Genomic DNA, 57,671 nt, shown 5'->3' with positions numbered 1-57,671 from the left:
CTCCAGACCCTGCACCCGCAGGTCATAGCCAGCGAGGCCACCATCGGCACCGACTTCTCGGCCCTGCCTGCCGTGCACTACGTGCGCAGCAACCTGCGCACCATTCTGCTCAACCTGTTGACCAACGCGCTGAAATACCGCCACCACGAACGGCCCGCTCAAGTGCAGGTGCGGACGCGCCGGGAAGGCAACCACGCCATTCTGGAGGTGCAGGACAACGGCCTGGGCCTGAACATGGAGCGCTACGGCAAGGACCTGTTTCAGCTGTTCCGGCGCTTTCACCCCCAGGCCGGGGAAGGCACGGGCGTGGGCTTGTTCTTGGTCAACCGCCTCGTGCAGGCCAACGGCGGGAGCATCGAAGTCGACAGTCAGGAAGGGGTGGGCACGACGTTTCGGGTGCAGTTGGGCTCCGCCGCGGGCTAGTCAGCTTTACTGCCCGCCGGCCAGGAAGCGTGCCAGATACGGGGCCGTCCGGCTTTGCGCAGCCTGGGCCACGTCGGCAGGCGGCCCGGCGGCCACAATCCGGCCGCCGTCTTCCCCGGCTCCCGGCCCGATGTCCAGCACCCAGTCGGAGCCGGCCACCACGCGCATGTCGTGTTCCACCACAATCACCGTATTGCCGGCCTCCACCAGCCCGTCGAGCTGGGCCAGCAGCTTTTCCACGTCGGAAGGATGCAGGCCGGTGGTGGGCTCGTCGAGAATGTAGAGCGAATTGCCGCGCTGGGCCCGTTGCAGCTCCGTAGCCAGCTTGATGCGCTGGGCCTCCCCTCCGCTGAGCTCCGTGGCGGGCTGCCCGAGCCGCAGGTAGCCCAGCCCCACTTCGCGCAGCACCGTCAGGGCACGCTGCACCACGGGCTCCTCGGCAAAGAACTCCCAGGCGTCGTCCACGGTCAGGCCCAGCACGTCGGCAATGGACTTGCCGCGGTACTGAATCTCCAGGGTCTTAGCATTGTAGCGGGCTCCGTGGCAGGTGGGGCAGGGTGAGTACACGCTGGGCAAAAACAGCAGCTCCACCATCACGAAGCCTTCGCCCTGGCAGGTTTCGCAGCGCCCCTTGGCCACGTTGAAGGAAAAGCGCCCGGCGTCGTAGCGGCGCTTGCGGGCATCGGGCGTGGCCGCAAACAGCTTGCGCACGTGGTCAAACAGCCCGGTGTAGGTAGCCATGTTGGAGCGCGGCGTGCGCCCGATGGGCTTCTGGTCGACGCGCACCAGGCGCTTCACGGTATCCATGCCGCCCACGATACGGCCGCCGGAGGTGACGGGCACGCTGCGCTCCAGCGGGTCGCCTTCCTCGTCCTCGGCGGGCAGCTCGTGGCCCAGCTGAGCCGCCACCAGTTCCACCAGCACCTGACTCACCAGACTCGATTTGCCCGAGCCCGACACGCCCGTCACAGTGGTGAACACGCCGAGCGGAAATTCCACGTCCAGCCCGTGCAGGTTGTTGCGCGTGACACCCTGCAGCTTCAGCCAGCCCGCGGGAGGGCGCGGGGTGCGGGGCGGCAGGGGTTCCAGATCAAACAGATGGCGGCGGGTCTGGGAAGCTGCCACCCGGGCCAGGCCGGCGGGCGGACCACTGTAAAGAACTTCCCCACCCTTTTCGCCGGCGGCCGGGCCCACGTCCACGAGCCAGTCGGCCTGGCGCACCACGTCAAGGTCGTGCTCGACTACAAACAGGGAATTACCGGCCCGCTTCAACTCGGCCAGGGCCGCCAGCAAGGCTTCGGTATCGGCCGGGTGCAGGCCGGCGGAAGGCTCATCGAGCACGTAGACCACGCCAAACAGGTTGGAGTACAGCTGGGTGGCCAGGCGCAGGCGCTGCAACTCCCCCGGCGACAACGTGGGCGTGCTCCGCTCCAGGGCCAAGTAGCCCAGGCCCAAATCGAGCAGCACGGCGAGGCGGGCGCAGAGGTCGGCGGCAATGCGCTGGGCCACCACGGCCTGCTCGGGGTGGGCCGCGTCCTGCTTTTTGCTGCCGGTGCTGTGGCCGGCGGCGTAGGGCTGCAGCAGGGCCGCTACCCGCTGCAGGGGCAGGCGGGAGAGGTCGGCAATGTCGACGCCGGCGAACTTTACGGCCAACGACTCGGGCCGCAGCCGCTTGCCGTTGCAGACGGGGCACTCACTGCTGAGCATGTACTGCAGGGCCCGCTTTTTCATCAGCGGACTGTTGGTGTTGGCAAACGTGTGCAGCACGTGGCGCTTGACGCCGGTAAAGGTGCCCATGTAGTTCGGCGGCTCCCGGCGCTTGAGGGCGCGCTGGGTTTCCTGGGGCGAATAGCCCGGATACACCGGCACCACGGGCTGTTCGTCGGTAAACAGAATCCAGTCCCGGTCCTTCTGCGGCAGGTTTTGCCAGGGCGTGTCCACATCGTAGCCGAGGGTGACGAGGATGTCGCGCTGATTTTGGCCGCCCCAGGCCTGGGGCCAAGCGGCAATAGCCCGCTCCCGGATGGTGAGCGAGGGGTCGGGTACCATGCTCTGCTCCGTGACTTCGTAAATGCGGCCCAGGCCGTGGCAGCCGGGGCAAGCCCCCTCGGGCGTATTGGGCGAAAACCCTTCGGCGTACACGATGCCCTGACCCGGCGGGTACTGCCCGGCCCGCGAGTACAGCATCCGCACCAGATTCGACAGCGTGGTGACCGAGCCCACCGACGAACGAGTAGTGGGCGTGCCGCGCTGCTGCTGCAAGGCCACCGCCGGCGGCAGCCCGTCGATGCGGTCCACTTCGGGCACGGCCATCTGGTGAAACAGCCGCCGGGCGTAGGGCGACACCGATTCCAGGTACCGGCGCTGGGCCTCGGCGTAGAGCGTGCCGAAGGCCAACGACGACTTGCCCGACCCCGACACGCCGGTAAACACGACCAGCGCATCCCGCGGGATATCGAGGTCCACGTTTTTGAGGTTGTGCTCCCGGGCCCCGCGGACTTTTACAAAGCCGGTGAATTCGTGGGAGGCGGACAAAGGCGGGGGTGGGAGCTTGGCCATAGCGGAGAGGGAATGCAAAATCCGCCCGACGGTCATCAGGCGGATTTATAGGTTGTTCCTGCTAACGGGCAGTTTGCCCAAACAGTTGTTCCGGCAGCTTCCGACCAAAGACCTTGTTGGAATGGTAATAGCGCCGATTGCCGGCAGCGTAGCTTCTAGCGAATTCTGGGTTTGCGCAGCACGTAAATCATCCCCGAGAAACCGCCGGTACCCGCCGCGGTAGAAGTGAGGGGCACGGCGCTGACCACGTCCCAGCCTTCGTTGGAAACCTGGGTCAGCACCTTGCTCATCAACTCGAGCGGGGCCCGGCGCTTGTCGCTGCCTTCTTCCCGGACATCCGCCACCTTGATGGATTCCTTACCATCGAAAGCCGGCAAAAAGGCAATTTCCGTAGCCGTATACGTGATGTGCATGTACTGGTACGGGCCAACCAGCCCCTGCTGTGCGTGCGCCAGGGTTGCCACCAGGGCCAGCAGTACGCCAAATAACAATCTTTTCATGGGAGCAAATGCATAGAGCGAAACCCGGCCGGATACCGGGCTAGTCGCGTTTGGTTTTGACCAGCTGCTTGAGCTGGGCCAGCTCGTCGCGGTACTTGGCGGCCTGCAAAAAGTCGAGGTCCTTGGCGGCGCCTTCCATCAGCTTCTCGGTTTGCTTGATGAGCTTTTCCAGGTCGGTTTTGGTCATCATCGAAATGACGGGCTCGGCGGCCAGCAGCATCGTGTCGCCTTCCGGGCCGGCGTAGGCTTCCGGCTCGATGCGGCGCTTGTCGGACAAGGAAGTCGAGGCGTTGATTTCGTCGTGGGACTTGCGCACGGTGCGGGGCGTAATGCCGTGTTCCTCGTTATAAGCCATCTGCACGGCCCGGCGGCGGTTCGTCTCGTCGATGGCGCGCTGCATGGAACCCGTAATCCGGTCGGCGTACATAATCACTTTACCCTTCTCATTGCGGGCAGCGCGGCCCATGGTCTGAATCAGGCTGCGCTGGTCGCGCAGGAATCCTTCCTTGTCGGCGTCGAGAATGGCGACCAGACTTACCTCGGGCAGGTCGAGGCCCTCGCGGAGCAGGTTAACGCCTATGAGCACGTCGATAACGCCCAGGCGCAGCTGGCGCAGAATTTCCACCCGGTCAAGGCTCTTTACGTCGGAGTGCACGTACTGCGACTTGATGCCGAGCCGCTCCATGTACTTCTGCAGCTCCTCGGCCATGCGCTTGGTCAGCGTCGTCACCAGCACCCGGTCGCCCATCTTCACCCGGTTGTCCACCTCGTCGAGCAGGTCGTCAATCTGGTTCACGCTGGGCCGCACGTCGATTTCGGGGTCGAGCAGGCCGGTGGGGCGGATGATCTGCTCGATGATGACGCCCGCGGCCTGGGTCAGCTCGTAGTCGGAGGGCGTGGCCGAGACGTAAATGGCCTGGCGGTACATGCTCTCGAACTCGTTGAACGTGAGCGGACGGTTGTCCATGGCGCTGGGCAGGCGGAAGCCGTACTCCACCAGGGCCGTTTTGCGGCTCCGGTCGCCGCCCCACATGGCTCGCACCTGCGGAATGGTGGCGTGGCTTTCGTCGACCACCATCAGGTAGTCGTCGGGGAAGTAGTCGAGCAGGCAGAACGGGCGGCCCCCGGGCTGGCGGCCGTCGAAGTAACGGGAGTAGTTCTCAATGCCTGAGCAGTAGCCCAGCTCCCGAATCATTTCCAGGTCAAACTCGGTGCGCTCCATGATGCGCTTGGCCTCGGAGTCGCGCCCCTCCTTCTCGAAGTAGGCGTGCTGCTGCACCATGTCGAACTGGATTTCCTTGATGGCCTGGTTGAGCGTGTCCTTGCCGGTCACGAACAGGTTGGCCGGGTAGAGCGTCACGCTGTCCTCGTCGGAAAGCTTCTTGCCGCTCTGGGGGTCAATTTTGTGAATGGCCTCGATTTCGTCGCCGAAGAAGAAGATGCGGTAGGCAAAGTCGGCGTAAGCCGGAAACAGGTCCACCGTGTCGCCTTTCACCCGAAACGTGCCGCGGGTAAACTCCACCTCGGTGCGCGAGTACAGGATCTGCACGAACTGGTAGAGCAGGTTGTTGCGCGAGTATTTCAGCCCCGGGGCCAGGTAAATGACGTTTTTGCTGAACTCCTCGGGGTTGCCGATACCGTAGATGCACGACACGGAGGCCACCACGATAATGTCGCGGCGGCCGCTGAGCAGGGTGGCCGTGCAGTGCAGGCGCAGCTTCTCGATTTCCTCGTTGATGGCCAAGTCCTTCTCAATGAAGACGTCGGTGCTGGCAATGTAGGCCTCGGGCTGGTAGTAGTCGTAGTAGCTGATGTAGTACTCGACGGCGTTGTTCGGGAAAAACGACTTGAACTCGCTGTAGAGCTGGGCGGCCAGGGTTTTGTTGTGGCAGAGCACCAGCGTGGGCTTGCCGGTCTGGGCCACCACGTTGGCGACGGTGAAGGTTTTGCCGGTGCCGGTGGCGCCGAGCAGCACCTGGGCCGGCTCCCCGCTTTCCACGCCCGCCACGAGCTGGGCAATGGCCTTGGGCTGGTCGCCGGTGGGCTTGAATTCAGAGGTCAGTTTGTACTCCATGCGGGAAAGGGAAGTTGGGAGCTAAGACAGCCAAGAATAACTCCAATGGGCGAAGGTAGGTTTCCCGGGAAAAGAAAAAACCCGTCCGGCCGGGCCGACGGGTTTTTTCAGCAGAACGAAGCACTCTGCCGCAGCGTGAGGTTTTCAGAATACATCCAGCACCCTGGTGGACAAATCCGCTGGGGGCGTGGGCCGGGGCTGCGCGGCCACGGCTACCGGCAGTAGTTGGGCCCGCAGCTCAACTGGCGGCGCATGGCCGACCAGGGGAGTTTTATCGGCCGGTTGCAGAAACGTCAACAGCCCCAATACGCACCAGACGGCCAGAAGAAAAAGTACTGTTTTCATCATGCATGTGCCTTAAGGATAATGGGCCGGCCACAGGCTCAGGGGGCCAGCACCGGCTTGGCGCCAAACTCCACGCTGGCTTCCAGACCCACCGAGTACGGGCGGGAGCGGTGCGTCAAAGACTGGTTAGGGTCGGCATTGAGGGTGGTCAGGCCGGTTTCGGCGGTCGGACCCACGGCGACGCTCCAGGTGGCATGGGCGGGCTGGTAGCGGGCGCCGGCCCCGCCGCGGACGGCCATCTGCAGGTGGCGGTAAGGAGAGTCGCTGGAGGTGAGGCTGTATTCCCGGGTTGCTTCGGGCGAGCCTTCGAGCTCCGAGCGGGAGTTCAGCAGCACGTTGACCACCGCGCCCACCTTGGCGTACATCGACAGGCCGGTCTTGGTCTGGCCGTAGCGGGCACTCACCGGGATGCCGGCCGTGCGGTAGCGGTAGTCGGTGCGGTGGGAAGGCAGCTGCCGGGGCTGATTCAAACTCGGATCAACGCTGGGCCAGGCCACGTCCGCACTGGCCGACTTACCATCCAGGAAGTAGTAGGAAGTACGGGACGAAGCGCGCTGCTCGGCCACTTCCAAGCCGGTAGCTAGGCTCCAGTGCTTGCCGGCGGCGTAGCTGGCCGTTAGGGCCACGCGCTGGCTCAGGCCGGCGCGCAGCTCCCGACGGTATTCGTCGGCCGCCATAGCGTACACCTCCGAGCTGGATGGCTGCAGGGACTTGACACCCCGGGCCATGACGGCACTGCTGCCCGGACGGGAGAAGTCGATATTAGGCGAGAACGAGGAGGCCGCATACGAGCCCAACAGGCGCCAGCGCCGGGGCCGGGCCGGAGTTTCCTCCTGGGCCTCATCCCCGTTCAGGCTGGCCGTAGCCGTTGCAGATACCGCCAGCGCCGTTTGGGGCAGGTAACTGGGCCGACCGTAGCCCACGCCCCCTTGCAGGGCAGCAGCGCGAGCCAGCAGGCCATTCACGCCCATGCCTTGCCCATTCAAAGCATTGTGGCTTGCATCCCCCGCGCTTTCCGCGGCCGACGCGAACCGGCTGCTGCCGATGGTTTGATTCGTAGCCGAGTAGGCTACCGCCGAATAGGCGGCCTCGGGCTGCAGGGCAGCATCCAGGAAAGAAGCGCCCGGGCTGGTCAGCTCCGCGCCGTTGGCGGTGGCCGAGTTGGTGCCCGATGTTGTGCCCGTTGCCTGAGCAGCCACGGAGCTGTAGCCGGCAGCGGCGGAGGAGCCAATCGGGGCAGTGCCCGCCGTTTCAGCCGAAGCCCCGGTTGCTTTCAAACCCAGCGCCAGCTGCTCGGAAGCGCCAGCCGGCGTGGCCCCGTCAGCACGACTAGCCGAGTTGGTGGCCGGAGCCGCCGTACGGGCCGCCAGCTCGGGCGCGCCGGACAGGATGCCGTAGCGCAGGCCAAACCAGCTGCCGAAGCCAACCAGCAGCAGCACGCTGGCCGCGGCTACCCAGCGGTAGACCAGCAGCCGGCGGCGGAAGGTTTCGTTTTGCCCGACCACCAGGTTGTGGTCGATTTGTTCCCACAGATTAGCGCGGGGCGCGACTTCGGCCTCCGCGAATTTCTGTCGGAACAGGTGCTCCAGGTCGCCGGTGGGCTGCCCGGAGGGAGTATGCTTAGTTTCGGAAGGTAGCATTGGGACGGTGGGCGTCGAGGCGCTCCAGTTTTGACTTTAAAATGGCCCGGGCGCGGGAGTACTGGGACTTGCTGGTGCCCTCGGAGATGCCCATCATTTCCCCGATTTCCTTGTGGCCGTAGCCCTCGATGGCAAACAGGTTGAACACCATGCGGTAGCGCGGCGCCAGGTCCTGCACCATGCTGAGCATTTCCTCAAAGGCGTAATTAGACAGCGTAAATTCCTCCCCGGCCAGGTCCTCGGGATATTCGCCCTCACTCACGGCCACCAGCGGAGCGTTGCGCCGGTGCTGGCGCAGGGCCGCATTGACCATGATGCGCCGGATCCAGAACTCGAGCGGGCACTCCCGGCGGAAGCTGTGCAGATTGTTGAACACCGTAATGAAGCCTTCCTGCAGCACGTCCTCCGCTTCGAAAGTCGTTTGGGCGTAGCGCAGGCACACGGCCATCATCTTGCCGGAAAACCGGTCGTAGAGGTCCTTTTGCATCAGACGACTGCCGGCCAGGCAGCCATCAATCAGCTCGGCCTCACTGAGCTGGGAAGGCGGGGTGAGGTGGCGCACAGCAGCAGACGAGGAGGTGGAGGAAGCGGACTTGGCGGCCGACATTCCATCCGGCAGCAAGCTGCGCAAGCCCCCCGAAGAACCCAAAACTGCGGATAAAGCCCCCATTACCGGGTCCGGCCCGCGCGGCCGGCGTTAACGTGAGCAGCTGCGCTCCGGGGAGCAAGCTGAAAGCTGAGGAGAATAAATGACTGCATATGCGGGGCGTAGGATAAACTAAATCGGCGAAGCGGCGGCTACCAGCCGGCTACACAGGGAAGATACTGCCGGGGCGGCCAGGGTTGCACTCCGGAGGTAAAAAATCTGCGGCGGCCAGAAACCGCTTTATTTTAAACGAGTTACCAAAATATAATTTTGCAGGCACTACTGCTCTATAATTAAGAAATCATTAATTTTTTAGCGTACTTACCCCCCCTCATTCGCACATCTACTTGCACCTTCGACAGCCAGCCGACCTCGGTTGGCTGTCGTTGTTTATAGCTACACGCTATTGGGCCGCCGGCTTACCGCACCAGCCCGGCTTCCCCGCGGCCCGCAATTGGCCCCTGAACATTTCAAATTGGATTAGGCCATTAAAAAGCTGCACAGTAGCTTTGCGGCCGATTTACCAGCCCAGCCCGGCGCAGGGCGGCTGGAAGGGGGCGCCACGCCCTCTGCAGCCCCAAAATGCTCCCGCCAGCCCTGTTCTCGCGCCGTGCAACCTACCCGTCATCTTATCCGACCCTGAGTCATCAGCACCTGCCGGCTTCTTTCATCCCTCCATCGGCAGTCACGTTACCTTCTATGAAATACTATTTATCCTGGTTCCTTTCCAGTGGCCTGCTGGCTGCCCCGGCCCTGGCCCAAACCACCCCACCCGCCGGCAGCTCGGCCGCCCGTCCCGGACAGCCGGCCACGGCGGTCCCCGCAGCTCCCAAGGCTCTAGAGTTGAATACCGCGCCCCGGGGAGCGGGCCGGCTCACCGGCCTCGTGCTGGATGCAGCCACCAAAAAGCCCGTGGAATTTGCCACCGTGGCCCTGCTGCCCGCCACCGGCGCCACCCCACTCGACGGTACCGTGTGCGACGAAAAGGGCCGCTTTGTGCTGAAAGGACTGGCCGCGGGCACCTACCGCGTGCAGATCAGCTTTCTGGGCTACTCCACCCGCACTGAGTCGGCCACGGTAACTGACGGCACCACCGACCTGGGCACGGTGCAGTTGAGCTCTACGGCCCAGAAGCTGGGCGAGGTAACCGTGACCGGGGAGCGGGACGTTATCGAAACCAAGCCCGACCGGATTGTTTACAACGCCGAGAAGGACATCACCAACTCGGGCGGCACGGCAGCCGATGTGCTGCGCAAGGTGCCCCTGGTGAGCGTGGATCCCGATGGCAACGTGGAGCTGCGCGGCACTTCCAACGTGCGGGTGCTCATCAATAACAAGCCCTCGGGCATTGTGGCCAGCTCCGTAGCCGACGCCATGAAGCAGATTCCAGCCGACCAGATCAAGAGCGTGGAGGTGATTACGACGCCCTCGGCCAAGTACGACGCGGAAGGCACGGGCGGCATCATCAACATCACGCTCAAGAAAAACAACCTGCAGGGCACCAACGGCAGCGTAGGGCTGGCCGCGGGCACGCGCAGTTCCAACGGCAACGCCGCGCTGAACTACCGCAAGGGCAAAGTCGGGCTGACCAGCTCGGCCAGCGGCTTCGCCTTTTACAGCCCGGGCAAAAATAACCTGACCCGCTCCCTCAAAGACGAGCAGGGCCAGGAAAGCCTGGCGCTCGAGCAGTACGGCAGGGGCCGCACCATCGGCGGCGGCGGCTTCGGACGCCTGGGCCTCGACTACGACCCAGCCAAGTACCACAGCCTGACGCTGGCCGTGCAGGGCAGCCTGTTTCGCAACAGCGGCGACAATGAGCTGTACAACAACCTGATTCTGCCCTTTTCCTCGCAGTTTACCCGGGACTCGGAGCGCAAGTTCCGCACCCAGAGCTACGACGTGAGCGGCTCCTACACTCGCACCTTCGAGCAGAAGCGCCGCGAGTGGAGCGTGCTGGCCCAGCACACCCGCAACCGCAACAACCAGGACTACAGCCTCGACCAATACCCGGGCAAAGGAATCGGGGCGGAAGCGGCCCGGGAGTACCGGGAGCAAAGCCTGAATCTGTCCAGAAACCTGGAAACGACCCTGCAGACCGACTACGTGCACCCGTTTTCGGAAACCGCCACCCTCGAAACCGGCGCCAAAGCTATCCTGCGCCGGGTCAGCAGCGACTACACCGTGCAAACCGACCCAACCGGCCAAGGGGAGCTGGTGCGCAGCGCGGCCCGGTCCAACAACTTTCGCTACGACCAGGACGTGCTGGCCGCCTACGGCTCCTACGGATTCAGCCTGAGCAAGAAAGTGAGCAGCAAGCTCGGTGCCCGGGTGGAGCAAACCCTCATCGACGGCAGCTTCCGGCAGGGCCAGGAGTCGAACGTGGACCAGAGCTACACTTCGGTGCTGCCCAACGTGAGTTTGAGCTACCAGCCCGGCAACCCGAAAAAGCCCGGCCAGAGCCTGCGCGCGGCCTACTCGACCCGAATTCAGCGCCCGCAGATTTTCTACCTCAACCCGTTCGTCAACGCCACCGACTCGCTCAACATCAGCTACGGCAACCCCGACCTGAAGCCCGAGCTAACCCACAGCTTCGAGCTCAACTACACGACGTTCATTAAGGGCTCGGTGCTGAACCTGTCGGCCTACACCCGGCGCACCGGCAACGCCATCGAAAACTACCGCTTTATCGATTCGCTGGGCGTCAACAACCAGACGTTCCGCAACATCGGCCGCAACGCCACTTACGGCATGAGCGTGTTCGGCTCGGTGAAGCCCGTGCCCAAGTGGGACGTGAGCGGCACGCTGAACGTGTACTACGTGTCCTTGAAAAGCCCTTCCCAAGACCTGCGCCGGCCCGGCTCCATCACCAACTCGGGCATGATGTACAGCTTGAATGTCAACTCGGGCTACAAATTTGAGAAAGGGCTGAGCCTGCAGTTTTTCGGGGGCCTGAACTCCCGGCGCATCCAGCTCCAGGGCACCCAGGCGGCCTGGACGTTCTACTCGCTGGGACTGCGCCAGAACCTGCTCAAGGACAAGGCCGACCTGACCCTGAACGCCGACAACTTCCTGCGCGCCACCCGCAACCTGAAGTCCACGCTCGACACCGACCAGTTCCGCCAGGTCAGCAACAACTACATCTACATGCGCGGGGTGCGGCTGGCCTTTAACTACCGCTTCGGCAAAGTCTCGACCCAGCCGCAGCGCCCCAAGCGCAGCATCCGCAACGACGACGCCAAGCAGGGTGAAGGCGGCGGCCAGCAGGGACAATAATCCGGAAGAAAAAAGGGGAGCCGCAGCTCCCCTTTTTAGTTGCCCTCATTCCAGATTTTCCAGGCTTCCTCGGCCTGAATGCAGAGCATTTCGAAGCCGTTTTTGGTCTGGGCGCCGGCCTCGCGGCCCCGTTGCATAAACTCGGTTTCGCTGGGGTTGTAAATCAGGTCGAACAGGTAGTGCTCGGGCGTGAGGTAGGCGTACGGAATTGGGGGGCACTCGTGCACGTTGGGCGCCGTGCCCAGCGGCGTGCAGTTGATAATCAGCGGGTGGGCCGCCAGGATGCCGGGCGTCAGGTCGTCGTAGGTCAGGCCCCGGCCCAGCGGGTTGCGCGACACGAGCCAGTAGCGGATGTCCAGCTCGCGCAGGGCGGCTTCCACGGCTTTCGAGGCGCCGCCCGTGCCCAGCACCAGGGCCCCGGCAGCCTCGCCCCGGGTAGGGTAAAAGCTGCGCACCGACTCCCGAAAGCCGATGTAGTCGGTGTTGTGGCCGATCCGGCGGCCGTCGGCGGTAAATTCCACCACGTTGACGGCCCCCACGCGGGCGGCGGAAGGCGCCACGTCATCCAGGAAAGGCCAGATCTGCTCCTTGTAGGGAATCGTCACGTTCAGCCCGGCCAGCTCCGGCAGGCGGGCCAGCAAGTCGGCGAACTGCGTAATCGTCGGCAGCTCAAACAGGTCGTAGCGGCAGTCCTCGATGCCGAGGTTGTGAAACTTCTGGGTGAAGTAGGTCTGCGAAAAGGAATGCCCGAGCGACTGCCCGATAAGCCCGAATTCTCTCATATGCTGGCGTAACTGGTAACGTCCCGAAAAAACAAAAAAACCGCCCCACTTGCTCGGCAGCGAGGCGGTTTTTTTTCGGTAAGAAGTCAATCGGCCGCGTTACGCGCCAGCAGGATTGCGGCTGAGCTTGGCTTTCAGAAACTGGATGGCCGGCGGCAGCACCGACACCAGAATGATGAGGTAAATCACCAGCGTGAAGTTGTTTTTTACCACCGGAATGTTGCCGAACAGGTAGCCCAACGTGGTCAGCGAAATCACCCAGAGCAGGGCCCCGGCGATGCTGTAGCTGATAAAGTAGCTGTACTTCATGGTGCCCACGCCGGCCACAAACGGCGCAAACGTGCGCACGATGGGCACGAAGCGCGCCATGATGATGGTCTTGCCGCCGTGCTTGGCATAGAAGGCCTGGGTCTGCTCCAGGTACTTGCGCTTCAGGAAGCGGAAGTCCTCGCGGAACACCCGCGGCCCGAGGTAGTCGCCGATAAAGTAGTTGAGGTTGTCGCCGAGAAAGGCGGCGATGAACAGCAGCGGCAGCAGATACCAGAAGTTGAGCAGGGTTTCGGGCGAGCTGGGGTTGGCCTGCTGGGCCGCCAGCGTGCCGGCCACGAACAGCAGGGAGTCGCCGGGCAGAAAGGGAAACACGACTACGCCGGTTTCGGTGAAAATAATCAGGAACAGAATCAGATACGTGAGCGTGCCGTACTGATGCACCACATCAATGAGCGTCTTGTCGAGGTGTAGAACGAGGTCGAAAAAGTGCTTGATAAGCTCCATTGAGGGATTGGTAAAGAAAATGGCGGGGAAGGGCAACGCAAATATCCCACAAAGAAAACAGGCTGCCGGGAAAGTGGCAGCCTGCGGGATAATGTTTAGTCGGGGCCGGGCCGTAAGACCTAGCTTTTGGCGGGCGTCGCGCTGACCCGCCACACTTTGTTGCCAGCGTCGTCGGCCACGAGCAGGCTGCCGTCGGGCGCGGCAAAGACACCCACCGGGCGGCCGTACACCTTGTTGCTGGCCTTGTCGACCTGGAAGCCGGTCAGGAAATCTTTGGGTGGACCACTGGGCTTGCCGTTCTGGAAGGGCACGAACACCACTTTGTAGCCCGTAAACTGCGTGCGGTTCCAGGAGCCGTGCTGCCCGATGAAGGCCCCGCCCCGGTACTGGCTCGGGAAAGCAGCCTGGTCGTAAAATGCCAGGCCCAGCGAGGCCGTGTGCGGCCCCAGCGGCACCTCGGGCACCAGCGCCTTTTGCACCAGCTCGGGCTTTTCGCCCTTCCGGCGCGGGTCTTCGTGCTGGCCGAAATACGAGTAGGGCCAGCCGTAGAAGCCGCCGGGCCGCACGCTGGTCAGGTAGTCGGGCACCAGGTCGTCGCCCAGCTCGTCGCGCTCATTCACGGCCGTCCAGAGCGTGGTGGTGCCGGGCGCCCACGCCATGCCCACGGGGTTGCGCAGGCCGCTGGCGTAGATTTTCTCGCCCGAGCCGTCGGGGTTTATTTCCAGGATGTTGGCCCGCCGCACGTCCTCCCCGGCGCCGTGCTCCATCACATTCGACGCCGAGCCCACGCTGATGTAGATTTTGGAGCCGTCGGCATTGGCCAGCAGGTTGCGGGTCCAGTGGTTGTTGTAGCCGCCAGCAGGCAGCGTCAGGATTTTCTGGCCCGTCCCACTGATGCTGGTGGCCCCGGGCGTGTAGGCGTAGCGCATCACCCCGTCGGTGTTGCCCACGTAGAAGTTGTTGCCGATGAGCAGCATACCCAGGGGCTGATTCAGCCCGCTCAGAAAGGTTTTGCGCACGTCGGGCCGGCCGTCGTGGTTGGTGTCGCGCAGCAAAGTAATGCGGTTGGCACTGGTCGACTTCAAGGACCGGGACTTGTCGAGGCCCAGGGCGGCGGCCGCTTTTTCCTTGGCGTCCTTCGGTACGGTGTTGGATTCGGCCACCAGCACGTCGCCGTTGGGCAGAATGTAGAGCCAGCGCGGGCTGTCGAAGTCGCCGGCGTACTCCGTCACGGTGAAGCCCGCCGGGGCCACGGGCCGCTTGCCGGCCGGCCAGCCGATTACCTCGCTGCGTTTGGTAGCCGACTTGGTGGCATACGGCGCGGGCAGCTCCACGGCCTGGGCGGCCGTGTTCACGGTATCAGGGGGCGTATCGGCCTGGGCCGCGCGCTTTTCTTCCTTTGTTGGTCCGCCACAGGCCGCCAGGCCCAGCAGCGCGGCGACGTAAAAGGTTATTTTTGTCATAAAGCAGAACAGGTTAGCTGGTTCTGCTTACTGCTACGGCCGGGCAGGGTTACGCCGGGCTACCGGGGCGGAGCGGGGTGAGCAGCGAATAAATGACGGAATCCAGAAACTGCCCCCGGAAGTAGTAGTCCTCGCGGAAGTGGGCTTCGCGCACGAAACCCTGCTTTTCCAGGGCCCGAATCGAGGCCGCATTCGAAGGATTCACGTTGGCTTCCACGCTGTGCAGGTGCAGGCTCTGAAAGCCGTAGTCGAGCACGGCCGCCAGGGCTTCGTGCATCAGGCCCTGCCCCCAGTGGTCGGAGTGCAGGCCGTAACCGATTTCGGCGCGGTGCTTTTCGGGCATCATGCGCCACAGGCCCACCGTACCCAGCAGCTCGTCGGGCCGGTCGGGCCGCACGATGGCCCAGGTGATACCCGCGTTGTCGGCAGTGTTTTGGGCAATGCGCCGGATGATGGCCAGCGTTTCGTCCACGGAGGCGTCGGGGTCCCGGTCGAGGTAGCGGATGAACCGCGCATCGGAGCGCATGATGAACAGGGTGGGCGCGTCGGCTTCGCGCAGTTCGCGCAGCAGCAGGCGCGGGGTGCGCAGCTCGGTAAAGGGAGTCAGTTGTAGGGAAAGCATAAGCCCAAGGTACGCCGCGGCTGCCTTACCAAGGCTGGGCTGCCGGCTGATAAAACAGCTTTTTCTCCTTCGTAATGCCCCAATGGGCCAACATTTCGGCGGCCACCTGGGAGTCGTAGGTGCTGGTAGTGGGTCCCCAGCGCAGCAGCGTGCAATCCGCATGCAGCACCACGACCTTGTCCGGGGAGCGGGCAATTTCGAGCATGGCTGCCCGTTCGCAGGCGTTGTCGCCGAAGGTGGGCTTGTCGGCCAGGGTAAAGAAGGTCAGCAGCGCCACCAGCCCCAGCACGTAGGGCCGGCGGCGCTCGGCGGGCAGGGCTTCGAGCAAGAAGTAGGCAGTGGCCCCAAAGGCGTAGAACACGGCCAGCAGCACCGGCTGAAACGTGTCGTAGCGAATGATGTAGGGCCGGTAGGCGCGGTAGCCACCCAAAGGCAGCAACAGGATATACAGTCCGGCCACCACTGCCAGCCACCGCAACCGGAAAAACAGTGGCCCGGCGGCCTCAGTCAGCCCGCGCCGGCGAATCAGCAGCACGTTGCCGGCAATGGCCAGCAGCAGCAGCGGCAGGCCGAGCTTCACGGTGAGCTCGTAAAACAGGCCCAGGGGCAGCCGGGCGTAGCGTTCGGCCAGCGGAATAGCGCCCTGAATCCCTTCTTCATTGTTGAGCCCAATGTAGAATGAATACAGGCACCACAAGCTGATAAAGCCAAAGAAGCTCAGGTACACCGCCGACACCCGCCGCAGCCCCGCCACTACCCGTGCCACCCCGGAAGCGCCGGCTGTCAGCCCCTTTCCCTGACGGGCCGCCAGACTAATTACACTCACGGCGCAAATCACCAGGGTCAGGGGGCCTACCAGCGGACCATTCAGAGCCAGCACCACCGACAGAACCAGCAGCAAGGCCCCCCCCACCACGCCCGGCCGCGGCACCCGGCCTTGCCGCGCCGCCCGGTAAAACGGCAGAAAGTACACGAGCAGCAACGCCATAGGCAAAGCGTAGAACACGGTGTAGGTGGCGGCCTTATCGATGATGCCCAGCTGCATGTAGTAGCCGGAAGCGTGAAACAGGGGCGCGACCAGAACGGCGGCCACCAGAAACCGGGACGAGAAAACCCGGCCCGCGCCGGTGATGTAGGCCGCCAGCAACCCGATGAGGGCCACCTGCACTAGGGTTTTGAGCAGGGCGCTGGCCGCATACACGCTGTCGATGGGCGACAAGAACGTTTGCAGGGCTAGCGGCATCCGCCGGAAGTAGGCCCAGAGGGTGGCGTGGGCAAAAAATCGGTTGGGGGCGTTGTACACTTCGTCGCGGAGCAGCACGCCCAAGCCCAACGGGTCGTGCAGCACCTGGCGGTAGATTTCGTGGGGCGCCACAATGCCGGCCAGGTCGCCATCGAGGCGCAGGTTCAGGTGCTGCACGAAGGAATAAGCCGTGTCTAGCAGCAGAAACACGAGCAGCAGCAACCCCAGATTTCGCTTAACCATACGCGGCGCGGGCACAACTAACGAAGGAGAAAAGCCGGACGCCCTGCCCCGACAGAACTATCGGGCGCAGGGCGTCAGGTAAAAAATGTACCGAGAAACGGCGGAGTTAGAGCTTCACAACGCGGGTGGCCGCCTTGGTTTCGTCGTGCTGGAGCATATAGACGCCGCCGGCCAAGCCGCGCAACGACACTTCGGCCCCGCTAAACTGCTTCACGACTTCGCCCGTGGCACTGTAGAGCGTGTAGCTACCGGGCTTGGGCGCCGCCAAGTGCAGCACATCCTCCACCGGGTTAGGATAGGCCACCAGCGCCGGAGCGGCCACGCGGCTGTCGCGCACCCCCAGGGCTACGGGCGCCGAAATGGTCAGGCCGTAGGAGCTGCAGGTGGAAGCCGCCGTCACGCCGCTGACCACAACGACCAGCACTTCCCGGGGCGAGATGGTGACGCCCATCGACAAGGGCGACATGGTGGGGCTGGCGCCCATGTCGGAACGGTAGTTGGTGGCCAGGTTGGCTTTATCGAAGGCCGTGGAGTACACTGAGGCGAAGATGTAGCCGGCAGTACCCTCCGAGCACAGGGGCGTCAGGGTGATGGTGGCGCAGGCCGAGGTGGTGGTGCTGGGGTTGGTCAGCGTGAACGTGTCGTAGTGCACGCCGGCCGAGTTGGCGAGCACGCCCGGGTAGGTTTTGTTGGTGCCGCACACGGCCGAGGTGCCGTCCCGGTTGAGGCGGTTGCCGGTAATGGTGGGGTCGGTGGCGGTGAGGGCACCGTAGAACGTATTGGACACCTGGGCGCGCCCGGTAAGGGCGGACAGCAGCAGGCCGAGGCTCAGTACAACGTGTTTCATGGCAGTAAGAGTAAAAGCGGGAATACCGGGTTGCAAACATACGACAGCCGCCCTGGAAAAAAGCGGGCCCGACCTGTTGCCAGATCGGGCCCGCGCACGTTTTCCGGAGGGCAACCGGGGGCTTAGCCCCGGGGCATGGAGGTGCCGGGCTTGCCGGTCTTGACCTCGGGCTTGAACATCTCGTCAACCTGCTCCATGTCGAGGAAGTGAGTGAACGTGTCGCCGCGCAGGCCCAGGCGGATGGTTTCCAGGCTCACAATTTCGTTGGGCGCAATGTTGCCCAGGTTCACGTTGGCGCCCATCATCTTGATAAACCACACCTGCTGGGACTTCTGAGGGGCTTCCCACAGAATTTTCTCCACCGGCACCTGGGTCAGGATTTCCTCTACCAGACCCGAGCGAACCTCGCCGGTGCTGCGGAACAAGCCCACGTTGCCAGCTTCGCGGGCTTCGCCAATCACCTTCACGGCCCCGGCTTCCAGCTCCGACTTCATCTGCGAAATCCACTTGTAGGGCGGAATGATTTTCTCGGCATCCTTGGAGCCCACCTCGCTGAGCACCTGCACGTCCTGGGCCAGGGTGCGGATGTACTCCAGCTTCCGGTCGTGCACCAAGTCGATGGAGCCGTCCGACACCTCAGCGTACTCCATGCCGAACTGCTCGAGCAGGCGACGGTAGTCGTCGAACTGGTTGCGGATGATGAAAGCCTCGAACAGGGTTCCGCCGAAGTACACCGGAATGCCGGCTTCCTTGTACACTTCCAGCTTGCGCTTCAGGTTGGGCGTCACGAAGGAAGTGGCCCAGCCTAGCTTGACGATGTCGGTGTAGGAGGCGCCCACTTCCAGGAAGTCTTCGACTTCGCGGACGCTCAGGCCCTTGTCCATAACCATCGTGTAGCCTTGCTCGCGGGGTTTGGCGGTGCGTTCGGGGAGGTTGTTGAGGGTGTAATTCATTCTGGAGGTCTTAGGTACTTAGGGTGTAGGACTTAGAGCCCAAAACCCGCAAACAGGTTTCGGCCCGGCCAGCCCAGCGGCAAAAGTACGCCCGAATTCTGTAAATGCGTGGAAAGCCAAAAGGCTTGAAAACTGGCCGTGACGCCGGTTTTCAAGCCTTCAATGTTGACTTAATGCTTGACTTACTTCCGGTACTGATCAATCAGGCGGGCCAGGGCGCGCTGCGACTCCAGCTCGGGGAAGTACTCAAACAGCAGGCGGTGCTTGTCGAAATCGAGCACCAGGGCGTTTTCCAGGTTCTGGTAGGCTTCGCGGTAGCGGCCCGCGGCCAGCAGGTAGGCGCACAGGCGGTAGTGCAGCTCGGCTTCCCCGGGCTGAATTTCGACGGCGTTGGTCATCAAGTCGATGGCGCCATCGAAGTTGCCCTGCTCGTAGAGAATGATGCTCCAGTTCAGCCAGGCGTCCTTGTTGTCGGGCGCCACCTGGGTGGCCTTATCGTAAGCTTCCACTGCGCTAATGACGTTGCCCAGCTGGTATTCGGCGGCGGCCAGGGCCAGCCAGTACTCGGGGCTTTCGTCGTAGAGCTCGGTGGCCTTGCGGAAGAAGTGAATGGCCTCAAACCAGTGCTCCTGCGCATTCAGCACCACCCCGATGCCAAACCAGGCCTCATCCATGGTCGGGTCGAGGTCGATGGACTTCTGGTAGTTGCGGCGGGCGTTGTCCCACTCGCCGAGCTTTTCGTAGCACTCCCCCACGTTGCACAGGGCCTCGGCCGTGGGCGCGCCCTGCTCGTAGCTGAGGTGAAACTCGTCGATGGCCTCGCGGTACTTTTCCTGGCTCACGTAGGTGCTGGCCAGAAAGCCGTGGGCGTCGTAAAACTTGGCGTCAATCAGGATGGCGTACTCGAAGGCCGCTTCGGCTTCCGTGAGCTTCCCGGCGCGGTAGTACGCCTGCCCCAGGTTGTACCAGGCAATGACCGAATACGGGTCCTCGTCGGTGAAGCGGCGGAAAAACTCCAGGTTCTTCTCCAGCCGCTCACTCACCTCCAGGCAGTACAGCAGCTCCTGGACCGCAATTTCGTTGTCGGGGTTCAGGCGCAGGCTCTGCTTGTAAAACTTGGCGGCACTCTTAAACTTCTGCCAGCTCTGGTAAGCTAGGCCCAGGTTGAAGTAGATATCGTCGCGGTCGGGGGCACGCTCGGCGGCCTGCTGGAAGAAAGCCACAGCCTCGGCAAACTCGCCTTTCTGGGTGGCAATGATGCCGCGGGTCACGGCCACGTCGGGGTTGTCAGGGTCGAGCAGGGCCACGTCCTCAATCTGCTGGGCCGCGGCCACGTACTCGCCCTTCATGGCCAGCACCTGCGACCGGTCGATGAGCAGCTCGGTGGAGAAAGGATACTGGGCAATAGCGGCCTCGCACGCCTGCAGAGCCTGTTCGTACTGGGTATTGGTGGTATAGTGGTCAATGATACTCTCGAAGTCGGCCAGATCGAAAAACACCGGCTCGTTGGTGGCCAGCATGCGCTCAAAGCGGCGCACCGTGTCCATCACCTCGTTCTGATCCTCAAAATTCTCGTTCATTCTCATGCTGCTACAATCGACGCAAGGCCGCCAAGATGGCAGGCGGTGCGGGTATTAACTCAAAAGGGGCCGGGTGGGCCGGCTGCTGGTCTAAGATACAACAACCGCACCGGACCCGGGGTAGTTCGGCTGCAGCCCCGCGCAGCACCACTGAATTGTTTCGGCTAGGGGCCGGAAGCGCATTCCCAGCGTCTGCTGCACTTTTTCGGCCCCGTACACCACCTCCCGGCGGCCGGCGCGGGCGGTGTCTTTGGTGATGAGTGGCCGGGCCCCCGTGAGCAAGGACCGGCCGTGCTCCAGACGCCAGATAACTTCTGCCGCCCAGTCGGGTACGGCCACCGTGGGGGGCTTTTTGCCGAAGCAGGCCGCGGCCTGAGCCAGAAACTCGCGCAAAGGCACGGTGCCGGCGTTGAGCACAAACCGCTCCCCGCTGATGCTAGTGTCGAAGGTGAGCTGCAGCAGCGCCGTCACCACGTCGCGCACGTCCACAAAGTTAAGGCTTCCGGGCGTGTAAAAAGCGTGTTCCTGGTAGGCGTAGCGAAACAGGCGGGTGCTGCTGCGCGTCCAGTCGGCCGGGCCCAGCACCACCGAGGGGTTGACCATCACCGCAGCCAGCCCTTCCGTCACGCCGCGCCACACTTCGAGCTCGGCCAAGTACTTGGAGGTGGCATAGGCCGGATGCTCGGCGCCGAGGTCCCACTTGGCGTCCTCATCCACGCGGCGCGGCCCCGGCTGCGCCTCCGCCTCGGCTCCCGGGCTGCCCAGCGCCGCCACCGACGACACGTAGCCCAGCCGGATACCGGGCCGCTGCAGGCAGGCATCCACGACGGCCGCGGTGCCCTCTACGTTGGTTTGCAGCAGCGCGTCTTCGTCCTGGGGGGCGTACGAAACCAATCCGGCGCAGTGAAATACGTGGGTCACGCCTTCCAGGGCCGCCTGCAGGGCCAGCGTGTCGCGCAGGTCGCCCTGCACCCACTCCACCCGCTCGGCTCCCGAAATGGCCGGCACCCGCTGGCGGTAGAGGGCGCGCACGGCGTGTCCCTGCGCCAGCAGCGCCGGAATCAGAAAACTGCCAATCAGGCCGCTGCCGCCGGTGACGAAGATCATAAGGTAAACGAAAAGGGTCCGCGGTTACGAAAGCCGGGAGGTGAAGCCGGGGCCTACAGGCTATTGTTGAGCAGCGGCAGGGCCAGCACTTTGCGCAGGTACTCGGTAGGCAGCACCTTGTGGCGCAGGGTTTCGGTGTGCTTGAGATTATGCGTGTCGGTGCCCACCATGTCCACAAGGCCCGCATCGACCAGCCGCTCAGCAATTTTGCGGGCCCCGGCCGAGTAGTAGCCGCACAGCGAATTCAGGTTCAGCTGGAGCAGCACGCCTTCCGCCCGCACTTTCTCAATATCCTCGAAGCGGCCGTAGAAGTAGGTGTAGCGCTCCGGGTGGGCCAGCACGGGCTGGTAACCGGCCGACTTCAGGTTGAAAACCGTTTCGCGGAAGTTGAAAGGCTCGTTGATGTAGGACGTCTCGAAGAGCAGGTACTTTTTGTCGCCGCCGAAGCTGAGCAGGGGCTCCCCGCTGTCGAGCTTCTGCTGAAACCACTCGTCGAGGTAATATTCGGCGGCGCACTCGAGCGTCATGTCCGTGACTCCGGCGGCAGTGGCCGCTTCCTGCAGACGGGCCAGGGCCGCGCGAATACCGGCGGGCGTATTCTTGTAAAAGTCGCCCATAATGTGGGGCGTCATGATGAGCTTGCGGTAACCCAGCCCCTGCAAAGCCAGCAGCAGCTCCACCGACTGCTCCACGGTTTCGGCCCCGTCGTCGAGGCCGGGCAGCAGGTGGGAATGCATGTCGGCACCGAGCCCGGCCAGGGCCGCGGCATCGACGACCGGCGGCGCCGAGCGGCCAAAAAGCTTCTGAAAGAATGACGCCACGCGAGAGGGAAGAAAGGCGAAAGGTTAGGTAAACCGCTTGCGCAGGCGGGACAGGGCGCTGCCCGTCGGCTTGGTTTCCTCGTAGTAGCCCTGGCCGTAACCGTAGCCGTAGCCGTAGCCATACCCGTAGCCGTAGCCGTACACGCCGCTGGCGTTGGCATCGTTGAGGATGGCGCACAGGCGGGTGAAGTTGTTGGCCCGCATGAGCTTGTTGATGTTTTTGAGGAAGGTTTTCTTCGAGTAGTTGGCCCGCACGATATACAGCGGAATATCGGCCTTGCGCATAATCAGAATGCCATCCGTCACCAGCCCTACCGGCGGGGTGTCAATCAGAATCACGTCGTAGTGCTCGTAGAGCTCGGTGAGCATATCGTCGAACTTCGCATTCAGAATCAGCTCTGACGGGTTAGGCGGCGTCGGGCCGGCCGAGATGAAGTCCAGCGTCGGGATGGTGGTGTGCTGCACGCACTCGAGCACGGTATGCTTCTCGATGAGAATGGTGCTGACGCCCTTCACGTTTTCGGCGCTGAAGGCCAGGTTCACCTTGGGCTTGCGCATGTCAAGGTCCAGAATCACCACGCGCTGCCCCGAAAGGGCAATGATGCCGCCCAGGTTCACGGTAACGAAGGTTTTGCCTTCCCCCGAAATGGTGGAGGTCACCGAAATCAGCCGCTTCTTCTTCGATGAGCTGATAAAGTCCAGGTTGGTCCGGATCGAACGAATGGCCTCGGAAATAGCCGACTTGGGGCTTTTGTCCACCACCAGCTTCGAGACGGACATTTTTTCCTTGTCGTAGTTCGGAATCACGCCCAGCACCGAGGCCGAAGTGGCGCGCTCCAGTTCCCGCACGCTCGTCACGGTGTTGTGCATGAAGAAGCGCACCGCTACCAGCAGCAAGCCCAGCACGATGCCCGCAGCCAGGCCGATGGCGTACACCATCATGCGGATGGGCGAAATAGGTGCCCCGGGCCGGCTGGCCGGCGACAGAATCTGGAAGTCGGCCGTGGTGCCGGCCTTGGCCATGTTGAATTCCACGATTTTGTCCATCAGCATGAGGTACGTCTTCTCGTAGAGCTCAAAGGGACGCTTCAGGCGAGCTAGCTCGGTTTCCTTCTGCGGCAACGACTGCAGGTCGGAGTTGAACTGCGCCCGCAGCTGGTTCATGCGGCTGATCTGGTCCTGCAGCAGCTTGCGGTTTTGCTGCAGCTGCCGGCGCACGCTGTTTTTGAGGTAGGTAATGGCCGACTGCTGCTGCTTGACAGCTTCGGTAGCGGGCGTGTAGGAACGCAGGATGCGCCGCAGGTTCTGCTGCAGTTGGTTCAGCTCTTCGAGCTGTTGGGTCAGGGGCGAGTCTTCCAGCGTGGCCAGGCCCGGAATGCTTTCTTCCAGGGTGGCTTCTTCGCTGGCCACGAGGCGGTCCTGCTCCACGAGCCGGGTTACCTCGCCCAGCAGGCGGGCCTTTTCGGTCAGCTTGAGCCGCTCCTCTTCCTGCTCGGCGAGCTTCTCGCTGATGGCGGCCACGTCGGCCTTCACGTCGTAGGTCTTGTTGTTGCGCACAAACGACTGCAGGTTCTCCTCCGCGTTCTGCAGCTGGGTGCGGTTTTCGGCCAGGGTCTGCTCCAGAAACTGCAGGGTCTGGGCCGTGGCCTGTTGCTTTTTGGCCAGCTTTTCCTGCAGGTACACCGTGTCAATCTTGTTGACGATGTCCTGGGCTTTGGCGGGGTTGAAGTCGGTGAAGGCAATCTGAATCGTGTTGGCATCGGCATTCACGATTTCCACGCTCAGGTTGTTGCTCAGGTAGGCATTCAGCCCGCCGTCGTCGTTGATGACGAAGTGGTACTTTTTGTCCTGGGCCTCGGCATTCAGCAAGGGCGTGGCCAGAATCCGCATTTCCATGCCCGGAATCACGATGGGCTGGCCCAGGCTGTACTCCCCGCTCTGCTCCTGACCCCCGTAGAGGTAATTGAGGCGGATGCGCTGGGGCCCAGTGAAGATGAGGTTGAACTTGGTGTTGTAGAGGCCGGGGTCCTTGATGTTGTACTCTACCTTAAACGGAGAGGTGCCGTAGAGCTCGTTTTCCAGCACCGTGCCCTCCACGTAGTAGTTCACGTCCAGATCCAGCGAATCCTTGAGGCGGCGGTAGATGATGTTGGATTTGATGAGCTCCACTTCCCCCGAGAGCTTGTTCAGGGTTTGCTGCTCCTCAATGCCCTTGCCGAGCGGGCCGGCCAGGCCCAGGGCGCCGGCTTCGGTCTTCTCGTCAATCTTGAGCAGGGAAGTGGACTTGTAGACCGGCTTGGTGTAGCGCAAAAACAGCCAGGAAGCCGTCAGCCCCAGGGCGATGAGCAGAACTATCCAGATCAGGCTCCGGCGGGCAACCAGCAGCAGCGTCGCAATATCGAATCCGGGGTCGTCTTCGCCTTCAGCTTCCACGTCTCCACCGCCCGCGTTGCGGATCAGGTCCTCCAGTTCAGCGTTTTCGTTTACTGCCATTCGGTCGTTAGCAAGTTAGTTTTCAGAACGTAGCGCCTTGAGCTACGGCTCCGATACCTAATCTTAAGCGAATAATTAAAGTTTCGAGATCAACAGATAGGTCGTCAGCAGACTCGTCAGACCACCAATCAGGCCAAATACGGCGCCGGCATCGGTCAGGGCCTGGAAGAAGGGCCGATTGATGGGCTCGATATAGACCACATCGTTGGGCTCCACCTGCAGATTGGCCCGGCGCATGCCGTCGATGGTCGACAAATCGATGATCTGCACCTGCGGGTTTTTCAAATCTCCCCGGATCAGGCGGATGTTGTAGGAGCGGCCGCCCGAAAGCGAGGTACTTTGTATCCCACCATTGACGCCGCCGTTGAGGCCGCCTACGGCCGCCAGCACTTCCAACAGGTTCATGTTATCGTTGGCCAGCGTCACGATGCGCCCCCCGGGGGAGCCCAGCACGAAGACCCGGTTGTTGGTCACCCGCGTGGCCACAAACACGTCCTTATAGTAAGCGCTGTAGCGTACTTGGAGCAGACTGTCGGCCTGCAACAGCGAGAGGCCTGCCACGCTCACCATGTCCACCATCGGCAGCTTCACGCGGCCGTTGCTTTGCACCAGAAACTCATTAGCGCCCAGATTCTGCTGGTTGGTTTGGGCGGGCTGGCCGCCGAGGCCGCCCTGCCCGCCCATGGCCTGGGAAATGCGGCTGGTGCCGGTGCTACTGCCGCCATTAGTGCCGATGCCCGGGGCGCCGAAGCGCAGTTCCCCGTTGGGGTCCAGAATCCGCTCCCCTTTGTTGGTATAGACCTGCACCTGCAGGTAGTCGTTGGGCTGAATCAGGTAATTGCGGGCGGTGCGGTTGACGGCCGCGCGCAGCTTCATCGTATCAACTCCTTGCCCCGTGGGCGTCTGAAACATGATGCTTTGCCGGTAGTAGCGGGACGAGGCGCAGGACGAAAACAGCACCGCAAGCGGCACACACAGCAGCCAGAGGCGCAGAAGGCGGGAAATAGCAGGTTGTTGCATGCAGGCTGGAAAAGCCGGGGGGGTCATGTGGAGAATCCTCGGGAAATAGCGGCTTAAAACCAGCCATTTCCCTCTAAAAAACCTTCAAAGTAACCGAATTAGCGCGCCCTTTCAAAATCGGGTCCGTCCCGCTTCGGCCGGCAGCTGGCTTCTCTGGTGGCAAAAGCGTACTTTCGCAGACCCAAACTGGGCCCCGCCCCGTTGGCGCCGACCGAACTATCCCCTTCCCCACCCCAATCCTTCCGTTTCCCATGGAATTAGTAGCCACTGAAAACCAGACCATGATTGCCCAGATGGTGCGCGACTTCGGCGCCACCCACATCAAGCCCGACATGATGAAGTGGGATGAGAGCCAGGAGTTTCCCGTCGAGGTATTCAAGAAGCTCGGCGAGCTGGGCCTGATGGGCGTGCTGGTGCCCCAGCAGTACGGCGGCTCCGGGTTCGGCTACGTGGAATACGTGACGGCCATTGCTGAGCTGTCCAAGATTGACGGCAGCATCGGCCTGAGCATGGCGGCCCACAACTCGCTTTGCACGGGTCATATTCTGCAGTTTGGCTCCGAGGAGCAGAAAAGCAAGTGGCTGCCCAAGCTGGCCTCGGCCGAGTGGATCGGCGCCTGGGGCCTGACGGAGCCCAACACCGGCTCCGACGCCGGCAACATGCGCACCGTGGCCGTGGAAGACGGTGACTACTACGTGCTCAACGGGGCCAAAAACTTTATAACCCACGGCAAGAGCAGCAACATTGCCGTCGTCATTGCCCGCACCGGCGAAGTCGGCGACTCCCACGGCATGACGGCCTTCGTCATTGAGAAACCCACTGAGGGCTTCGCCGCCGGCCGCAAGGAAGACAAGCTCGGCATGCGGGCCTCCGAAACCACCGAGCTGATCTTCACCGACTGCCGCGTACCCAAGGCTAACATCCTGGGCAAGGTCGGCGAGGGCTTCATCCAGTCGATGAAGGTGCTCGACGGCGGCCGCATTTCCATTGCGGCCCTGAGCCTGGGTATTGCCCAGGGCGCCTTCGAGGCCGCCTTGGCCTACTCGCAGGAGCGCCACCAGTTCAACAAGCCGATTTCGAGCTTCCAGGGCATCAGCTTCAAGCTGGCCGACATGGCCACGGAAATCGAAGCCGCCAGCCTGCTCACCTACCGCGCCGCCGACATGAAGGACCGCGGCCTGAACGTGACCCAGGAATCGGCCATGGCCAAGCTCTACGCTTCCGAGGTGAGCGTGCGCTGCGCTACCGAGGGCGTGCAGATCTTTGGCGGCTACGGTTACACCAAGGATTATCCGGCCGAGAAATACTACCGGGATTCCAAGCTATGCACCATTGGCGAAGGCACTTCCGAAATTCAGAAGCTGGTTATTGCCCGGAATCTGCTCAAATAAGCACGTAACTAAGCGGGGGCTTGCGTAGTATGAAACAGCCTGTTACCTTTGCAACCCCTAAAAGAAGAAGTTTTCAATTTCACTGAGCATATGATCATCGTCCAGATTAAGGATAACGAGTCCGTTGACCGTGCCCTGAAGCGTTTCAAGAAAAAATTTGAGCGCACCGGCGTTCTGAAAGAGCTGCGTCGTCGCACCTTCTTCCAGAAGCCTTCCATCACCAAGCGTAAGCAGAAAATCAAAGCTGTTTACAAGCAGACGATGTACGCTACGGAGAACTACTAGCCCGTAGCTCCCGGCGAAGAGTCCCAACCGGCTGAATTGCTTTTCCAAGCGAATCAGCCGGTTTTTTCGCGTATTATCTTTCCGATTTAATTCCATACATTGGGTATCCGGCCCCGGCCGTAATGGCTCAGCGTATGGAATTATTTTTTGACTACCTCCGGTTTGAGCGGCGCTACAGCCCCCATACCGTTTTGTCGTACCAGACCGACCTCAGGCAGTTTTCGGACTACCTCAAAACCGCGTACGAGCTCGACAATCCCGCCCAGGCCGACCACACGCTGATCCGGTCCTGGGTGGTGGAACTCATGCAGCAGAAGCTGGATCCGCGCACCGTCAACCGCAAGATTGCCTGCCTGCGGTCCTACTTCAAGTTTTTGCTGCGCACCAACGTCATCGGCAAAAACCCGATGCTGCGCATCACCTCCCCGAAGGTGGCCAAGAAGCTTCCCGACTTCGTGCCCGAGGATTCGCTCAACGGCCTGCTCAACTCCTTCGAGTTTCCCGATACCCTGGCCGGCCGCCGCGACCAGCTGATTCTGGAGCTGCTCTACGGCACCGGCATCCGCCTTTCCGAGCTCATCGGCATCCGCCACGACGACCTGAGCTTGAGCGCCCGCACGGTGCGCGTGACCGGCAAAGGCAACAAGCAGCGCCTCGTGCCGCTGAACCCCACCCTGCTTATAGTGCTTGAGCGCTATATAGGGCTGAAGGGGGCGGAATTTGGCACCGCCGACAACGCCCGCACCACGCTCCTCGTTACAGATAAGCTCGAACCTCTCTACGAAAAGTTCGTGTATCGGACCGTGAAGCACTATTTAGGGCAAATAACGACGGCGACTTCCCAGCAGCACCCTCACGTGCTGCGACACTCCTTTGCCACGCATCTGCTCAGCAAAGGCGCCGACCTGAATGCCATTAAGGAGCTGCTGGGCCACGCCAATTTGGCTGCCACCCAAGTCTACACCCACTTGTCGATTGACAAGCTGAAAGCGGTATTTGAAAAGGCCCATCCGAAGGCCTGATGTTGTAGTTGCGTTTTCCTTTTTTCTACCCCCAAACCCCTCCGACCGATGAAAGTACAGATGCATTCGGTACACTTTGACGCCGACCAAAAACTACTTGACTTCATCCAGAAGCGCCTCGATAAGCTCGAAACGTTTTATGACCGTGTAACCAACGGGGAAGTAATTCTGAAGCTGAACAACAAAGACGGTATCGACAACAAGACGGTCGAAATCAAGCTTTACATTCCCGGCACCACCCTGTTTAGCCAGGAAGATGCGGCTTCTTTCGAAGCGGCGGCGGATGCAGCCACGGAAAACCTGCGTCGGCAGATTACCAAGCACAATGAGAAAGTAATGAGTCACTAAGGAGCCGAGGCTCTAACCGACCATAATCATAGAAAAGGCCCCGCCGGATAACCGGCGGGGCCTTTTCAGGTAGTGGGGGCAGCTAGAAGCGAGGCTTACAGGCTGAACTCGGCTTTAATCTTATCGACGTAGTCAAGCTTTTCCCAGGTGAAGGTTTCGAACGTCTTGGTTTCGCCGTTGCTCATCTTCACCTGCTTGGTGCCCGGAGGACGACCCATGTGGCCGTAGGCGGCCGTTTCGGCGAAGATGGGGTTGCGCAGGCCGAAGCGCTGCACAATGGCGTAAGGGCGCATGTCGAAGAGCTTGTTCACCTTCTCGGCAATTTCACCGTCGGTGAGCAGCTGGCCGTTGGCGCCCTTGGCCTTGGTGGTGCCGTAGGTCGTCACGTACAGTCCCACGGGCTGGGCCACGCCGATGGCGTAGGCCACCTGCACCAGAGCCTGGTCCGCGACGCCGGCGGCCACCAGGTTTTTGGCAATGTGGCGGGTGGCGTACGCTGCCGAGCGGTCTACTTTGCTGGAGTCCTTACCCGAGAAAGCGCCGCCGCCGTGGGCGCCCTTGCCCCCGTAGGTGTCCACGATGATCTTGCGGCCGGTCAGGCCGGAGTCGCCGTGGGGGCCACCGATAACGAACTTGCCAGTCGGGTTGATGTGGTAGGTAATCTGGTCGGTGAACAGAGCCTGCGTGGCGGCGTCGAGGCCGGCTTTCACCCGGGGCACGAGGATGTTGATGATATCCTCCTTGATGCGGGCCAGCATGGTCTCTTCGGAAGCATCGAAGTCATCGTGCTGGGTGCTGACGACGATGGTATCGATGCCCTCGGGCGTGTTGTCGTCGGCGTAGCGGATGGTTACCTGGCTTTTGGCGTCGGGGCGCAGGTAGGTCATTTCCTTCCCGGCCTTGCGGATCTTGGCCAGCTCGTCGAGCAGGCGGTGCGACAAGTCGAGGGCCAGGGGCATGTAGTTGGCCGTTTCCTTGGTGGCGTAGCCGAACATCATGCCCTGGTCGCCGGCGCCCTGCTCCTCATCGGAAGCGCGCTCCACGCCCTGGTTGATGTCGGGCGACTGTTCGTGCAGGCGGTTCATTACCTCGCAGGTGTCGGCATTGAACAGGTACTCGGGCTTGTTGTACCCAATCTGGCTGATAACGCCCCGCACAATCGGCTCGGCATCGACGTGGGCCGTGGACTTGATTTCGCCGGCTACCAGCGCAAAGTCGGTGGTGACCAGGGTCTCGCAGGCTACTTTGGAGGCGGGGTCCTGCCGCAGATATTCGTCGAGGATGGCATCGGAAATCTGGTCGGCTACTTTATCGGGGTGGCCTTCCGAAACGGATTCTGAAGTGAACAGGTAAGGCATCAGGTACGGGATATCAGCTGCAGTCAGTAAAACAAAAGCCAGCTTACGCGCCAACGCGCAAGGCGGGTCGCAAAGCTAACTGAAAAACACGAAGCAAGGTAAACAGGCCCCGCGCCCCGTCCAAGTGGCCGGCGGGCTTAGTAGTAATTGAGGTGGATGCCGTAGCTTTCCTTGGCCAGCACGTCTTTCCACTGCGCAATGAGCTTTTTGTAAGCCTTGCCCACGGGGCGGATATTGCGGTCCAGATCGTAGAGGCCCAGGGGGTTGACGCGGTTGTTGTCTTCGCGCAGGGCCGTGTCCCAGTCAATCTGGTCGGTGAGCGAATACCAAGTGAAGCCCACCAGCGGCACGCCGTCCTGCTTGAGGCGGTGGGCGTTGGCCCACTGCCGCCACAGCCAGTTCACGGCCAGCGGCTCCCGGATGTTGGTTTCGGTGTGCATCACGGGCAGGTGGTAGCGGTCGAAGTACTGCTTGGTCACCACGTAGTAGCCAAAAATGTCCCCGCTGGGTACGATGCTGCCGTCGAGCTTGAGCAGGTGCTCGTTTGTTTCGTAGTAGTCGTTGCCCATGATGCAGCGGGCCATAATGTCGGACTGCCCAAACCAGTGGTACTCGTCACGGGTCATGCCGTTGTCCATCAGGTACTCGTACATGGTCACCGACACGGGATAGCCGTAGGTCAGGTCGAGCGACAAAAACCGCTTCTCGTTCATGAACCGGGCCTTATCGAACAGTTCCGGGGCTTCGGGGTGGTAGTACTCGGTGCTTTCGCTCTGAATAAAGGTGGCCTCGGGCTGCACTTCGAGAATGGCCATCATGGCCATAACGTTGGCCTTGCACACGTTTTTGAGGGTGGTCACGAAGTCCCGGTCCGAGGCTTTGCGCTCGTTCCACCACCCCAGCTGGGCCGAGAAAAAGGCCGTGATGTAAATCTCGTTGACCGGCGTGTAGAGCTGAACGTAGGGAAACCGCTCAGCGAAGGCGCGGCAGTACTCGGCAAACAGGCGCGGAAAATCCGGGTTCTGGAAGCTGCCAATCCAGTCGGGCACGCCGAAGTGGCACAGGTCCACGATGGGCGTGATGTCCATCTCGCGCAAGGCCCCAAAGGTTTTATCGGTGAATTCCCAGTCGTACTGGCCCGGGCCGAGGTGGGTTTTGTAGTAGGGTGGGCCGTAGCGCAAAAACTCGATGCCCATTTCCTTGACCAGTTCAAAGTCGCGCTGCCAGTGCTCGTAATGGCCGGATTTCTCCATTTCATCCACCCGCTTTTCCTGGCCGTTGGGCAGCAGAATGGTGGGGTAGCTGTTTTCGATGCCGGTGGCAAACATGAACTTGTTCGTAGCCATAAAGTGAAATGGTGAGGTGGTGAGTTTGTGAAACGGTGAGTTTGATGCCATGAGGTTGCGGTTCCGCGCCGCTTGCGCCGCCCGGACGACAACTCGCCATTGCACCCTCTCACTATTTATAAAGCGGCCAGGCGGCCACCGTCGACGGCCAGGGTGGTACCGTGAATGAAGCTGGCTTCGGATGAGGCCAGAAAGCAAATGGCGGCGGCCAGTTCCTCAGGCTTGCCCACGGGGCCCTCAATCTTTTCGAGGCCGCTCTGCACATTGGGGTTGCTCCAGAGCATGGGCGTATCCACGGCGCCGGGTGCCACGGCATTGATGCGGGCCTGGGTCATGGCAATTTCGCGGCTCATGCCCCGCACGAAGGCTTCCATGGCGCCCTTGCTGGCCGCGTAGGGCACCACGTTGGGCGTGGTCTGGTGGGCGTGCACCGAGCTGATGGCCACGATGGCGCCGCCCTGCATGTGGGGCAAGCACAGCTGGCAGAGCTGCGCCAGGGCCCGCAGGTTCACGCTCATCAGCAGGTCCCACTTTTCCAGGGGCAGATCCACGAGGTGCTGGAAGGTCATCATGGCGGCATTGCTGACCAGCACGTCGACGCGGCCGTAGGCGGCAAGCACCTGCTCCACGGCAGCGGCAATGGCGGCGGGCTGGCTCAAGTCGCAACCGATGAATAGGGCGCGGCCCTGGGCGACGGTGATGAGCTGCACGGTGGCGGCCCCGGCGTCGGCGTCGCGGTCCAGCACGACGACCTGGCCGCCCTCGGCCGCCAGGCGCACGCAAGTGGCGCGGCCAATGCCGGAGGCGCCGCCGGTGACGAGGCAGACTTTATCTTGAAAACGCATGCGTACCGGGAAAGAGGGTAAAAGCTGGGCTATGGTGGCGTTGTACGCAGACGAAGAGAGGCCGGATAAATGGAGTCCGAATGAAGATGTGGGCCGAAGCCACTTGAGCAAATCCCTAGAAGCAGGCAATGCTTTTACGGTTATCAATATTTTATTTCCGCAAAACAGCTATTATTTATTGTTTATCAATAAATAAACCTTTTCCTTAGGCCTATTCTAAACCTTCTATGTTATGAACACTACTACTCGCCTACCCTGGCTGCTGCGGACTATTCGTAGCTTGGCTTACCTGCAATTCGTGCTTTCGGCCATCGGTGTAATCTTTTACCTGAGTGCCGATGCCAAAGCACTGATGGACGGCCTCAATACGGCTGCCGTAACCCTGGAGCTGGAACACGCTCGCAACGGGCAGGTGACCAGCGCCGGCTACGACTCCCTGCTGGTGAGCAAGCAGACCCATCCCTACCAGTTGATACCCAAAAGCGAAAAGCTGGCTTTGGTGTACCGGGAAGACAACTTTGCCAAGCGGGCCGGACTGAATTTGCTGGGCGTGATGAACAAGGCCGGGGGCCGGTCTTCCCTGCCCCTCGTGCTGTATTCGATGCTGACGGGCCTGCTGCTGTATCGTATCCTGCGGGGTTTGAGCCTGGAATCTCCTTTCACGGAAGAAAATGCCCGGCGTATCCGCTGGCTGGGCCTGCTCACCATCGGCCTAGACGTGTACCAGTACGTAGCGTATTTCTACCTGAAAGCCACCATTCCCAACATCAACGTGCCCGGCAAGTTGTATCTGGCCAGTCAGTATGTTATCCTGGACCCGGCCGGGAAAATCGGGGCCTGGAAATTCGGCTTAGTTTTGCTGGTCATTGCGGCCGTGTACCAACGGGGCGTCGAGATGGCGCGGGAGGCCGAACTGACTGTCTAGTATGCCTATCATCGTGAATCTGGATGTTATGCTGGCCCGGCGCAAAATGTCGCTGAGCACCCTGGCTGCCGCCGTGGACATCACGCTGGCCAACCTTTCCATCCTGAAGAGCGGCAAGGCCAAGGCGGTCCGCTTCAGCACCCTGGAAGCCATCTGCCGCGCCCTGCAGTGCCAGCCCGGCGACCTGCTCGAGTACGCCCCCGATTCCGCACCCGACTCTGAAACCGAGCCCGGCTAGCGGCGGGCGGGGCATCAGGAAAACGGGCCGTAGGAAATTACTTGGTAGAGATGCCAGCCCACGGCCGTGAGCAGCACCGCCAGCCGGCTCAGACGCCCGGGGGGCAGCAGTCCGGCCAGCATGGCCAGCAGCACGGGCACCAGCGTGAAAGTGAGCCGCTCGGGATAGTAGCCCAGCAGGGCGTAAAACGCCAGAAACAGTCCGAATACGAACCCCAGCACCGGCCAGCTACCCGGCGGCAGGGCGGCCCGGCGGTCCGGCACTGCGCCCAGCCCCAGCACGGCTACCAAAAACAGTCCGATGGTGCGCAGGTTAAGCCCAAACGTGAGCAGGTTGGTGCCGAGGGCCGTAAAAAAGGCCCCGGCCGACTCCTGCCACGCTTCGAGCAGCCAAGTGAACTGGTGAAAGCGCTCCGCCTCGTGGTTATAGTACGTCACGCCCTGGCTTTTCAGCAGCCCAATCCAGGCCAGGGTCGGGAGCACGAAACAGATTGCGGCCAGCAGCAGTTGCAGCCCGATTACCCACCCGCGGCGGCCGGCGCGGGAGCTCAGCAGGTGGTAAAACAGGGCGGGCAGCAGCAGCACGAAATTGCCGTAGACCAGCGGCAGCACTCCCAGCGCCAGCGCCCCGAAGCTGCTTTGGCGGGTGGTCAGCGCCCGGCCGCGGTAGCGCAGCAGCCCGTAGAGAATCAGCAGCGGGGTGAAAAAGGTGAACATCTGCTGGTGGGCGGTCCAGAAAAATGCCTTCGTGACCGGGTTCGACACCAGAAATACGCTCAGTTCCAGCAGCACGACCAAGTCGCCGCGGCCGGGCGTGAGCAGTTGGTACACGCGCCGAAACAAGAATAGGCTGGCCAGCAGCACCGCGAAGTTGAGCAGCACGTAGGCGGCGTAGTAGGGCAGAAAGTCCGGTGTTTCGGCAGCAATTCCGCCCCAGCCGGCCGCCGCGTAGGCCGAGCCCAGCACCGGGCGCAGCACGCGGCCCACGGCCGCCCCCGCCATGATATACAGCGGCCGGGACTGGCGCACCTCCTGGGCCAGCAGCAGCCGGTCGGGCTCCCGGGCATCGGTCAGGTATTCGCGCGAGTCGCCGTTGATGACAAAGCCCAGCCGCGGACTCAGCCGGGCGTAGGTACCCCAGTACTCATCGGAGCCCCCCGCCGGGGCCGGCGACAGCCAAAAGCTCACGCAGGCCAGCAGCAGCAGGATGGGTAGTAGAAGTTTCATAAGACGATAAAAGCCGCCCGCCGGGAATCCTCCGCAGCCCCGCCAGCTTTGCGCCGGCAAGTATACGACGCCTTCACGGTCCCCCGCCTGCGCCGGGCCGGCCGGCAGCCCTGAAAAAAGCCGGGCTGTACGGCGGGCGGGGCTACAATGGCGTGGGCGGGTTCTCTATCTTTACCGCCTCTATCATTTTACTCACTTATTTATTCACCCATGCATTCATCTACCCGCTTACCACTATTCATTTTGCTGCTGCTGGGCCTAACTACGGCCGCCTCAGCCCAACGCCTGGAGCCCGGCTACCTGGTCGTTAGTTCCGGCGACACGCTCCGGGGCGAAGTGGAGAATAACTTCTGGGCGGCTCCGCCCACCGAAATCCGGTTTCGCACCAGCCCCACCGCTGCCCCCACCACCTACCCGGCCCGACAGCTGCGGGCCGTGGGCCTAAACAGCGGCCGGCAGCTGCGGCGTGAGCCCCTGCTGATTGACTACGCCGCCACCACCAACCCCCACCAACTCCCGAACCAGCTTCTGCTTCAGCAGCGCCCCGACACCGTGCTGGCCGACGTGCTCGTCGACGGGCCGGCCTCTCTGCTGGGTATCCGCCTGGGTGAGGTCAAGCACTTTTTCGTGCGCCGGGAGCAGCAGCCCTACCTGGAGCTGAGTGAGCGACTCTACCAGCAGACCACCCGCGAAGGCCGCCAGCAGATTGTGGATGGCAACAACTACCGCGGCCAGCTCAAGCAGTACTTCGGCGACTGCGTGGCCGTGCTGGAGGCGGTGGAGAAAACGGCTTTCACCGGCGTCGCGCTCAGCAACCTGGTGCAGCTTTACAACCGTGAGTGCTCGGCAACCCGGCAGCTGGGGCGGGAAGTAGCCGTGACGAAGCCGGGGCTCCGGGCCCGCCTGCTGGTGGGCCCCACGGTGGGCCTGCGCTACAACTCCCTGCGCCTGCACGCGGAAAGCTCGCCCGGTCTGGAAGCCCGGACTCTGGACGGCCTGCAAACCGACGGCCGGGTGCACCCCCAGCTCGGCTTGTTCTTCGACGTGTTGTTTGGCGGCCGCCGGTTTGCGGCTCATACGGCCATTACCCGCTCCGCCTACGGCGGCAGCCGGACCGTGGCCTCCCCCAACGGGGACGCCGCCTGGCAGGGTCGCCTGGACCGGACCGGCTCCATCACCACCTTCGAAGTAGGTGTGCGGGCTCTGCGGCCGCTGGGCGCCAAGTACCAGCTTGTGGTCGGCACCGGGTTTTGCTTTCCGCCCTTCCTCCACATCAAAACGCAGGAGCTGCGCTACGGCACCACTGAAGGCACCCGCCCGGTGATAAACAACTTCAGTATCAGCACCCGCAGCTATTATCCGCTGTATGGGTTCAGCGGCACGGCCCTGCCCTACCTGGAAGCGGGCCTGCGCCGGGACCGGCTCACGCTGCTGCTCTACGCCCGCACCTACCGCAAGGAAAGCTACTCCGACCCGCTGGTGGTAGCCTCCTACAGCGCCAATCCGCCGGCCCCGTCCTACCAGGGCTACCGCTACAGTGGGCGCACGGTCAGCGTGGCGCTGAGCCTGGGCTTCCAGCTCAACGGCAACTCCGACCGCCAGACGGCGCCCAAATAAACTGCCCCCCCATTTCACTAAAAAAGCCTGGCTCCGCGCGGAGTCAGGCTTTTTTGTAAGCGGAGTTTTCCGCTTCCTGATCGGGGCTACTGCCCGCCGGCGGGGGCGTCTGGGGCCGGCTTCAGGTTGGTTTCAAACAGCTTCAGAATGCGCTTGTACTCGTCGGTCCAGGAAGAGGGCTCCACGAAGCCGTGGTCTTCGACAGGATATACGGCCAGCTCCCAGTTGTCCTTGTGCAGCTCAATCAGGCGCTGACTCAGGCGCACGATGTCCTGGAAGTGCACGTTCGTGTCGACCATGCCGTGGCACATGAGCAGGGCGCCTTTGAGGCCCGCGGCGTAGTAAATCGGCGAGGAGCGCACGTAGGCCAGGGAGTCGTTGTAGGGCTCGTTGAGGATGTTGTCGGTGTAGCCGTGGTTGTAGTGAGCCCAGTCCGTGACGGAGCGCAGGGCGGCTCCGGCCCGGAATACGTCGGGCTGGGTAAACATGGCCATGAGCGTGATAAAGCCGCCGTAAGAGCCCCCGTAAATACCGATGCGCTGGGGACTGACGCCATATTTGTCTACCAGCAGCTTGGCCCCGTCGACGTGGTCGGTGAGGTCTTTGCCACCCATGCTGCGGTAGATGCCCGTGCGCACGTCGCGCCCGTAGCCGCTGGAGCCGCGGTAGTCGATGTCGAGCACCGTGTAGCCTTGTTCCACCAGCAGGTTGTTGAACATGTACTCGCGGAAGTACTGGCTCCACCACTTGTGCGCGTTCTGCAAATACCCGGCCCCGTGCACAAAAATCACCGCTGGACCCTGAGTTGTGGCCGTTGTGGGGCGGTACAGGCGGGCGTACACGTCGGCGCCGTCGCGGGCCCGGATGGTGATGATTTCGGGCTCCCGCCAGGCGTAGCTTTCAAACTCGGGCGTGGTGCTGTGGGTGAGCGGGCGGGCTTTGGCGCCGGGCTTGTTGTCCATCACGTACAGCTCCCAGGGCTTGGTGGCAGTGCTGTAGCGCACGGCCAGCATCTTTTCGTCGGGGGAAAGCGTGACCTCACTGGCCCCGGGCAACGTCGTAATCTGGGTGAGGGCGCCACCTTCCACGGGCAGGCGGTAAAATTGCTGCTCGCCGGGGTGGGTTTTGTTGGCCGAGATATACCAGGTTTTCCGGTCCCGGCTGAGGCGGGTTTTCTGCACCTCAAACTTGCCGCTGGTCAGCGCCTTTTTCTGGCCCGTGGTCACGTCCAGGGTGTAGAGGTGGCTGTAGCCGGTTTCCTCGCTCTGAAACCAGATGCGGCGGTTGTCGGGCAGCCAGCCCACGGTCGCCTCACTTTCGTCGTAGCCAATGCCGGGGCCGTTGATCCAGGCTTCGTCGTGCTGGCGGTCGAGCAATTTGATGTTGCGGGTGGCTGGATCCAGGCTCACAATCCAGCGGTCCTTGTTGTCGGCGGAGCGCACCACCAGAAAGGCACGCTGCCCGTCGTCGGACCAAAACGGGCCGTAGGGCACCACCCGGCGCAGTTCGGTGGCGGGCTTTTGCTTGGCTTTCGCGGAGTCGGCGGGCACGGGGGGCTTGGCCTTGAGCTGGTACTCCTTGCGGTAGGCGGGCAGCTCGTCGAGGCCCTGCAAGTCTTTGTAGCCGAGGGCGAAAGTCGTGTCGCGGGCCACGTCGTAGAGCCCCATCTCGTAGGCCGTCTGCGGGGCGCCCACTTTGGTGCGGGTCGAAATATCCTCCGTGAAGCCCGACGCCGTGACGAAGCTGGGCACGATGGCCGTCTTATCGTTGGCGGGTTCCTGCACCAGCCGGTAGGTTACCAGGCGGCCGTCGGGGCTGAGCTGGATGCTTTCCACGGTTTTCGGGCCCAGATAAATAGCCTTCGGACTCAGGCGGGCCAGGGCTTTCTGGGTGCGCACCCGGGCTTTGGCGTCCTGGTCTTTCTGCCGGATTACCTCAAACAAGGCCAGCTGCTGGGCCCGCAGGTACTTTTCGGCCGGGTCGGTGGGCTGCCCGCTGCCGGGACGGGTGCCGCGGCGGAAGTCGGTGCGCTGCACGGTTTCGCCGGTGGCGGGGTCCCAGGTGTAGAGGTTGCCGGCCCGGGTATAACTGATGAGCTTGCCGCCCAGCGCAAAGGCGGGGCTGGTTTCCCGGTCGGCGGTGTTGGTCACGCGCCGGGTCCGGTTAGTCTTCAGGTCGAGCAAAAAGATGTCGCCGTTCTTCTCGTACACCTTACGGGCGTAGGCGCGGTCGTACTCCCCGGCGGTGGTGGGCAGGGCGCGCTGTTCGGCCGGGCTCACCTTGCGCGGGGCGCGGCCGGCCGGCGTGGTCACGTAGAGCGAGTCGCGGCGGGCCTTTTCGGGGTTCCAGTTGAAGTAAATCAGCTTGCTGTCCTCACTCCAGCCGATGTTGGTGGGCGACGAGCCAAGCCACTGGGCCGGGTCGCGCATGATTTTCTCGACCGTCAACGCCCCCAGCGCCGCGGAGGGCGCCGGCCGGGACTGGGCCACAACGCCCGCAAACGGCAGCAAACAGGGCAGCACCCAGGCAAAAGAGGAAACACGCATCAAAGTAGAGCAGCTAAAGTGTGGAAAGCGGCGCGCCGCCCGGCAAGGACGGCCGCACCCGGCCCGCGTTGCAGCCGGCCGGCAAGGGAGCGGCGGGGCTTAGTTGGCCGTTGCGGCGCCGTAGGGGTTGGGCCGGCGGCTTTCCAGGTACCGGTCGGGGGCTTCCAGGGGGGTAAAGCCGAACTGGGTGTAGAGGCCGTGGGCGTCGAGGGTAGCCAGCAGGCGGCGGCGCAGGCCCTGCAGGTCGGGGTGGGCCCACACCTCGGCCATCAGCCACTTCGACAAGCCCCGCCCGCGGAATTCGGCCAGCACAAACACGTCGCAGAGCCAGGCGAAGGTGGCCGTATCGGTTACGACGCGGGCAAACCCGGCCAGCCGGCCATCGGGGGCGTACAGGCCGAAGTTGAGCGAGTGGCTGATGGCCCGCTCCAGAGTGTCGCGCTGAATTCCCTTGGCCCAGTACGACTCCTGGGCCAGGTAGGCGTGAATAGCTCCCACGTCGAGGCGGGCCGGGTCGGTGCTGATAGTGAAGCCTTCGGGGCTGGTGGCGGAGTACGTCATGCTAACGGAAGCCCGGAGTGGGCTGATTGCTTTGTCAAAGCTGGCAGAAATAGTTTGCTCCGCAAATGAATGTGCCCGCCGCAGGCAACCCAGCCCGCCGCGGGAGCCGAATACCTACATCCGAACCCGGCTTTCTTTCGTTAGCTTCTGAACGGCATCCCTTCACTTCCAACCACCTGTCTATGAAACGCTTTGCTACTCCCCTACTGCTTGCCGCGCTGAGCCTGGCCTCGGCGGCCCGGGCCCAAACCACCACATTTCAGGTCGGCACCACCACCGTATCCGTCACGCCGCTGGTTACGGGCCTGCACGTGCCCTGGGAGCTGGTATGGGGCCCCGACAACTTTATCTGGATGACGGAGCGCAACGGGCGCATCAGCCGGGTAAATCCCACCACCGGGCAGGTGCAGTTGCTGCTCACGCTGCCCGACGTGCGCGAGGTTAGTGAAAGCGGCCTGCTGGGCTTGGCGCTGCACCCGCAGTTCACCGCCAACCCCTACGTGTACGTGGTCTACAACTACGCCGAGGGCACAGCCATCAAGGAAAAGCTGGTGCGCTACACGTATTCCCCGACGGCCAATTCACTGAGTAGCCCGCTGATTCTGCTCGGCAATATCACGGCCACGACCAACCACAGCGGCTCCCGCCTGCTGATCCTGCCCGACCTGACGCTGCTCATGACCACCGGCGACGCCGTGCAGGACCCCGAGGCCCAGAACCGCGCCTCGCTCAACGGCAAAATCCTGCGCCTCAACCTCGACGGCACTATTCCGGCCACCAACCCTACTCCCGGCAGCCCCGTGTACACGCTGGGCCACCGCAATCCCCAGGGCTTGGTCCTGGCGGCTAACGGTAAGCTCTACAGCTCCGAGCACGGTCCTAACAACGACGACGAGCTGAACCTGATTGAAGCCGGGCGCAACTACGGCTGGCCCAACGTGGAAGGCTTCTGCAACCTGCCCAACGAGCAGACGTTCTGCGCGGCCAACACCGTGCGGGAGCCCCTCACGGCCTGGACGCCCACGCTGGCCGTGGCGGGCCTGACCTACTACACCTCTCCGGCCATTCCCGATTGGCAGGGCAGCCTGCTGCTGACCACACTCAAGGCCTCCAAGCTGGTGCAGCTTCGGCTCAACGCCGCCGGCGACGCCACCACGGGCCAGAACGACTACCTAACATCGTTCGGCCGGCTCCGGTCGGTGTGCGTCTCGCCGCAGGGACGCGTGTACGTGGGCACCAGCAACCAGGACGGCCGCGGCAACCCCGCCGCCACCGATGACCGGATTCTGGTGCTCGAAAACCGGGCTTTCCAGCCCACGAAAGCCGCTTCGGCCCAGGCAATTTCCCTGCGTCTGTGGCCAAACCCAGCCCGGCAGCGAGTTGAACTGCACCTGCCCACGGCCGCGGCCACGGCTACCACCATCACCGTGCACGACGCGGTAGGCCGGCTCGTGGCATCGGCGCCACTGGCCGCTGGCCAGACCGACGCAGCCGTAAGCCTGGCCGGGCTGCGGGCGGGCCTCTACGTGGTGCGCACCCAGCTCGGCAGCCAGGCTTACGCCCAGCGGCTGGTGGTTGAGTAAGGCGCCGGGCTGAAACGCAAAAAGGGGCCGCGGATATCCGCGGCCCCTTTTTTTACGTGGTACTACGTTCCGGATTACTCCAGCACGAGCTTGCGGGTGATGATGTAGTCACCAACCTGCAGGCGCAGCGTGTACACGCCGTGGCTCAGCCCCTGCACGGCCAGCGGCGCGTCGAGGGCGCCACCAGCCAGCGGCAGCTGCTGCCGGCGGACTTGCTGCCCCAGGGTGTTGAACAGCTCCGCCGTGACGGCCGAGGCACCCGTGGCACCGCGCAGCTGCAGCGTGACCTGGCCCGTGTTGCTCGGGTTCGGGAACACGCTCACTTCGCCGCCCGGCAACTCCGTGCGCGCAGCCGTGATAAACGAGGCCGCCACAGTGAAGGCCCCGGTGCCGTCGTTAGAGCCGTAGCCAGCCACCATCATATAGTAAGTGGTGTTTGGCTGCAGACCGGGCACGGAGAAGGTACCAACCGTCTGGTTGTTGCCGGCGCTGGCTTTGCAGGCAACCTGCGTGAACGGACCCGAGCACGAGGCGGCCGAGAACACGCGGGCCTGGCCGGCGGGGTTGCCGGTGGTCGTGAACGAGGCCGTAGTGCCGGTGGCACCAGCCGGGGTGGTAAACTTAAACCACACGTCTTTCGGGTTATTCGACGTGGTGCAGCCCGGGTTTACGTAGCCGTTTGGCGTGGTAGTGGTAGCGCCCAGGTTGTTGACCGACAGCGGTACGCCGGTCGTTGGCAGCACGATGGCATTGCAGGGCTCATCGTTGGTAGCCGGGGCCAAAGCCGTGCGGAAGCAGGCTGGGCCAGTATAGGCGCTGTTGCCACTGGTGCCGCCGCAGCTCTGCCGCACGTAGAAGCAGTAGTCCGTGTCGGCCGTCAGACCGGTGATGGTAGCCGTGTTGGTGGTCAGGTTCGACACTTTCGTGCCCTGGCCCAGCGTGAAGCCCTGCGGACCGTATTCCAGATCAAACGTCCCGCTCGGGGCAGGAGCCGTTACCGACCAGATCAGCGAGGCCGAGGTGGCCGAAATGCTCGTCGTGGTCAGGCCGGCGGGCACTGGGCAGTCGCTCGGCGCCGTCAGGCAGATGGTGAAGGCTCCCAGCGCGTCGGTGGTGCGGGCGTTGGCCACCATCACATAGTAGGTCGTGCTCGGCGTGAGCGTGCGGATGGTCAGGGAAGGAGCAGCGCCGGACGTGGCCGAAGCCGAGCAGCCAACCTGCGTGAACGGACCCGCGTTGCTAGGAGCCGAGAATACGCGCACCATGCTGGCCGCACCCGTTACCGTGAGCGTGGCCTCGCCCGAACCCCGGCCCGAAGCCAGCGTCGTGAAGCGGAACCAGACGTCGCGGGGCGTGGTGGTCGTGCCGCAGCCCGTACCGGGGTTGGCGTAGCCGACCGGCGAAGTCGTGCTGGCGCCGCCGTTGGTGCCGGTCTGGGGATTGGTGCACTCCGTCACCAGCGTCAGAGCAATGGCCCCGGTGGGGTTGTCGTTAACTGGCGTGGTGGAGAAGTTGAATGGACCAACCGGCGTGCTGTTGCCCGTCGTGCCCCCGCAAACCTGGGTCACGTAGAACTGGTAGGCCGTGGTTGGGTTCAGCCCCGTCAGCGGCAGGCTGGTGCCCGTGATGCCAGTCACGCGCGTGCCGGCAGCCGAACCCGGCACAAAGCCTTGAGGACCGTAATCGACGGTGAACGTGCCGCCCCCGCCGGGCGTGGTCCAGCCCAGCGTGGCCGTAGTTGCCGTGATGCCCGTGGCGGTCAGGCCCGTAGGCTCGGGGCAATCCGACGGCGTGTGGGCGCAGATGCGGAAACGACCGAAGGCGTTGTTGCCGTATTCAAATACGCGCACGTAGAGCGTGCTGCCCGGCGTCTGGCCGGTCAGGCGCAGCAGCGAGAACAGGCCATTGGGCGAGCTGTCGTCGTCGCAGCCTACTTGCGTGAGGGTGCCGCAGCTACCGCTGTAAACAGCAATACCCGTGTCGGTGACGGGGCTGCCGCCGACCGAGTCCGTTTCGATGGTCACGATACCGTTAGACGGCACGGTCAGGGAATACCACACGTCGCCGCCGAGGTCGCTCGAGCAGGTTGGGGTGCTGGCTCCCGTCGAGCCGGTGGCGCCGACGTTGGTGCCAATGAGCGAGGTGACGCAGCTGGCGCCCCGGGGCACGGGCAGCGTAGTAGCCGTGGTGCACTCATCGTTGGCCGGCGGCAGAGCCAGCGTCTGGAAGGCAAACGGTCCCGTGCGCGTGCTGTTGCCGCTGGTGCCACCGCAGTTTTGCGTCACGTAGAATTCGTAGGCCGTGTTCGGGGTCAGGTTGGTCACGTTCAACGACGTGGTGTTGGACGTGACCGTGGTGCCCTGGGTGCCGGGCGTGAAGCCAGCCAGGCCGTAGTTGATGGTAAACACGTTGCTGCCGGAGCTCACCACCCAGTTCAGCGTGGCGCTGGTAGCCGTCAGGTTGGTAGTAGCCAGGTTGCGCGGCGCCGAACAGGCATCGGGCGGAGTCACGCAGATGGTGAAGGTGCCGGTAGCGTCGCCGGAGCCGTAGCCCGATACAAACACGTAGTACGTGGTATTAGGCGACAAGCCCGACACTTCCAGCGTACCAGCCGAGGTGTTGTTGGTCGTGCCGGCTTTGCAACCAATCTGGGTGAACGGACCGGCGCAGGTAGCGGCCGAGAACACGCGCAGCTGGCCGGCAACGGTGCCGGTTACGGTGATAAACGCCGCCTGGCTGCTGGGGCCGGTGGCCGGCGTGGTGAATTTAAACCACACGTCGATAGGGGTTGAGGCAATGCCGCAGCCCGGGTTCGTGTAGCCGTTCACCGTGGTGGTAGTAGCGTTGATGTTAGAGCCCTGGGTTGGGGAAACGCAGTCGGCCGTGATGGGCACCTGGATGGCGCCGCAAGGGTCATCGTTGGTTGGCGGCGGCGTGGGCGTGGTGACGCAGATGGTGAACGCCGCGGCAGCTGGCGTAGGCAACGTGGCCGAGTAGGAGTACACGCGTACATAATACGTGGTGCCAACGGTCAGGCCCGAGTAGAGCTTCACGTTCGGATCCGAGTACCCAACCGAGGTGAGGTTGGCGCAAGTACCCGACAGGAGCTGCTGCACGTAGTCGCCGGAACCGGTCAGCGTAACGGTATGAGCTGTGGAGGTAGCCACAAACGAATACCAGACGTCATCGTCGGCCGTACCAACCGGCGTTGCCAGGCCCGGTGTAGCCGTGGCGCCTTCCAGCGTGCCGGAAGTGGCGTTGGTGCAGGCCGCGTTAATAGCAGCCGGCGTCAGCGAAACCGCAGTGGTGCAGGCGTCGTTTGCCGGGGCCGTTACGCGGGTAGTAAACGCAACTGGGCCGCTGGTGGTGCTGCTGCCGTTGGTGCCGCCGCAGAGCTGGGTCACGTAGAACTGGTAGCCCGTGTTGGTGGTCAGGTTGGTCAGCGTGACGGCCGGAGTAGAGGAAGTCACAGTCATGCCCTGGCCGAGGGTGAAGCCCTGCAGGCCGTACTCGATGCGGAAAGTGCCGCCGCCGCCGGAAACCGTCCAGGTCAGGTCAGCGGTGGTAGCCGTGAGGTTAGTAGCCGTCAGGTTGCGCGGGGCGGGGCAGGCCGCGGGCGGAGCGGGAGCAAACGTGTACACCTGGCCGTCGGCGGGCTTGGTGTTGAGCGTCGTGGTTTCCGTCGTGGAACTGGCCGAGGGAGTGGCCGAGGTGTTGTTCAGCGACAGGTACGAGCCCGCGCCCGTGCCGACGCCGGCAATGCCGATAGAAGCGCTGCCCGAGTTGACGGGTGCGCTTTCGCCGCGGTAGAAAAATTCAATTTTGTTCGTGCCTTCGTACAGCTTGGCCTGAAAGGAAATGACGGGGCCGGTAGCGTTATAGTTCCACTCCCAATTCAGCCACTCGAATACGAACACCCGGTTGGGAGCCGTGCCCTGCACCAGGTAGGAACCCGAAGCCGTGGCACCCGCGGGGCGGCCATCCATATCATCCCAGAGCGGGGCTACCAGCGGACGGTTGCCGGCAGCCGTCGTGGCCAGGGCGTTGGTCAGGGAGGTAGAGGTGGCCGTACCGAAAGTGAGGTAGCCATCCGACGAAGCTTTCACGCTGGTGTAGGGAGTTCCGTCGAAGACGAAGGTAAAGCCCAGACCAATGGCCGGCGACAGGTAAGAGTCGGCATTCATGCCCGTTATGGGAGTCGCGCCACTCAGGGGAGTGAAGGTATCCTGCCGGGAAGAGAAGGTGTAGGTGTCGACCTGGGCCGCGGCGGACTGCAACCCCAGCCACAGGCTCAGCAGCAGTACGCCCAGCGTCCGCCACCTGCCTGGGGTCAGGATGGGCAGGCACTGCGCACGGCCGGTAGAAGTAAGTAAAGATTTTTTCATCATGTACTAAAGGGGGAAAAGGTGGAAAAATGAAGAGGGCGTAGCTAGCTCCGTGGGAGGAAACCCGGCGGGCTGACCGTCGGGCATGGGCAGGGGAGTTAGCATGGTCCTAAAGCTATGACTCTGGTTATAATTATGGAAGTATACCTATGAATTTAGATTTTGCCGAGGCTAAAAAAACTCCAATTAGGCCACTCCTGGGCGTTGGACAACTTTTTTTAATCCACGAAATCTAAAACGTTTATATATTACGGCTACGTTTTTCCCACCGCCCGCTCATCATCATCCACCACAATCTTCTCATCGCATGAAGAAAACCTTACGCATTGCTTACATTCTTGTCGTCGCCTGGTGCTTGTCGTTGGCAGGAATGCAAAGCGCCCAAGCCAGTCACATTCAGGGCGGTCAGCTTACCTACGTTTCGCTGGGCGCGAACCGCTACAAGGTGACGCTGACCGTATTCCGGGACTGCGGTGGCGCCACGTTTCCCACCACGGCCGACCTGGAATACCGCACCACCGGCTGCTCGGGTGGCCCGTGGCCGAAGTCGACGATGACGCTGGTGCCCGGCTCGCGGCGCATCGGCGACCCCTACTGCGCCACCGCCCAATACGGACCCAGTCCCTGCGGTGCCAGCCCCCGCCCCACCAACTTCGAAACCGGCCAGTTTGAGACCATCGTCACCCTGCCCCCAGCAGTGGAATGGACGCTGAGCGTGTCGCTGAATGCCCGCCCAACCCTGGGCAACATCGATACGGCCTCCGGCAACTGCTACTACGAAGCCACGCTCAACAACCTGATTGGCAGCGCCGCAGTAGGCGGTACGCGCGCAATTGAAAATACCTCGGCCCAGTACGACCCGCTCAACGCGGCCATTCCATTCGTGTGCTGGCGCCAGGACACCCAGCTGTCGTTTGCCACCACCGAGCCCGACGGCGACTCCTTGGTATATAGCCTCGCTCAGTCCCTGGAAAACTGCGGCGACACGGTGACCTACCAGCCCTACGCCACGGCAGGGATTATCAACCTGACTCCCCCCGGTACCACGAACTTCTGCGCCGCCTTCATTCCGACCGGCGCTACGGGTACCTACAAGCCTACGTTTCCGATTGCCTCCTTCGCCTTCACCGGCACCTGCCCCACGAAGATTGCTACCCCGAGCTTCCTGTTCAACCCAACCCTGGGCACGATGACCTTCAACCCGGCCTTCTTCACGCCGGGTAACAACATGCCCGAAAACAAGTATGCCGTGGTGGGTAAAGTAACGGAGTGGCGTCGGGTCCGCAACCCCAACGGGACGGTTACGGCTTACAAAATCGGCTCGGTACGCCGCGACATGCTGGTTATCGTTATCGACTGTGGCAACAACCTCACCCCCGGTCCACCCGTGGCTACGGGCGGCGTAAAAACCGGCGTGCAGATTGTCAATTCCCGCGACTCAACCTTCATCACGGCTTACACCTGCAACTACACTGAAGTACGGGTGAAGTTCAGCGACCCAAACCCGACCGACCTGCTGAAGGTGACCTACCCCGAGTTGGATCCGGCCGTTCCGACGATAGCAAACCCCACGTACCTGCCCGAAGACGTAGCCACGTTCCAGCTGTTGGGCAACGAAACCAAGACCCCGACGGCCATTTTGCGCATCAAGCCCGACGTCTCGTTTGTCGGCCGCACGTTCCGCATTCCGGTTAAAATCGAGGACAACGGCTGCCCCATCAAAGGCATCACCTACCGGACCATCGTGCTGCGCGTAGCCAAGGGCAACTTCGCCAAAGTGGTAGCCAGCTCGGCCAGCCCCTTCATCTGCGAAGGCTCGTCGGTCAACCTGAAAGCCGAGCCTTTCCGGCCCGACTCCGTGGGCCAGAACGTAGCCCGCTACGGCTACCGCTGGACCCCGGGCCCAGGCTTCACCCTGGCTGACACGGCCAAGCAGACCGCCTCGGTGCGCCCAACCCAGACCACCCGCTACAAAGTGCGTATCGTGGGCCTCGACTTCCGCATGTCGCCCACCATCACCTGCTTCGATACAGCTTCGGTACTGGTGAAAGTTCGGCCCGCCATTACGGCTAACTTCAACATCACCGGCCGCTCGGTAGCCCAGGTGGGCGGACCGAACCTGCCCAAGCGCGCCTTCACCATCACCAACACGTCGGTGAAGCGCACGGATATTGACACGTTCGTCTGGTCGTATAAGCGCGTGAAGGACGGCAAGGGCAACCCAACCGCCGACTCCACGGAAGTAACCTTCTCCGACCAGTTTGATCCGAAAGAGCTGACCTTCCCCGAAGGTACCGGCACTTACCGCGTTATTCTGCGCATCTCCAACAAGGCCGGCACCACCCAGTGCGCCACCGTGGCCAAGGTGCAGACCGTGGTAGTACCCGACCTGGAGGTTCCCAACGTGTTTACGCCCAACAAGGACGGCCTGAACGACACGTTCGTGCTATCGGCGGAAAGCGAAGGCGCTGGCAAAGTCCAGATCTTCAACCGCTGGGGTCGCCTGATCAAGCAGTACGACAACTACCGCAACGAGTGGGACGGCGCCGAGCAGCCCAGCGGTGTTTACTACTACCTCGTGACCGACAAGAACGGCACTACTTCCAAAGGCTGGGTAGAATTGGCCCGTTAGGCCAGCTTTATTCCGCCGCAAAAAAGGCGCTGCCCACCCGGGCAGCGCCTTTTTTTGTGGCCTTGCGGATTGCCCCCTTAGCCTGTGGGCAGGTGGTGCCGCTCGTTTTTCACGGCGTTGGTGGCCGTCCAGTTGACTTCGTGCCGGAAGGCGTGCTGGCGCACGGGACAGTCGGGCATGCAGCAGAGCGAGCAGGCCGCGAACGTGCAGGGGTCGGCGTGCACAAACATTTCCACTTCCACGTCGAAGCGGTGCTTGATCAGGCTTTCGATGGCGTTGAGCTCGTTGTGGGTTTCCTCCAGGCTGAAGTAGTAGGGCATCTGCATGTGGCAGTCGATGTGCAGGTTGGCCCCGTAGCGCAGCACGCGCAGGTTGTGCACGTCGATCCAGGCGGGCCGGCGGTGGCGTTGCAGCTCCGCAATTACCTGCTCCACAGTCGTCACGTCCGACTCGTCCATCAGCCCCGACACCGAACGGCGCACCATCCGAAAGCCATTGACGACGATGAACACGCCCAGCACTAGCGCCGCGCCGGCGTCGAAGAGCACGTTGCCCGTCACGAGCACCAGCACCAGCGCCAGGCACGAAACGAGCGTACTTAGCGCGTCGAGGTACAGGTGCTGTCCGTCGCCGACCAGGGCCACCGAGTTAAGCCGCTTGCCGGCCCGCAGTAGCACAAACCCCACGCCCAGGTTGATGAGGGCCGTCAGGGCTAGCAGCACCATGCCCACGTCGAGCCGCCCCACCGCGTGCGGGTGCAAGATGGCCACAATGGCGCTGTAGAAAATATACACGCCCGCAATCAGAATCAGGGCGCCCTCGAAGCCGATGGACAGATACTCGATTTTGCCGTGGCCGTAGGGGTGGTTTTCGTCCTTGGGCAAACTCGATAGGTAGATGCTGTAGAAAGCGAAGCCGCTGGTGAAAACGTTGATAATCGACTCCAGCGCATCCGTCAGCACGGCCTGCGACCGGGTCAGGTAGTAGGCGTAGAACTTGATGGTCACCAGGCCCACGCTGACTACCAGGGACAGTAGGGCGAGACGGTTCTTGGTTTTGGTAACGGACATGGAAGCTGGAGCTGGCGGAAAAAGCCTGTAAAAATCCGGCAAAAAAAAATCGGGACGACCTACGGCAAAACCTTTTTCTGATAAATCGGTATTTCAAGTAGTTTAAAAATATATTTAGACTACTCTAAATTTGTTTTCCTTTGTGCATACGTTTCTTCCTGATGCCATGCCGCCGGTAGTTGAACCAGCCCCCGCCCCCACTCCGCCCGCCGCTGAACCCGGCTGGCGGCAGGCCCGGCACGCTCCGTCATTGAGCGAGGTATACGCAACCATCAAGGTGCCGGCTGCCAGCGCTTCGTTCTGGCGCAAGCTGCTGGCATTCTGGGGCCCGGGCCTGATGGTGGCCGTGGGCTACATGGACCCCGGCAACTGGGCCACCGACATTGCCGGCGGAGCCCGCTACGGCTACACCCTGCTGTCGGTAGTGCTGATTTCCAACCTCTTCGCCATGCTGCTTCAGCACCTGGCCGCCAAGCTTGGCATCGTTACGGGCCGCGACCTGGCCCAGGCCTGCCGGGACCATTTTTCCCGGCCCGTGTCAATGATGCTCTGGGTGCTGTGCGAAATTGCCATTGCCGCCTGCGACCTGGCCGAAGTAATCGGCTCGGCCATTGCCCTGAATCTGCTTTTCGGCCTGCCCCTGGCCTGGGGCGTGGCCCTGACCATCCTCGACGTGTTCGTGGTGCTGTTGTTTCAGAGCCGGGGCTTTCGGGTTATTGAAAGCATCGTAGCCGGGCTTACGGTCGTGATTTTCGGCTGCTTCCTGTACGAAATAATCGTCTCCCATCCCGACTATTTCGGTATTCTGCAGGGCCTTGTGCCCCAGCCCAAGGTGGTCACGGACCCGGGCATGCTCTATATTGCCATCGGGATTCTGGGCGCCACCGTGATGCCCCACAACCTGTATCTGCACTCGAGCATCGTGCAGACTCGGGCCATTGAGCAAACCGAGAGCGGCAAGCGCATGGCCATCAAGTTTGCCACCATCGACTCCACAGTGGCGCTGTTTCTGGCCTTTTTCGTCAATGCCGCCATCCTCGTGACGGCCGCCGCCGCCTTTCACCGCAACGGCCTGTTTCACGTGGCCGACATCAGTGATGCGCACAAGCTGCTGGCTCCGGTGCTTGGCGCGGGAGCGGCCAGCGCCCTGTTTGCCGTGGCGTTGCTGGCCTCGGGCCAAAACTCGACGCTGACCGGCACCCTGGCCGGGCAGATTGTGATGGAAGGCTTCCTGAACCTGAAGCTCAAGCCCTGGCTGCGCCGCCTCATTACCCGGGCCATTGCCGTGGTGCCGGCCCTGATTGTGGCTATCCTTTACGGGGAGAAAGGCACGAGCGAGCTGCTGGTTTTGAGCCAGGTCATCCTGTCCTTGCAACTGAGCTTTGCCGTGGTGCCGTTGGTCTTGTTTACTGGCGACAAAGCCAAAATGGGCGTTTTCCGCAACCGGCCGGTGGTGCAAGGGCTGGCCTGGTTTGTTTCGGGCATCATCATTCTGCTGAACGCCTACTTGATGTTCCGCACGTTCTTCGGCTGATTTTTTCGCGCGCAACGATTGACCAAGTCGTTGCGCTTTTTTGCGAAAACACTTTTAGATTAATCTAAAAATAATTTTAAACTCGGCTTAAAATGCAACTACTTCGACTCTTACTTCGGGCGGGGCTGATACTGCTGGCGGGGCTGTTACTGGCGCAGCCGACCGCGGCCCAAACGGCTATGTTGCGGGGCCGGGTGACGGCCACTGGGGGGCAGCCGCTGGAGCTGGTAAGCGTGGCCCTGGCCGGCACCAGCCTTGGCACCACCACCGACGCGGCCGGCCGTTACGAGCTGCGGGCCGAGCCGGGCTCCTACGAGGTAGTCTTTTCCTTCGTGGGCTACGGCACCCGCAAGCTGTCGGCCGTGACCCGTACCGGCCAGCCCACGCTGCTCAACGCCACGCTGCAACCCACAGCCGCCAGCCTGCGGGAAGTGGTCGTCACGGGTGTGTCGCGGGCCACTGAAATCCGGCGCAGCCCCGTGCCCATAGCCGTGCTGAGCCGCCGCGACCTCAGCCTCAACAGCAGCGGCAACGTCATTGACGCGGCCGTGCAGGGCGTGCCGGGGCTGAGTGCCGTCACGACCGGGCCCAATATCTCCAAGCCCTTTATCCGGGGCCTGGGCTACAACCGGGTGCTGACGCTTTACAACGGCCTGCGCCAGGAAGGCCAGCAGTGGGGCGACGAGCACGGCATCGAAATCGACCAGTACGACATTGACCGGATTGAAGTAGTGAAAGGCCCGGCCAGCCTGATTTACGGCTCCGATGCCGTGGCTGGGGTTATCAATATGCTGCCGCGCCTGCCCAGTGGGCCCGCCGGCCAGCTTCACGGCGAAGTCCTGACCGAATACCAGACCAACAACAACCTCGGAGGCTCGTCGGTGGGCCTGCACTACCAGCAGCACGGCTGGCAGTACGCGGCCCGGGGCTCTTACCGGCTGGCCCAGGCTTACCGCAACGCCGCCGATGGCCGGGTGTACGGCACGGCTTTCCGGGAGCTGAACCTGACCACGATGGCCGGGTTGGAAAAACCCTGGGGCTCCACCCAGCTCTACGCCACGCTCTACGACAACGGCCAAGAAATACCGGACGGCAGCCGCGACTCCCTTTCCCGCCGGTTTACCCGCCAGATTTTCGAGGGCAGCCAGGACGACGTGCCGCGCCGCCCCATCGTGCCCGCCGGAGCGCTGGCCACCTACCGCCTCAACGACCTGCACCAGCACATTCAGCACTACCGGCTGCTGAGTCGTACCCACCTGCGTCTGGGCCGCGGGGAGCTCAACGCCCTGCTGGGGGCCCAGCAAAACCGCCGCCGCGAGTATAACCACCCCACGGCCCCGCAGCAGGCCGGGCTGTTTGTGGACCTTGCCACCCTCAACTACGACCTGCGCTACGCCGCCCCGACCTGGCTGGGCCTCGAGACTACGCTGGGAATCAACGGTATGCGCCAGACTAACACCAACCGCGACGCCACCGACTTCCCCATCCCCGACTACACGCTATTCGACATCGGAGGCTACGCTTTTTTGAAGCGCACCTTCGGTAAGCTCGACCTTTCCGGCGGTCTGCGCTTCGACGTCCGCACCCTGCAGTGGCCCGACTTCTACGTGGAAACCAACCCCACCACCGGCTTTGCCCGCCGGGGCCGCGCCGCCACGGCCGCCGGGCTCCCCCCCCAGTTTGCGGCGTTCCGCACCCATTACCGGGGCTTGTCGGCAAGCGTGGGGGCGGCCTACAACCTCTCGGACCGGCTACTGCTGCGCGCCAACGTGGCCCGGGGCTACCGCGCCCCCAACATCACTGAAGTCGGCTCCAACGGCCTCGACCCCGGCGCCCACATCGTGTATTTGGGCAACCGCCGCTTCGGGCCCGAGTTCAGCTTGCAGGAAGACCTGGGCCTGAGTGCCTACCTGCCCGATGCGGAAGTTAGCGTGAGCGGCTTCAACAATCATCTCACCAACTACATCTACCAGGCCCGCCTCACCGATGCCGACGGCCAGCCCGTGGTAATTGTGCCCGGCAACGTCACCTACCAGTACCAGCAGGGCCGCGCCCAGCTCTACGGGGCCGAGCTGACCGTGAACGTGCACCCGCAGGCCGTGCTGGGGCTAGAGTTCAACAACAGCCTAGCCTACGTGACGGGCCTCAACAAGGAGCCCGCTCTGCTCGAAGCCCACGGCCCGGCAGCCCTCTACCTGCCGTTTATTCCGCCCCTGCGCACCCGCTCGGAAGTGCGCTTCACCAGCCCGCAGCCCGTACTGGGCACCCTGACGCGCCTCTATGGCCGCGTGGTGCTCGACTACAGCGCCGCCCAAAACCACTTTTACGCCGTCGATAACACCGAAACCCGGACGGCCGGCTACGCCCTGCTGGGGCTGGGCGCGGGCACCAGTATCACGGCGGGGCCACAGCAGCGGGAGTTTTGCCAGGTGTTTGTGCAGCTCGACAACGTGTTCAACACCAGCTACCAGTCGCACCTGAACCGGCTGAAGTACTTCGAGTACTACGCTGCCTCCCCCGACGGCCGCCGCGGCATCTACAACCTCGGCCGCAATTTGAGCGTGAAACTGACGGTACCATTTTAGGCCGCGCGCGGTGGTTTTGCGTATGCGGCTGCATCCTTTCCTTGCCCTACGTTTATGCTGTCATTTTCCGCCCGTTGCTGGCTGCTGAGCTTGCTGCTGCCCCTGCCGCTGGCCGCTCAACAGCCCATTTCCGGTCCCGCGCCCACGCCCCGACCCCGCTACACGCTTACCAACCCCGTGCCCCGCAGCCAGCTGCGCCCGCTCAGCCCCGACCGACCCGGCGTGACGGAAAGCCCATTCACGCTCGATGCCGGGCATTTTATGGTTGAATCGGACCTGGCGCGGTACGTGGGCAGCCGCCCCAAGGCCAGCTCCCGCTCCCGCGCCTACCGCCTCGACGCGCTGGCCCTCAAGCTGGGCCTGACTGACCGCACCGACGTGCAGCTCTTCGTGGACCCGTACGTGATAGAAAAGGAATGGCCGGCCGAAGGCGGGCCCCCCGAACGCCGGGCCGGCTTCGGCGACCTCACGCTGCGGGTAAAGCGCAACCTGATTGGCAACGACTCGACCCGGGGCCCGCTGGCCGTGGCCCTGCTGGGCTACGCGCTGCTGCCCACCGGCAACCGAATCGGGGAAGGTGGCTTCGAATATGGTCTGCTGGTGCCCGCTACCTGCGCCCTGACCGAGAGCTGGAATCTGAGCGGGCAGCTGGCCACGCGGCTCAACTACGACCGCAAGGCAGGGCAGCACTACCTTGAAATGGCGCCTTCGCTCAACGTGGACCACTCCTTCACCCCCTGGCTGACTGGCTTCGCGGAGGCCGTGGCCGTCCACGATTTCCGCGAGGCCCGCTGGGAGGAAGCCGTCAACCTGGGTCCGGTATTCTTCGTGGGTAAAAACGTCCAGCTCGACTTCGGCCGCCACTTCGCTCTGACCCGCGAAGCGGAGCGGGAGTATTTCGTCGGCCTCGTGGTGCGGCGGTAGGGTCGTTTAGTTGTCCGTTGTTCGTTGTCAGGGTATGGGGGCAACTGCTCCATAACTCCAAGCTCTAACAACGGACAACCAACAACGGACAACTAACGGCTACACTAGCTCGCTGAGCCGCTCAAACTGGCTGCCCAGGATGGCCTGGTCGTCGGCGCCCAGCCAGTCGCGGAGCACGGTGGCGTAGATACTGCGAAAGTCGAGCTGGTGGCGCAGGTCGCCCTGGTCGAGGTTGAGCAGGTCGGGGGCGGCATTCCCGACGCCGGGCCGGCGCAGACCGCCGCCGAGCAGCAGCACGTTGTTGGCCGTGCCATGGTCGGTGCCGTTGCTGGCATTCTGGCTTACGCGGCGCCCAAACTCGGAAAAAACCAGCACCAGCGTGTTCTGAAACTCCCCGCTTTTCTGCAGGTCTTCGGCAAAGGAACTCAGCCCTTCCGACAGGTCGCCGAGCAGCTTGCCCTGCTGCTCCTGCTGGCGCACGTGGGTGTCGAAGCCGGTGAGCGAGACGTAAAACACCCGGGAGTCGACGCCGGAGTTGATGAGTTCAGCCGTGGTTTTCAGGTTTTTACCAAACTCGGTATTCGGGTACGTGATGGCCGATTTGTAGACCTTGGACGTCTGATAGAGGTAGTCGGCGGAGGAAGCCGTTTCGGCTAGGGTCTTGTACAGGTAGTCCATTTCGGAGCCACCGGCCGGGCCGGTTTCCTTGCTTACCTGGGCCAGAAAGTGGTTTTGGGTGACCTGGTGAAACTTGGCGGGGTTCTTCAGGGCCAGCCCCTTGCGGGCCGCGCCCTTCATGGCCAGGCTCAGCGTGTCGTCCACCTCTAGGCCGTTGTAGGGCTGCGGGCAGGTGGCGCAGCTTGAATCGAGGTAGCGGCCGAGCCAGCCGGTCGTCACGTACTGGTCGGCGGCCGAAGCACTCTGCCAGATGTCCATCGAGCGGAAGTGCGACCGGTCGGGGTTGGGGTAGCCTACGCTATTGAGCACGGCTAACTGGCCCTGGTCGAACATCCCCTTGAGGCGAGTCATGGCCGGGTGAAAACCCAGCTCGTCATTCAGGGTTAGAATTCCGCTCTGGGGCCGGATGCCGAGCGTGGGCCGGGCCTTGTAGTAGAGGTCGTTTTGGTAGGGAATAACGGTATTGAGCCCGTCGTTGCCGCCGCCGAGCTGGACCACCACCAGGCGGCGGCCGCCGGCATCGCGCAAAGCGGCCAGCCCCTGCCGGTCGAGGGCGTGCAGAAACCGGGGCACAAACAGCAGGCTGCTGGCCAGCACGGAAGTCTTCAGAAAGTCGCGGCGGGTAGTAGGCATAGTGGTGAGCTTAGATATGAGAGCCTAGAGCTTAGATTTCAACGCTTGGAGTTCGGCCTACAGAATGCTTCTGAGTTCCCCCCTCTAAGCTTTACGGCAGTTACATCAATTGATACTCGGGCAGGCTCAGCATGCTCGTGAGCATGGTGCGCAGGCGGCCATCGGTGGGCCCGGCCGCGGCGGCCTGCTGAATCAGGGCCAGGTTTTCGGGCCGAATGGGGGCCTGGAGCAGAAAGGCACTGAGCTGAGCAGCCTGGGCGGCGGGCGGGGCCGCCGCCAGCAACTGACTGATGGGGGTCAGCTGCACCCGCGTTTTCACCTGCTGCCGAAACGTGCGGTCGGCACGGGAAACGGAGGGGGCAATGTCGTTTTCGTCTTCCTTAAGGGCAATGCTGAACTCGGCATTTTTGAGCAGCACCTGCGGCAGTTGGAGCCGCAGCACCAACGACGAGGAATCGATCCAGCTGCGTCCCCCGGCCCAGCCGGCCACGTTTGGCGGCTCAAACAGCGTTTGCCCCAGCGCCTTCTGAAACACAATCAGGGGCTGCTGATTTTCCAGCTCTAGCCCCAGGGTGCGCCGCAGCCCGGCTAGCAGCTCAATCGGGGACTTGATGCGGGTGCCCACGTTGGCGGCCTCGTAAAACCAGGGCGCCGAAAACAGCCGCTCCACCAGGTCCCGAATGTCGTAGCCGCTCTGGAAAAACGCCCGGGCCAGGGGCTGCACGTGGGCCGGGTCAGGCGTGTCGTTGACGAAGAAGCGGTAGAATTTCGTGGTCAGAAACTCGGCCGTCTGGGGCTGCTCCAGGATGATGCGTAGGATATCCTCGCCGCCGAAGTTGCCGGTGCGGCCCAGGAAGGTTTTGGCGCCCGCGTCGTGCTGCTTTTCCCGGAACACGTACTGGCCGCCGGCATTGTAGCCCCAGCCGGTGAAGGCCCGGGCGGCCTCCTTCACGTCCTGCTCCGAGTAATGCCCGCGTCCGATGGTGAAGAGCTCCATGACCTCGCGGGCGAAGTTCTCGTTGGGGTGCTGCTTGCGGTTTTGCTGGTTGTTGAGAAACTGCAGCATGGCCGGCTGCTTGCTCACGGCCAGCAGCAGGTCGCCAAACTTGCCCAGGGCGCCCGCGCGCAGGGTGTTGTTGAGCTGCAGGGCCGCGTCGGGGCGGCGTACTCGGCAGGCGAAATGGCCGTGCCAGAAGAAAGTCAGCTTCTCGCGCAACTGGGCCGGCGACGTGGCCATCCGGTCGAGCCAGCCGGTGTTCATGCTGTAGAAAGCCGCCCGGATCTGCTGGTTCTGCTGCTTGCGCTGCGCGGCCGTCAGGCCCGCCCGGGCCCCCGCGCCCGCCGTTGCCTCCGTTGCCATCGGGGCTGGAGTCGGCGGACTCACCGCGGCCGTTTCGGCGAAGTGCATCTGTTCCGAGTACAGGGGATCCACCTTCTCCGAGTCCCGAAAAAGCTGCCGCAGGGCTTTGCGCGGGCTCGGGCCGGCGGCTACGTCGGCCGGCCGGGGCCCGAAGCCCGCCCGCCAGTACAGGTGCTGCAGTTGCTGTTGGGTCGTCATGGGGGTTGGACGGCGGCCGGCACCCAGGGTTTAACCCGGCAGCGTGGCGCGAGCTAAAAGCGGGCTCCCAGCACCACCGTTTTTTTGTATTCCTGCCGGCCGCCGCCGTTGGGCTCAAATAGCTGAATATGCAGCACGTAGTAGCCCACCGGTGCTTTCTGCCCCTGGTCGTTGAGGCCGTCCCACTGGAAAAAACCCTGGGTGGCCATCGTCTCGTTGCGTACCAGCTGGCGGGTGCGGCGGCCCTGGGCGTCGTACACGGTGATGCTAGCCGCGTAGCCGGGCTTGTCGAGGGTGTAGTTCAGGGTAGTGAAGTCCTGCTGGCCGTCTTCGTCGGGGGTGAAGACTTCGGGCTCGAGGCGAAACAGCCGGTCCCCGCCCGGGTCTTCCTGGTACTGGGAGTTGGGCCGGCCGGGCGTGGCGTAGCCCACGGTGCTGGCCGCCGAATGGAAGTTGGCCGCCGTGCTGGGCCCGTCGGTGCGGATGCGCTCCAACGATACCCCGTTCACGTCGCGCAACAGGGCCAGGTGCTGCTTGGCCGAGTACACTACCCGGTCGAGGGGCCGGCCCAGCGCGTCAAACACCACCACGATGCCCGCGTCGTCGGGAAAGGTGGGGAAGCTCGGCATGGTCAGAAAAGCGGCGGGGTCGTTGGTCGGGTAGCTGCTCTGCACAATGTCGGGGCGGGTGGTGAGCACCAGCAGTTGCCCCGGTGCCAGCACCACGGGCCCCAGGCTGATGGTGTTGCCGTCCACCGAGCCATCGGCCTTTTCATTGCCCAGCTGCCAGCCCTGCACGTTCAGATACTTGCCCGACCGGTTGAGCAGCTCCACAAAATCGACGCCGCCGGTGCGCGGATTGAATAGGATTTCGTTGATAACTACGTCATTGGCTACGGCCGCCGTGGGCAGGGCAAAAGTAGTCGACGTAACGGGCCCAGCCGCGTTGCCCACGCAGTCGACGGCCCGCTGCA

The 57,671-nt window shown here is 62.9% G+C and carries 43 protein-coding genes (1 of these 43 running past the window's edge); 15 read left to right on the top strand and 28 right to left on the bottom strand.

What is annotated here, in order from left to right:
• On the top strand, window positions 1-423 hold the 3' portion of the coding sequence (locus tag EWM57_RS12755) for an ATP-binding response regulator (RefSeq protein ID WP_129921540.1). 840 nt of this gene lie to the left of the window's left edge; the window shows 423 of its 1,263 coding nt (coding positions 841-1,263); the start codon falls outside the window, past its left edge; it ends in the stop codon at window positions 421-423.
• Window positions 424-429: 6 nt separating this feature from the next.
• Here the strand turns inward: EWM57_RS12755 and EWM57_RS12750 are convergent, their stop codons facing one another.
• The 5 genes from EWM57_RS12750 to EWM57_RS12730 all read right to left on the bottom strand — a co-directional run bounded on the left by EWM57_RS12750 (window position 430) and on the right by EWM57_RS12730 (window position 8,172).
• Window positions 430-2,982, bottom strand: a complete 2,553-nt coding sequence (locus EWM57_RS12750; protein ID WP_129921539.1) for an excinuclease ABC subunit UvrA — start codon at window positions 2,980-2,982, stop codon at window positions 430-432.
• A 155-nt stretch (window positions 2,983-3,137) separates the two neighbouring features.
• Entirely contained in the window at window positions 3,138-3,482 is a 345-nt protein-coding gene (locus EWM57_RS12745) for a hypothetical protein (RefSeq protein ID WP_129921538.1), read from the bottom strand.
• A 40-nt stretch (window positions 3,483-3,522) separates the two neighbouring features.
• Window positions 3,523-5,556 carry an excinuclease ABC subunit UvrB gene (uvrB, locus tag EWM57_RS12740; protein ID WP_129921537.1) on the bottom strand — a complete coding sequence of 678 codons (2,034 nt, stop codon included), beginning with the start codon at window positions 5,554-5,556 and terminating at the stop codon, window positions 3,523-3,525.
• 383 nt (window positions 5,557-5,939) lie between these two features.
• On the bottom strand, window positions 5,940-7,541 hold the full coding sequence (locus EWM57_RS12735; RefSeq protein WP_129921536.1) for a hypothetical protein: 1,602 nt from the start codon (window positions 7,539-7,541) through the stop codon (window positions 5,940-5,942).
• Window positions 7,522-8,172, bottom strand: a complete 651-nt coding sequence (locus EWM57_RS12730) for an RNA polymerase sigma factor (protein WP_242510056.1) — start codon at window positions 8,170-8,172, stop codon at window positions 7,522-7,524. Before EWM57_RS12730 ends, EWM57_RS12735 begins: the two co-directional genes overlap by 20 nt.
• A gap of 714 nt (window positions 8,173-8,886) precedes the next feature.
• On the opposite strand from EWM57_RS12730, the gene EWM57_RS12725 reads away from it, so the two are divergent.
• Complete coding sequence (locus EWM57_RS12725; protein WP_165370507.1) at window positions 8,887-11,460, top strand: outer membrane beta-barrel family protein; 2,574 nt, start codon at window positions 8,887-8,889, stop codon at window positions 11,458-11,460.
• Between the two features lie 35 nt (window positions 11,461-11,495).
• Here the strand turns inward: EWM57_RS12725 and EWM57_RS12720 are convergent, their stop codons facing one another.
• The 12 genes from EWM57_RS12720 to EWM57_RS12670 form a co-directional block, all read right to left on the bottom strand.
• On the bottom strand, window positions 11,496-12,242 hold the full coding sequence (locus EWM57_RS12720) for a shikimate dehydrogenase family protein (protein WP_129921533.1): 747 nt from the start codon (window positions 12,240-12,242) through the stop codon (window positions 11,496-11,498).
• 99 nt (window positions 12,243-12,341) lie between these two features.
• A complete protein-coding gene (locus tag EWM57_RS12715) occupies window positions 12,342-13,016 on the bottom strand; it encodes a DedA family protein (RefSeq protein ID WP_129921532.1) in 675 nt (224 codons plus the stop codon).
• Between the two features lie 119 nt (window positions 13,017-13,135).
• On the bottom strand, window positions 13,136-14,479 hold the full coding sequence (locus tag EWM57_RS12710) for a PQQ-dependent sugar dehydrogenase (protein WP_129921531.1): 1,344 nt from the start codon (window positions 14,477-14,479) through the stop codon (window positions 13,136-13,138).
• Window positions 14,480-14,528: 49 nt separating this feature from the next.
• A complete protein-coding gene (locus EWM57_RS12705) occupies window positions 14,529-15,101 on the bottom strand; it encodes a GNAT family N-acetyltransferase (RefSeq protein ID WP_165370506.1) in 573 nt (190 codons plus the stop codon).
• Window positions 15,102-15,126: 25 nt separating this feature from the next.
• Window positions 15,127-16,587, bottom strand: a complete 1,461-nt coding sequence (locus EWM57_RS21170) for a hypothetical protein (protein WP_165370505.1) — start codon at window positions 16,585-16,587, stop codon at window positions 15,127-15,129.
• 106 nt (window positions 16,588-16,693) lie between these two features.
• Window positions 16,694-17,434: a T9SS type A sorting domain-containing protein gene (locus EWM57_RS12700; RefSeq protein ID WP_129921529.1), complete on the bottom strand. Its 741-nt coding sequence runs from the start codon at window positions 17,432-17,434 to the stop codon at window positions 16,694-16,696.
• A gap of 122 nt (window positions 17,435-17,556) precedes the next feature.
• A complete protein-coding gene (locus tag EWM57_RS12695; protein ID WP_129921528.1) occupies window positions 17,557-18,387 on the bottom strand; it encodes a phosphosulfolactate synthase in 831 nt (276 codons plus the stop codon).
• A 182-nt stretch (window positions 18,388-18,569) separates the two neighbouring features.
• Window positions 18,570-19,967: a tetratricopeptide repeat protein gene (locus EWM57_RS12690; RefSeq protein WP_129921527.1), complete on the bottom strand. Its 1,398-nt coding sequence runs from the start codon at window positions 19,965-19,967 to the stop codon at window positions 18,570-18,572.
• Between the two features lie 90 nt (window positions 19,968-20,057).
• Window positions 20,058-21,074, bottom strand: coding sequence for an NAD-dependent epimerase/dehydratase family protein (locus EWM57_RS12685; RefSeq protein WP_129921526.1), 1,017 nt, complete (start codon window positions 21,072-21,074; stop codon window positions 20,058-20,060).
• Window positions 21,075-21,127: 53 nt separating this feature from the next.
• Window positions 21,128-21,895, bottom strand: coding sequence for a tyrosine-protein phosphatase (locus EWM57_RS12680; protein WP_129921525.1), 768 nt, complete (start codon window positions 21,893-21,895; stop codon window positions 21,128-21,130).
• A 24-nt stretch (window positions 21,896-21,919) separates the two neighbouring features.
• Window positions 21,920-24,388, bottom strand: a complete 2,469-nt coding sequence (locus EWM57_RS12675; RefSeq protein WP_129921524.1) for a GumC family protein — start codon at window positions 24,386-24,388, stop codon at window positions 21,920-21,922.
• A 75-nt stretch (window positions 24,389-24,463) separates the two neighbouring features.
• Window positions 24,464-25,408, bottom strand: coding sequence for a polysaccharide biosynthesis/export family protein (locus tag EWM57_RS12670; RefSeq protein ID WP_129921523.1), 945 nt, complete (start codon window positions 25,406-25,408; stop codon window positions 24,464-24,466).
• Between the two features lie 251 nt (window positions 25,409-25,659).
• On the opposite strand from EWM57_RS12670, the gene EWM57_RS12665 reads away from it, so the two are divergent.
• The 4 genes from EWM57_RS12665 to hpf all read left to right on the top strand — a co-directional run bounded on the left by EWM57_RS12665 (window position 25,660) and on the right by hpf (window position 28,454).
• Complete coding sequence (locus EWM57_RS12665; RefSeq protein ID WP_129921522.1) at window positions 25,660-26,799, top strand: acyl-CoA dehydrogenase family protein; 1,140 nt, start codon at window positions 25,660-25,662, stop codon at window positions 26,797-26,799.
• A gap of 90 nt (window positions 26,800-26,889) precedes the next feature.
• On the top strand, window positions 26,890-27,084 hold the full coding sequence (gene rpsU / locus EWM57_RS12660; RefSeq protein WP_073107232.1) for a 30S ribosomal protein S21: 195 nt from the start codon (window positions 26,890-26,892) through the stop codon (window positions 27,082-27,084).
• A 134-nt stretch (window positions 27,085-27,218) separates the two neighbouring features.
• On the top strand, window positions 27,219-28,106 hold the full coding sequence (locus EWM57_RS12655; protein WP_129921521.1) for a tyrosine-type recombinase/integrase: 888 nt from the start codon (window positions 27,219-27,221) through the stop codon (window positions 28,104-28,106).
• 48 nt (window positions 28,107-28,154) lie between these two features.
• Entirely contained in the window at window positions 28,155-28,454 is a 300-nt protein-coding gene (gene hpf / locus EWM57_RS12650) for a ribosome hibernation-promoting factor, HPF/YfiA family (RefSeq protein ID WP_129921520.1), read from the top strand.
• A 95-nt stretch (window positions 28,455-28,549) separates the two neighbouring features.
• On the opposite strand, the gene metK is transcribed toward hpf, so the two are convergent.
• From metK to EWM57_RS12635, 3 genes are all read right to left on the bottom strand, one after another.
• Window positions 28,550-29,812: a methionine adenosyltransferase gene (gene metK / locus EWM57_RS12645; RefSeq protein WP_129921519.1), complete on the bottom strand. Its 1,263-nt coding sequence runs from the start codon at window positions 29,810-29,812 to the stop codon at window positions 28,550-28,552.
• Between the two features lie 137 nt (window positions 29,813-29,949).
• Window positions 29,950-31,158, bottom strand: a complete 1,209-nt coding sequence (locus EWM57_RS12640; protein WP_129921518.1) for a family 1 glycosylhydrolase — start codon at window positions 31,156-31,158, stop codon at window positions 29,950-29,952.
• A 116-nt stretch (window positions 31,159-31,274) separates the two neighbouring features.
• Window positions 31,275-32,003, bottom strand: coding sequence for an SDR family NAD(P)-dependent oxidoreductase (locus EWM57_RS12635; RefSeq protein ID WP_129921517.1), 729 nt, complete (start codon window positions 32,001-32,003; stop codon window positions 31,275-31,277).
• On the opposite strand from EWM57_RS12635, the gene EWM57_RS12630 reads away from it, so the two are divergent.
• From EWM57_RS12630 to EWM57_RS12620, 3 genes are read left to right on the top strand one after another with little or no spacing between them, the layout of a single operon-like run.
• Window positions 32,002-32,199 carry a hypothetical protein gene (locus EWM57_RS12630; protein WP_129921516.1) on the top strand — a complete coding sequence of 66 codons (198 nt, stop codon included), beginning with the start codon at window positions 32,002-32,004 and terminating at the stop codon, window positions 32,197-32,199. The genes EWM57_RS12635 and EWM57_RS12630 overlap by 2 nt on opposite strands.
• A gap of 36 nt (window positions 32,200-32,235) precedes the next feature.
• Window positions 32,236-32,928, top strand: a complete 693-nt coding sequence (locus EWM57_RS12625) for a DUF2975 domain-containing protein (RefSeq protein ID WP_129921515.1) — start codon at window positions 32,236-32,238, stop codon at window positions 32,926-32,928.
• Between the two features lies 1 nt (window position 32,929).
• Complete coding sequence (locus EWM57_RS12620) at window positions 32,930-33,166, top strand: helix-turn-helix domain-containing protein (RefSeq protein WP_129921514.1); 237 nt, start codon at window positions 32,930-32,932, stop codon at window positions 33,164-33,166.
• Window positions 33,167-33,180: 14 nt separating this feature from the next.
• Here EWM57_RS12620 and EWM57_RS12615 read toward each other — a convergent pair whose 3' ends face one another.
• Window positions 33,181-34,392 (bottom strand): hypothetical protein, encoded by a 1,212-nt coding sequence (locus EWM57_RS12615; RefSeq protein ID WP_129921513.1) that lies wholly within the window; start codon window positions 34,390-34,392, stop codon window positions 33,181-33,183.
• Between the two features lie 210 nt (window positions 34,393-34,602).
• On the opposite strand from EWM57_RS12615, the gene EWM57_RS12610 reads away from it, so the two are divergent.
• The gene (locus EWM57_RS12610; RefSeq protein WP_129921512.1) at window positions 34,603-36,009 is read left to right on the top strand and encodes a hypothetical protein; all 1,407 of its coding nucleotides are present in this window, start codon (window positions 34,603-34,605) and stop codon (window positions 36,007-36,009) included.
• Window positions 36,010-36,095: 86 nt separating this feature from the next.
• Here EWM57_RS12610 and EWM57_RS12605 read toward each other — a convergent pair whose 3' ends face one another.
• Complete coding sequence (locus tag EWM57_RS12605; protein ID WP_129921511.1) at window positions 36,096-38,555, bottom strand: S9 family peptidase; 2,460 nt, start codon at window positions 38,553-38,555, stop codon at window positions 36,096-36,098.
• 99 nt (window positions 38,556-38,654) lie between these two features.
• Complete coding sequence (locus EWM57_RS12600; protein ID WP_129921510.1) at window positions 38,655-39,116, bottom strand: GNAT family N-acetyltransferase; 462 nt, start codon at window positions 39,114-39,116, stop codon at window positions 38,655-38,657.
• Between the two features lie 182 nt (window positions 39,117-39,298).
• On the opposite strand from EWM57_RS12600, the gene EWM57_RS12595 reads away from it, so the two are divergent.
• Window positions 39,299-40,699, top strand: a complete 1,401-nt coding sequence (locus tag EWM57_RS12595; RefSeq protein WP_129921509.1) for a PQQ-dependent sugar dehydrogenase — start codon at window positions 39,299-39,301, stop codon at window positions 40,697-40,699.
• 74 nt (window positions 40,700-40,773) lie between these two features.
• Here the strand turns inward: EWM57_RS12595 and EWM57_RS12590 are convergent, their stop codons facing one another.
• Window positions 40,774-45,087, bottom strand: a complete 4,314-nt coding sequence (locus tag EWM57_RS12590; RefSeq protein ID WP_129921508.1) for a fibronectin type III domain-containing protein — start codon at window positions 45,085-45,087, stop codon at window positions 40,774-40,776.
• Between the two features lie 304 nt (window positions 45,088-45,391).
• On the opposite strand from EWM57_RS12590, the gene EWM57_RS12585 reads away from it, so the two are divergent.
• The gene (locus tag EWM57_RS12585; RefSeq protein WP_129921507.1) at window positions 45,392-47,716 is read left to right on the top strand and encodes a gliding motility-associated C-terminal domain-containing protein; all 2,325 of its coding nucleotides are present in this window, start codon (window positions 45,392-45,394) and stop codon (window positions 47,714-47,716) included.
• 77 nt (window positions 47,717-47,793) lie between these two features.
• Here the strand turns inward: EWM57_RS12585 and EWM57_RS12580 are convergent, their stop codons facing one another.
• The gene (locus EWM57_RS12580; RefSeq protein WP_129921506.1) at window positions 47,794-48,786 is read right to left on the bottom strand and encodes a cation diffusion facilitator family transporter; all 993 of its coding nucleotides are present in this window, start codon (window positions 48,784-48,786) and stop codon (window positions 47,794-47,796) included.
• 166 nt (window positions 48,787-48,952) lie between these two features.
• Between EWM57_RS12580 and EWM57_RS12575 the strand changes: the two genes are divergently transcribed.
• From EWM57_RS12575 to EWM57_RS12565, 3 genes are all read left to right on the top strand, one after another.
• On the top strand, window positions 48,953-50,320 hold the full coding sequence (locus tag EWM57_RS12575; protein ID WP_129921505.1) for an Nramp family divalent metal transporter: 1,368 nt from the start codon (window positions 48,953-48,955) through the stop codon (window positions 50,318-50,320).
• A 92-nt stretch (window positions 50,321-50,412) separates the two neighbouring features.
• Entirely contained in the window at window positions 50,413-52,905 is a 2,493-nt protein-coding gene (locus tag EWM57_RS12570) for a TonB-dependent receptor (protein ID WP_129921504.1), read from the top strand.
• Window positions 52,906-52,959: 54 nt separating this feature from the next.
• Window positions 52,960-53,829, top strand: a complete 870-nt coding sequence (locus EWM57_RS12565; RefSeq protein ID WP_129921503.1) for a transporter — start codon at window positions 52,960-52,962, stop codon at window positions 53,827-53,829.
• Between the two features lie 99 nt (window positions 53,830-53,928).
• Here the strand turns inward: EWM57_RS12565 and EWM57_RS12560 are convergent, their stop codons facing one another.
• From EWM57_RS12560 to EWM57_RS12550, 3 genes are all read right to left on the bottom strand, one after another.
• Window positions 53,929-55,140 carry a DUF1501 domain-containing protein gene (locus tag EWM57_RS12560; RefSeq protein ID WP_129921502.1) on the bottom strand — a complete coding sequence of 404 codons (1,212 nt, stop codon included), beginning with the start codon at window positions 55,138-55,140 and terminating at the stop codon, window positions 53,929-53,931.
• Window positions 55,141-55,240: 100 nt separating this feature from the next.
• A complete protein-coding gene (locus EWM57_RS12555) occupies window positions 55,241-56,698 on the bottom strand; it encodes a DUF1800 domain-containing protein (RefSeq protein WP_129921501.1) in 1,458 nt (485 codons plus the stop codon).
• Window positions 56,699-56,751: 53 nt separating this feature from the next.
• Window positions 56,752-57,671: lamin tail domain-containing protein (locus tag EWM57_RS12550; RefSeq protein WP_207218311.1), on the bottom strand; the 920-nt coding region annotated here is incomplete at its 5' end.

This window comes from Hymenobacter persicinus (assembly GCF_004167665.1).
GTDB lineage: Bacteria > Bacteroidota > Bacteroidia > Cytophagales > Hymenobacteraceae > Hymenobacter > Hymenobacter persicinus.
Note: the sequence above shows the minus strand (reverse complement) of the source record. Positions and strands in the feature narration are given on the sequence as shown.

Coding starts and splice junctions, on each gene's coding strand:
- EWM57_RS12750 (WP_129921539.1), bottom strand. CDS start 2,982: ATGGCCAAGCTCCCACCCCCGCCTTTGTCCGCCTCCCACGAATTCACC.
- EWM57_RS12745 (WP_129921538.1), bottom strand. CDS start 3,482: ATGAAAAGATTGTTATTTGGCGTACTGCTGGCCCTGGTGGCAACCCTG.
- uvrB (WP_129921537.1), bottom strand. CDS start 5,556: ATGGAGTACAAACTGACCTCTGAATTCAAGCCCACCGGCGACCAGCCC.
- EWM57_RS12735 (WP_129921536.1), bottom strand. CDS start 7,541: ATGCTACCTTCCGAAACTAAGCATACTCCCTCCGGGCAGCCCACCGGC.
- EWM57_RS12725 (WP_165370507.1), top strand. CDS start 8,887: ATGAAATACTATTTATCCTGGTTCCTTTCCAGTGGCCTGCTGGCTGCC.
- EWM57_RS12720 (WP_129921533.1), bottom strand. CDS start 12,242: ATGAGAGAATTCGGGCTTATCGGGCAGTCGCTCGGGCATTCCTTTTCG.
- EWM57_RS12715 (WP_129921532.1), bottom strand. CDS start 13,016: ATGGAGCTTATCAAGCACTTTTTCGACCTCGTTCTACACCTCGACAAG.
- EWM57_RS12710 (WP_129921531.1), bottom strand. CDS start 14,479: ATGACAAAAATAACCTTTTACGTCGCCGCGCTGCTGGGCCTGGCGGCC.
- EWM57_RS12705 (WP_165370506.1), bottom strand. CDS start 15,101: ATGCTTTCCCTACAACTGACTCCCTTTACCGAGCTGCGCACCCCGCGC.
- EWM57_RS21170 (WP_165370505.1), bottom strand. CDS start 16,587: ATGGTTAAGCGAAATCTGGGGTTGCTGCTGCTCGTGTTTCTGCTGCTA.
- EWM57_RS12700 (WP_129921529.1), bottom strand. CDS start 17,434: ATGAAACACGTTGTACTGAGCCTCGGCCTGCTGCTGTCCGCCCTTACC.
- EWM57_RS12695 (WP_129921528.1), bottom strand. CDS start 18,387: ATGAATTACACCCTCAACAACCTCCCCGAACGCACCGCCAAACCCCGC.
- EWM57_RS12690 (WP_129921527.1), bottom strand. CDS start 19,967: ATGAACGAGAATTTTGAGGATCAGAACGAGGTGATGGACACGGTGCGC.
- EWM57_RS12685 (WP_129921526.1), bottom strand. CDS start 21,074: ATGATCTTCGTCACCGGCGGCAGCGGCCTGATTGGCAGTTTTCTGATT.
- EWM57_RS12675 (WP_129921524.1), bottom strand. CDS start 24,388: ATGGCAGTAAACGAAAACGCTGAACTGGAGGACCTGATCCGCAACGCG.
- EWM57_RS12670 (WP_129921523.1), bottom strand. CDS start 25,408: ATGCAACAACCTGCTATTTCCCGCCTTCTGCGCCTCTGGCTGCTGTGT.
- EWM57_RS12665 (WP_129921522.1), top strand. CDS start 25,660: ATGGAATTAGTAGCCACTGAAAACCAGACCATGATTGCCCAGATGGTG.
- rpsU (WP_073107232.1), top strand. CDS start 26,890: ATGATCATCGTCCAGATTAAGGATAACGAGTCCGTTGACCGTGCCCTG.
- EWM57_RS12655 (WP_129921521.1), top strand. CDS start 27,219: ATGGAATTATTTTTTGACTACCTCCGGTTTGAGCGGCGCTACAGCCCC.
- hpf (WP_129921520.1), top strand. CDS start 28,155: ATGAAAGTACAGATGCATTCGGTACACTTTGACGCCGACCAAAAACTA.
- metK (WP_129921519.1), bottom strand. CDS start 29,812: ATGCCTTACCTGTTCACTTCAGAATCCGTTTCGGAAGGCCACCCCGAT.
- EWM57_RS12640 (WP_129921518.1), bottom strand. CDS start 31,158: ATGGCTACGAACAAGTTCATGTTTGCCACCGGCATCGAAAACAGCTAC.
- EWM57_RS12630 (WP_129921516.1), top strand. CDS start 32,002: ATGCGTACCGGGAAAGAGGGTAAAAGCTGGGCTATGGTGGCGTTGTAC.
- EWM57_RS12635 (WP_129921517.1), bottom strand. CDS start 32,003: ATGCGTTTTCAAGATAAAGTCTGCCTCGTCACCGGCGGCGCCTCCGGC.
- EWM57_RS12625 (WP_129921515.1), top strand. CDS start 32,236: ATGAACACTACTACTCGCCTACCCTGGCTGCTGCGGACTATTCGTAGC.
- EWM57_RS12620 (WP_129921514.1), top strand. CDS start 32,930: ATGCCTATCATCGTGAATCTGGATGTTATGCTGGCCCGGCGCAAAATG.
- EWM57_RS12615 (WP_129921513.1), bottom strand. CDS start 34,392: ATGAAACTTCTACTACCCATCCTGCTGCTGCTGGCCTGCGTGAGCTTT.
- EWM57_RS12610 (WP_129921512.1), top strand. CDS start 34,603: ATGCATTCATCTACCCGCTTACCACTATTCATTTTGCTGCTGCTGGGC.
- EWM57_RS12605 (WP_129921511.1), bottom strand. CDS start 38,555: ATGCGTGTTTCCTCTTTTGCCTGGGTGCTGCCCTGTTTGCTGCCGTTT.
- EWM57_RS12600 (WP_129921510.1), bottom strand. CDS start 39,116: ATGACGTACTCCGCCACCAGCCCCGAAGGCTTCACTATCAGCACCGAC.
- EWM57_RS12595 (WP_129921509.1), top strand. CDS start 39,299: ATGAAACGCTTTGCTACTCCCCTACTGCTTGCCGCGCTGAGCCTGGCC.
- EWM57_RS12590 (WP_129921508.1), bottom strand. CDS start 45,087: ATGATGAAAAAATCTTTACTTACTTCTACCGGCCGTGCGCAGTGCCTG.
- EWM57_RS12585 (WP_129921507.1), top strand. CDS start 45,392: ATGAAGAAAACCTTACGCATTGCTTACATTCTTGTCGTCGCCTGGTGC.
- EWM57_RS12580 (WP_129921506.1), bottom strand. CDS start 48,786: ATGTCCGTTACCAAAACCAAGAACCGTCTCGCCCTACTGTCCCTGGTA.
- EWM57_RS12575 (WP_129921505.1), top strand. CDS start 48,953: ATGCCGCCGGTAGTTGAACCAGCCCCCGCCCCCACTCCGCCCGCCGCT.
- EWM57_RS12570 (WP_129921504.1), top strand. CDS start 50,413: ATGCAACTACTTCGACTCTTACTTCGGGCGGGGCTGATACTGCTGGCG.
- EWM57_RS12565 (WP_129921503.1), top strand. CDS start 52,960: ATGCTGTCATTTTCCGCCCGTTGCTGGCTGCTGAGCTTGCTGCTGCCC.
- EWM57_RS12560 (WP_129921502.1), bottom strand. CDS start 55,140: ATGCCTACTACCCGCCGCGACTTTCTGAAGACTTCCGTGCTGGCCAGC.
- EWM57_RS12555 (WP_129921501.1), bottom strand. CDS start 56,698: ATGACGACCCAACAGCAACTGCAGCACCTGTACTGGCGGGCGGGCTTC.